This is a genomic window from Streptomyces sp. NPDC002520 (assembly GCF_053595235.1).
Genome location: NZ_JBSFXG010000039.1, coordinates 1 through 54,637, shown reverse-complemented (window position 1 = coordinate 54,637; position 54,637 = coordinate 1). Strand labels below are relative to the sequence as shown.

Sequence of the window (54,637 nt, the reverse complement as noted above, 5' to 3'; positions counted from 1 at the left end):
CCGCGCAGAACGCTGCGACGGCCCGGGAACGGACGGTGTGACATGGCTGTGCCTCCTGGAATGGGATCTGGCCAGTGTGCGGAGCCACACCTACTGGTGCGCGACGGCGCTCATGCGAACCGCGAGTGAACAACGGTGCGTCGCAAGGCGCGTGCACGGGCCTGACCGGCCGTCATACCGGCTGTCGCGTCGACCGTGATACGGCGAGTGGGGGGTGGCGGTCCCGGTGCCGGCGGGACGTTCCAGGAAGTCGTTCTCCGGGCCGCACCGTTCGGGCGGTTCGGCGATGGTGAGCAGGCCCGCAGTGATCCCCGGCCGCGCACCCTCGGAAACGTTCGCGCGGGAAAGGGCTCGTGCGGGGACGTGCTCGTGCTGGGCAGCGCTCGGTCGGCAGAGGTCTGCGGCAGCCCTCAGAGGCAGCCCTATGCGGTGGCCCTCAGCGGCTGCCGTCGAGAATGACGCGGGAGACCAGCGCCGGGTCGTCGTTCATCGGGCAGTGTCCGCAGCCGGGCAGTCGCACCAGCCGGGCGTGCGGGATCATCTGCTTGGCGCGGATCCCCTGGCGGCGCACGAGGAGCCGGTCGCGGGTCCCCCAGGCCACGGTGACCGGCATGCCGGGCAGGTCGTCGGTGAACCGGATGGTGGTGCCCGCCCGGAGCGTCGCGTCGAACCCGGTGGCCCCTGCCAGCGCGAGCGTCTCGGCGACCACGGCGTCGGGTGAACGGCGGGCCGGGCGGCCGTAGATGGTGCTCGTCAGTACGGTGCGGCCGGCCGCCGAGTGGGACAGCCGCTCCACCAGGGGCGCCGGGAGCCACTGGGCGATGCCGCGCATCGTGAGCAGCAGGCCGAAGGCGTACCGCCGCTCGGCCTCGGTCCAGAAGCCGGCGGGGGAGAGGGCCGTGACGGACCGTACGAGCTTCTCGCGGCCCAGTTCCAGGGCCAGGAGGCCGCCCAGCGAGTTGCCGGCCACGTGCGGGCGGTCCAGCTCCAGCGCCTCGAACAGGGCGCCGAGCACGGAGTTCGTCGTGGGCAGGTCGTAGTCGAGGCCGTTGGGCAGCCCCGGGGACGCGCCGAAGCCCGGCAGGTCGACGGCGATGACCTCGCGCTCGGTCGCCAGGATGTCCACCACCGGGTCCCAGGCCTGCCGGTGATGGCCGATGCCGTGCAGCAGGACCAGCGGCTCACCGTGTCCCACGCGCGCGTAGGACACGGTGACGTCCTTCGGGCCGTGCGGACCGGGGACCGGGAAGGAGACGGTGGCGGACATGGAGTGCTCCTCGGGTGGACTGCTGACGGACGCCCTAGACAGCTTGTCAGCAATTACTACCGGCGGGTAGCCCCCATGCGGCCGGATGCCCGCGTACGGGGCTTCGACGGGCCCCCGCGTCGACCCGGCACCGCTCCGGCCTCAACGTGCCCGGCGCACCTCGAAGTTGAAATCCGCGTGCCCGAAGCGCCGCATGAGGGCGAGCCAGAGCGGCACCAGCATCTCCACCGTGCGCGCCGCCTTGATCCCGCCGAGGTCCAGCACCCGGTCCGCCGGCCAGCCGAACTCCCCCAGCAGCTCGGTCACCTGCTGCTTGGCGCCGGCGTCGTCACCGCACACGAAGAGGTTGTGCTCGCCCGGTACCCGCCCCGGATCCACCATCACCAGGCAGTTGACCGTGTTCAACGTCTTCACCACGCGCGCGTGCGGAAAGGCGCGCTGGATCTGCTCGCCCACACTGTCCGATTCCACCGGGGCCAGACGCACCTGATCGCCCTCGAACAGCAGGGGGTTGCTGACGTCCACCACGATCTTGCCGTCCAAATGCTCCTCGCCGGCCGCCCGCAGGGCATCGAGCGCCACCCGGCCGCCCACCGCGGTGAGCACCACGTCACCCGCGGCGGCGGCCTCCGCGAACGTCCCCGCGCGCGAGCGGCCTTCCGTGGCCATGGCCCAGTCCTGCGCGACGGGGTTGTCCTTGGACCGCGAGCCCAGGATCACCTCGTAGCCCAGCTCCACGAGCCTGCCGGCCAAGGTGCGGCCCACCTCGCCCGTGCCCAGCACCGCGTACCGCATCGGTCACCTCCGGATCCAGGCCGCCGGCCACCGGCGGTCCGCGATCATTGTGGTCGGGGCCACCCTGCCGACGCAGCGATTCCGCCTGGACACCGCCGGGTGTGTCGGATGGGATGAAGCGGTGAGCGCCGACACCGTGACAGACGTCTTCGAAGAGAACCGGCCCCTCCTCATGGGAGTCGCCTACCGCATGCTCGGGCGGGTCGCCGACGCCGAGGATGTGGTCCAGGACGCGTGGTTGCGCTGGTCGCGCGCCGAGCGCACGGAGGTCCGCGAGCCGCGCGCCTATCTCGTGCGCATCACCACACGGCTGGCCGTCGACCGGCTGCGCCAGGTGAAGGCGCGCGGCGAGGCGTACGTCGGGCCCTGGCTGCCCGAGCCGTACGTCACGGACTTCGGGGACACCGTCCCCGACACCTCCGAGCGCGCCCTGCTCGCCGACTCCGTCTCCCTCGCCGTGCTCGTCGTCCTGGAGTCGCTGTCGCCGCTGGAGCGCGCCGTCTTCGTCCTGCGGGAGGCCTTCGGCTACCCGTTCGCCGAGATCGCCACCCTGCTGGACCGCGGCGAGGCGGCGGTACGGCAGCTCGCCGCGCGGGCCCGTCGGCACGTCGAGGAGCGGCGGCCGCGCTACGAGGTCGACCCCGTCCAGCGCCGGGACCTGACCGAACGGTTCCTCGCCGCCGCGGCCGAGGGCGACCTCGACGGCCTGATGTCCCTGCTGGCCCCGGACACCCGTCTCGTCGGAGACAGCGGGGGCAAGGCGAAGACCCCGCGACGGGTCCTGGAGTCCGCCGACAAGGTGGGCCGCTTCCTGGTCGCGGTGGCCCCGCAGGGCGTGCAGGAAGTGTCGCTCCGGCTCATCGAGATCAACGGCGGTGTCGCCGTGCTCGTCCTGTCCGCGGGCAAGCCGGACAGTGTCTTCCAGCTGGAGGTCGTCGACGGCCGCGTCGCCACCGTCTACATCATGCGGAACCCGGACAAACTGGGGTCTCTCGCCGGCCTCTGACCCACTCCACCCGTCACTTTGGCCCCGGAGCCCTCGCCCTGTGGCGAGGGCTTTGCCGCGATGTCACCCACGCGCGCGCGAACGAACGGCTTGTGAACGCTCTGCGGCACAGGGCCTCCAGGTCTCGTCAGGGATCGAGGATTGGTCTTGACCAAGGGTGAGGGCCGCCCTATCGTCGCAGAGAAGTGCAACAACCTTTAATAAACAAGGGCGCTAAAAACCGCCGGACCACGGCTCTTGCGGAGGACAGGGTGGGGACCACGCAGCTGGAATCGGTGCCGGAACCGAAGTACTGGCAACTCAGGACCGTGCTCAGCGAGGCACTGGACTCGGAGTTCTCGGTCGGCGAGATCCTGCCCAACGAGCGCGACCTGGCTGCCCGCTTCGGTGTCGCCCGCGCCACGCTCCGCCAGGCCCTGGAGCAGTTGGAGCTGGAGGGCCGGCTGCAGCGCCGTCGCGGGGTCGGCACGACCGTCGCTCCGCCGCGCGTGGGTGTGGCCGTCGGCTCCGAGCGGCACGTCTGGCCGGGGGCCGGCGACGACGCCTGGCAGCCCGGGGACTCCGAGCAGGACGCGCCGCCCGCGGCCGTCGCCGCGGCCCTGGAGACCGGGTCCGCCGAGGTGCACGTCGTGCGCCGCTCGCGGATGTCCCACGGCCAGCGCGTCGCCACCGAACTGCTCTACATCCCGGCCTCCTCGGTGCCCGACCTGACCGCGATAGACGCGCCGTCCGGCCCCGCACGCGCGCGTGCGGTGCTGCGCGAGCTGCAGCGCCTGGACCTGGAGGGGCAGGACCGCGCCGTCGAGCTGGGCTCGGCCCGCGCGGACGACGCCAAGGACCTCGACCGGCTGCCCGGCTCGCCCGTCCTGGTCGTCACCACGCGCTTCTTCGCCGAGGGCCGCACCGCGGCGCTCTCCGTGGCGACGTACCGCGCCGACACCTGCCGGCTGACCTTCGGGGACTCGCCCGACGTCGAGATACACCACGACCCCGAGCAGCGGGCCTCCTGACGCACACCTCGTCGCCACCCGTCACACCTCGCCGCGCCCCGGAACTCCACCGGGGCGCGGTGCGTTTCCCCGGTGACGGAGCCGGCGGCGACGGCCTGAGAGGCTCACCGGCGCCGTGCGCCTGGCCGTCTCAGCGCCGTGCGGTGACCGTTCCCTCCACCGCGAACAGTTGCTCCTCCACATGGTCCAGGGCCAGTCGCAGCGCGCCCGTGGCCACGACCGCCTCGCCGAGCAGGGACAGCGTCACCCGGGGCGGCCGCAGACAGTAGCGCTCCAGTTCGCGGCGCAGGGGATCCAGGACGCCGTCCAGGCCGGCCGCCCAGCCGCCGATCACCACCAGTTCGGGGTCGAGGGCCAGGACCAGCGCGGCCACGTCGTGCACGAGCCGCTGGATGAACCGCTCGACGGCCGCCCGCGCCCGCTGGTCGCCCTTTCGCGCGAGCGCGAACACCTCGGCGACCGCCTGCTCGTCCAGCGGATGCAACGGCTCGTCGGTGGTGGACAGCAGCGTCTCCGGGGTCGCCTCCCGGCCCAGCAGATGCAGCGCGCCGATCTCCCCGGCCGCCCCGCCGTACCCGCGGTGCAGCCGGCCGCCGATCAGCGAACCCGCGCCCGGGCTCAGTCCGGCCAGCACGAACACCATGTCGTCGGTCTCCGTCGCCGCGCCCTTCCAGTGCTCGGCCACGGCCGCCGCGTTGGCGTCGTTCTCCACCAGGACCGGGCACTTGAAGGAGCGGCTGAGCCGCTCGCCGAGCCGAAGGCCCGTCCACTCCGGAAGGGCCGTGCCCAGCCGCACCGTGCCGTCCGCCTCCACGATGCCCGGTGTGCCCACGCCCACCGCGCGCAGCGAACCCCGGGATATGCCCGCCCGTCGCAGCAGCTCGGCGACCGCGCCGCGCAGACGCTCCAGCCGCTCGTCCGCCGGAGCCGTCTCGTCGACCTCCTTGGCCTGCGCGCCCAGCACCCGCCCGTCCAGGTCGGACAGGAGCGCCGCGACCCGGTGCGCGCCGATCTCCAGGCCCAGCAGATGCCCGGCCTCGGCCCGGAACCGGAAGCGGCGCGCGGGCCGCCCCTGGCGGCGTGCGGTGCCCTCCTCGGCGGCCTTCTCGACCACGAGCCCCGCCTCGATCAGTCCCTCCACGACCCCCTCGACGGTCGGCCGGGACAGGCCCGTGACCCGGGTGATCTCGGTGAGCGTCGCGCAGTCCGTGGCACGCAGTGCGTGCAGCACCACCGCGGAGTTGATCCTTCGCAGCAGCGAGGGATCGCCGCCGGTCAGCTGCCCCACCGTCCGTCCTCCCAGCTCGCGGGCGTGTTGGGCGGATCGTACTCGGCCCGGCCCACCCCGGCGAGTGCCGGGCGGCGCCGACCTGGCGGGCCTTCGCGGATCAGCCCGGCGCGACGAACCCCGACTCGTAGGCGGCGATCACCGCCTGGGTGCGGTCCCGCGCCCCGAGCTTGGCCAGCACACCGCTCACATGCGACTTCACCGTCTCCGTGCCGACGACCAGCCGTGCGGCGATCTCCGCGTTCGTCAGCCCGCGCGCCATGAGCCGCAGCACCTCCGCCTCCCGCTGGGTCAGCCGGGCCTGCGCCAGCGGGTCGCCGACCGCGCGATCACCGCCGTAACGGGCCGCGAGCTGCCGTACGGACGCGGGGAACAGCAGCGACTCACCCTCGGCCACGAGACGCACCGCGTGGACGATCTCGGCCGGCCGGGCCCGCTTCAGCAGGAACCCGTCGGCACCGGCCCGCAGGGCCTCGTACACGTACTCGTCGTCCTCGAAGGTCGTCACCACCAGGATCTTCGGCGGCGCGTCGACGGTGCGCAGCACCGCGCGCGTGGCCTCGATACCGTCCAGCAGCGGCATGCGCACGTCCATCGCGACCACGTCCGGCCGCAGTTGGCGCACCAGCGGGATCACCGCCGCCCCATCGGCCGCCTCGCCGACCACCTCGATGTCGGGCTGTGCCTCCAGCACGGCCCGCAGCCCCGCGCGGACCAGGGGTTCGTCGTCGACGAGGAGAACGGTGACCGGCATCCGGCCAGCCTAAGCGCCCCGCTGGGGAAAGTCGTGATCGGTGGTCGACCGTCCGCCGCGCCCTCGTGGCCGGTCCCGCCCACGCGGCGGCAACCGCATGGCCGACGCTGCCCCGCGCCTCTTCGGGACGATGCCGAACGGCAGCTCCACGCGCACCTGCCAGTCGCCCTCGTCCGGCCCGGTACGGGCAGTGCCCCCGAGCAGCGCGGCGCGCTCCCGGATGCCGCGCAGGCCGCTGCCCCGCCCGGGCCCGGGTATCGCGGCGGGAAGGAGACTGCGGACCTCCAGCGCGAGCGTGCCGTCGGCGACGGCCACCCGGACCCGTACGGGAACGGCTCCCGCGTGCCGCAGCACATTGGTGAGCGCCTCCTGGAGGATGCGGTATCCCTCGCGCGAGACCGGCCCCGGAAGCGCCGCCACGGGCCCGGTCACCTCGGCGTCGACCTTGGCACCGGAGGCACGGGCCGAGTCCAGGAGGCGGCCGGCGTCGGCCAGCGTGGGCCGGGCACTCACCGGCCGCTCCGACTCGCGCAGCACCCCGAGGACACGCTCCAGATCCTCCAGGGCGGCCCGGCCCGTCTCCTCGATCGCACCCAGCGCACGGTCGGTGAAATCCGGATCGCCCGCCGCCCGCGCGGCACCCGCCTGCACCACCGCCACCGTCAGGGCGTGCCCGATGGAATCGTGCAACTCCCGGGCGATCCGCGTGCGTTCCAGTAGCTGCTCGGTCCGCTCCTCCAGAGTGGCCAGCCGCTCGGCGGCGGACGGCCCGAGGAGCCGCCGCGCGCACGCCGTGACGAGCGCGCCGAGTCCGACGACCGCGCCGTACAGGGCGAGCAGAGGGAACGGCACGAGGAGGGCGTAGGCCCGGTCCGGCGGCAGCCGGTCCAGCAGCGGGAAACCGGAGGGGGCCCCTCCCCACGCGCACTTCGCCAGCTCGTACACGAGGATCGGCATCCATACCGTGGCGAACACGGCCGTCACCCCGAGGGCCATGCGCAGCTCCAGCCACAGCACCGTGCGCCACCGGTCCCGCCACGAGACCGACGGTGTCACGGAGATGCCCGGCTCCTCCTCACCGGGCGTCAGCAGCAGCCGCGCCTGCACCCCTTCGCCCATCCGAACAGCCGGAACGAGGCCGAGCGGGACGAGGAACAGCGCGGGCATCCATGGGGTCGACATGTCGATGAAGAGCCACACGCTGACCATCAGCATGGGCACCCACAGATGCAGCAGGCGCGTGTACGTCGTCCCGCGCAGCAGCGGGCGCAGCAAGCGGATCATGCGGGCGACCATGCCGCCATCGTCGCAGGCGGCACGGACATCGGCCCTCCCCCGCACGGGGGAGACGATCTCCACCGGCGGGGGAGGACCCGACCCCGCGCGCCCGGCGACGCTGGTGCCATGACCAGCATCGACCTTCGGGACCTCACCAAGGAGTACGGCGGCCGCCGGGCTGTGGACGGCCTCACCGTCAGCGTCCGCCCCGGCCGTGTCACCGGCTTCCTCGGCCCCAACGGCGCCGGAAAGTCCACCGCCATGCGGCTCGTCCTGGGCCTCGACCGGCCGACCTCCGGCGCCGCGACGATCGGCGGCCGGCCCTACGCCGAACTCGACGAACCGCTGCGCCGGGTGGGCGCCCTGCTCGACGCGCGGGCCGCCCACGGCTCCCGTACCGCGTACGACCATCTGCGCGCGCTCGCGGCGAGCAACCGCATCCCCGTCCGCCGGGTCGAGGCGGTCCTGGAGGAGACCGGGCTCGCGTCGGTGGCGCGGCGGCGGGTGAAGACGTACTCCCTCGGCATGCGCCAGCGGCTCGGGATCGCCGCCGCCCTGCTCGGCGATCCCGAGGTGATCCTGCTGGACGAGCCCGCCAACGGCCTCGACCCCGAGGGCATCGTCTGGATCCGCACCCTGCTGCGCCGGCTCGCCGCCGAGGGCCGTGCCCTCCTGGTCTCCAGCCACCTCATGCACGAGACCGCCGCCTTCGCCGACCACCTCGTCATCCTCGGCCGGGGCCGCCTCCTCGCCGACACCTCGGTCGAGGAGTTCATCCACGCGCGCGTGCGGCCCCAGGTCAGGATCCGTACCACCGACGCGGCCGGTCTCGGTGACCTGCTCACCCGCCACGGCCACGACGCCTCCCGGGACGAGCACGGCACCTGGACCGTGCGCCACGCGCGCGTGGACGACCTCGGCCGCCTCATGTCGCAAGCGGGCATCCCTGTACTGGAACTGGCCGCCCAGGAGGCCACCTTGGAACAGGCCTATTTCGATCTGACCGGCGCCGAGGCCGAGTTCACCGCCCAGCCCCAGGAGGCCTGACCATGCCGTTCTCCCCCGTCCTGCACGCCGAGTGGATCAAGATCCGCACGCTGCGCCAGCTCGTCGGCAGCCTGGCCGCGATCCCGGTGATCACCACGGCGTTCTCCGCGATCGCCGCCGTCGACGCCGACGGCACGGACCCGTTGTTCTCGGCGTTCTTCGGGGTCGGCCTCGGACAGATCGCCGCGGTCGCCTTCGGTACGACGGCCGTCGCGTCGGAGTTCCAGGGCGGCGCGCTGCGCCTGGCGCTGGCCGCCGTGCCCGACCGGCGTCGCTGGTTCGCTGCCAAGGTCACGGCGATCGCCCTGCCCGTGCTCGCGGTGGGGCTGCTCACCGGTCTGGTGACGCTCGCGGTGGGCAGGGCCCTCCTGGGCACATCCGGTCCGACCTGGGCCGAGGGACTGCGCGGGGCCGTCGGCTGCGGCCTCCACCTCACGCTGATGGCGTTGTTCGCCGCCGGACTCGCGGCCGTGCTGCGCAGCGGCGTCGCGACCCTCTCCATCCTGATCCCGTTCCTGCTGATCGTGTCCTTCGTCGTCGGCGGCCTGTCCGCGGGCGTTGCCGACTACCTGCCCGACCGTGCCGGCCAAGTGGCCCTGCACAGCACGTGGGACGGCACCCTCGGCCCCTGGACCGGGCTCGCCGTGACCGCGCTGTGGGCGGCTGCGGCTCTCCTCACCGGAGCACGGAGCGTCCGCCTCAGGGACGCCTGACGGCCCGCCGTCCAAGAGGAACAAGGTGATGGCCCCGACAAAGAGGCGGGCCGCCATGGTGCGAAGCCCGTGGACGTAGAACAGCCCGGCCGCCACTCCGCTGCGAGGGCGTGGAGCGAAGATGAGCGCGACCAACGCGATCGCGCTCATACGTCGTTGCCGCTCACAAACGCCCACGGCCCCGGCCGAAGTCATACATGTCCCGCGCCGTCGTGCGGGCGTAGTCCTGGACGACGGGGATCAACAGGGGAGCGACGTACTCGTCTTCGCCCGCCAGTTCACGGGTGAGGTCGGCCGCTTCTCTAAAGTCCCGCATCGCGTCCCCGGTCAGCTTCTTGCGGACCATGGACTTCATCTCTTCGTGCCTGCCATGCGAGGCCGGCTCGAACAGCTCGATGTCCGCCCGTTCCAGAGCCAGTTCGTTACCCATGACCGCCGCCTCCTTGTTCTTTTCGCGTGCACGTGTGTGCCCGCGCGTCACAAGGTGCGGCGGAAGGCGGAGGACAGTACAGGACAGTTGGGCCGACACTTCTTCTGTCGGCTCGGGACGTCTGCTGTCGGGTGGTGTCTGGGATACTGACCAGCACTGATGTGTCAGGTCGGAGGGTGACCACGTGAGCGACGTTGACAAGTTGGTGACGACGTTCAAGGCACTGAGTCTCGGCACCGGGCTCAGCGCCGACAGGCTGAACGAGCCCCGCTACGCAGAACTCCTCGGTCTTCTGACACCCTCCGGTGACCGGGAAGCGGCACTCCACGTGCTCGATGGGCTCATCGGTGATCTGCTCGAACCGCCGTTCGCCCAGTTCATGGACCACATCGGCCCCAAGGTGACGAAACCGGCGGTTCCCAAGGCCGTCCGTGTCGCCCTGGCCATCGGCAAGGACGACGAAGGGAACGACCTCGGCTCGCACGGGCTGTTGGACGCCCGAAGGGGGTGGGCATCGGAGGTAGCCGATGGCGGGTCGAAGGAGGATCTCTACTTCCAGGCCGGTGGTGTCAAGACGCACAGTCGTTACGAGGTACTGGGGTTCCGCGCACTTGCTCGACTGGTTCTCGCGAGAGCCGATGACCCTGCTTTCCATGAGGCGACTCAACATCGGCTCGCCCACCCTGGACTCACAGCAGGGACTGCTGAAGACCGGGCCCACCAACCGTCCCCGCCGGCCGAGTCCGAGGGCATGGCCTTCATCGCGGCACTCCGTGGAGCCTTTGGCAAGCGCCCTCTTCCCACCACGGAACGCGAGTACGCCCTTCTGGTCTATCCGTTCGTCGGCGCCGTTGCCGTGGTGGCCGTCGTCGTCACGCTGGTGGTCACCGGCGTGATACCGCTGCGCCCTCACACCAAGGACCGCCCGGACAAGGTGACGAGCGCCGGCGTACCGAGCAGCGTCAAGGTCACCAGCACGCCGCAGATCGACAACACCAGAGGTTGGGGACCGGCCCGCAAGACCTTCACCATGCAGCGCCCGGCACCGTACCCGGTGTTCAACTCGATCACCGACAACCCGACGCAGGGGGATGAGCGCAACTTCGTCCAGTGCAAGGACGCGGACGAGGGAAACGAGCGCTACGCCGACGAACTGGTGGCAAAGGACCATCACACCTACGAATGCTTCGCCTTGGTCGTGAACGACATCGCGCCGAACCTGGACTCGATCGCTTCACCGAACACCAGCGGGAACGTGGCGGCCAAGCTGCAAAAGGCGCGGTTGCGCGTCTGGTTCCCGGAGAACCACACCTACAACCCTGGCCTGACCGTCATCCTCAGCGCCGACAACTCGAATCCGTCCGAGGTCTGGGACTCCTGCAACTTCGTGGCAGCCCGGCCGGTATCGCTGCGATATGTCCTCGGCTCGGCTCGGTTGCACACCAACGGCACCCCGGACGAGGGAAATCCGTTGCCCGGTGCCGAAGACGCGCCGATTCACGACAAGGGCGCACTTCTCGGCGACAACGGCAACGGTCTCATCGGACAGAACGGCGGGTACGTGCTGTTCAAGATGTCGGTGACGCTCGGCTGACATGGAGGCCGTCCGCGACCACGTCCGGGACGAGACGGTCGCGGGCGGCTTCCGGTTCCGCCTGGGTGAAGCAGGTCAGAGGATCGCTCCGGGGGTGTAGCCGGCGGCCTCCGGGTGCTGCTTGACGATCTCCTCGATCCGGCCCACGACCACACCGACCTGGTCGGCCGCGGCGCCGGTGAAGGACAGCTTGTCCGCCATCAGCGCGGCCAGCTGCTCACGGTCGAGCGGGAGACGCTCGTCGGCGGCGAGCTTGTCGAGCAGGTCGTTGCGCTCGGCGCCCTGCTCGCGCATCGCGAGCGCGGTGGCGACGGCGTTCTCCTTGATCGCCTCGTGCGCGACCTCGCGGCCGACGCCGGCGCGCACGGCGGCCATGAGCACCTTCGTGGTGGCGAGGAACGGCAGGTAGCGGTCCAGCTCGCGGGCGATGACGGCCGGGAAGGCGCCGAACTCGTCGAGGACGGTCAGGAAGGTCTCCAGCAGGCCGTCGAGCGCGAAGAACGCGTCCGGCAGCGCGACCCGGCGCACCACCGAGCAGGACACGTCGCCCTCGTTCCACTGGTCGCCCGCCAGCTCGCCGGTCATCGAGGCGTAGCCGCGCAGGATGACCATGAGGCCGTTGACGCGCTCGCAGGAGCGGGTGTTCATCTTGTGCGGCATCGCCGACGAGCCGACCTGACCGGGCTTGAAGCCCTCGGTGACCAGCTCGTGCCCGGCCATCAGCCGGATCGTCTTGGCCAGCGAGGACGGCGCCGCCGCCAGCTGCACCAGCGTGGTGACGACCTCGTAGTCCAGGGAGCGCGGGTAGACCTGGCCGACCGAGGTGAATTCCTGCGAGAAGCCCAGGTGGCGGGCGATGCGGTTCTCCAGCTCGGCGAGCCCCGACGTGTCACCGCCGAGCAGGTCCAGCATGTCCTGCGCGGTGCCGACCGGGCCCTTGATGCCGCGCAGCGGGTAGCGGCCGAGCAGCTCCTCGACGCGACCGTAGGCCACGAGCAGCTCGTCGGCGGCGGTCGCGAAGCGCTTGCCGAGGGTCGTGGCCTGCGCGGCCACGTTGTGCGAGCGGCCGGCCATGACCAGCTCGGCGTACTCGCCGGCCAGCTTGCCCAGGCGCGCCAGGACGGCCACGGTACGGTCGCGCATCAGCTCCAGCGAGAGCCGGACCTGCAGCTGCTCGACGTTCTCGGTGAGGTCCCGGGAGGTCATGCCCTTGTGCACGTGCTCGTGCCCGGCGAGGGCGTTGAACTCCTCGATCCGCGCCTTCACGTCGTGCCGCGTGACCTTCTCGCGCTCGGCGATGGAGGCCAGGTCGACGGTGTCGAGGACGCGCTCGTAGTCGGCGATCGCCGCGTCCGGCACCTCGATGCCGAGGTCCTTCTGGGCGCGCAGCACGGCGAGCCAGAGCTGCCGCTCCAGCTTCACCTTCTGCTCGGGGGACCAGAGCGTGGCAAGCTCGGTGGAGGCGTAGCGTCCGGCGAGGACGTTCGGGATGCGGGGCTTGGCGGGCGCAGAAGTCACGTGTCCAGATTCTACTGGCGATTTGTGCAGGCCAGCGCCAGAGGGTTGTTCGGCGGAAGCTACGAGAGTCATGTCACACGGCCCGCTCCGGCCTGCTGACCAGGGCCGGAACCGTCCCGCCGACTCCTCGCACGGCGGCCCGGGGCGACGCTTCGTACGGCCGTCACGGCTGCCACTTCGTACGGCAGCCCCGGTCGCCCTTCGTGCAGCAGCTACGCCGGGCCCTCGTACGGCAGCAGCTCCGGGCGCTTGGTCGGGCGGCCGTCGCCGGACGGTGTGACACCCGCCCAGGTTTCCTGCGCGTAGGGCAGAGGGCGCGTACGGCAAGGGGGTGGCGTAATCCGAGCATCAAGGATCACCACGCCCGATGACCGTCAAGCCTCTCGTCGGAGAACCGTCTTCGCCAGACTCCAACCACCCAGCCGGCCTCCCCACCCGACACGTTTACATCGCCGCCGGCGTGGGCGGGCCCTGTCTGGCCTGCATGAAGACCTCCTGACAATGGATCCCAGCGGGCGCGACGGAGCTGAACTCTGGCAATGAGCCGGCGAAGCCCGCCCGAGCGAGATCGCAGGGGAGCGAGCCCGGCTTGGTCCAGCCGTCGATCGCACCGTGCCACAGGCTCCGCAGCAGCACGAATCGCGCGAGCTGCGGAAGGTCTTCCATGACCTGCGACCTGATCAGGTCGACAGGATCGGTCACGCCGAGGGAGCGGAACTGGGCGCACAGCGACTCCGCGGCAGCCTTCCGTGGCACGTCCAGGCTGTTCAGCCATTCCTGCCATGCTGGTTGAAGATCACTCACCGCGACAGCATGTCCTACGGTCGGGATACGAGGCAGCCTCCGGCGCATCTTCCACTGCCAGCTCACCAGACGCTGTGATTCACGGAACCGGAACTGCGGCCAGAGCCTTGAAAACCGGGGTTGAGAGCGAGCCTTGATCGTTGCAGAGCCTGCTGATCAGCTGATTAGTTGGTCGGCATGACTGAACTCGGACCCGTCGCTTGGCCGCCTGCCCCGATCAAGACCGAGAGGCTCGTGCTCCGTGAGCCCGAGGCCCGGGACCGTGCGGCGTTCATCGAGGTACTGGCGTCGCCTGAGGTGCACACCTACCTTGGCGGCCCCCGGCCGCGTGACGAGCTTGAGCGTGAGATGCCCGAGGTGCCCGAGCGGTGGCCTGGGAGTTTCGTCGTTGATCTCGACGGGGCGATGATCGGCCAGATCCTGCTCAGGAGGGCAACGGAGCATCGTCGCCCGGCAGCTGCGGGGAAGGCCGATCTCGGTTACCTGTTCCTGCCGCAGGCGTGGGGATTCGGGTATGCCGCCGAGGCGTGCGCGGCGGCACTCGATTGGTTCGACGGCGTCCTTCCCGGCGAGCCGGTGGTGCTCACCACCCAGACCGCCAACGTCGGCTCGATGCGCCTCGCGGCAAAGCTGGGGTTTACCGAGGTGGAGCGGTTTCGAGCCTGGGACGCCGAGCAGTGGCTCGGCCTGCGGTCCCCGGTCACGCCGTCCGCTTGAGCTCGTGCTCGACGGCCGCGGAGCCCCGACGCGAGGGACGAAGGTGGTCCCACTCGGAAGGAAGACCATGGTCAAGGAGCTCAGCGGCGCCACGTACCGCAAGAACGGAGGCGCTCGCTCGGCAGGTCAACGTGCTCTCGTCGTCCGGTCGTGGCCGCGACCTGTCACGGACTCGGATGCTGCGATGAAGGCTTGTACGAGGGGACGGTTGTCTCCTCGGCGGGTGGCCATGAAGATCCGGCTCATGGTGGCAGGTCCGTCGAGTTCAAGACGTTGGGCGCCTGCGGGGAGCAGTGTCGTGACGCTGTAGGGGGCGATGGTGACGCCAAGGCCGGCGGCGACGAACATGATGATGGTGTGCCAGTTCGAGCACTCTTGCGCGACCTGGACGTCGATGCCGGCGTCCCGCAACGGCTGTGTGTTCACGTCGAACGCCTGGGCTCCCGCTGAACGCGGGAACAGGATCAGCGGGTCAGCGGTCAGCGCCTTTGCTTCCACATGATCAGCTCTTGCGGCGGGGTGGTCTGTGGGGATGACGGCGACGAACCGTTCCGTTGTCAGCAGGGAGAGATCGATGTCGTCTCGCTTCTCGGCATCCCGCACGATGCCGATGTCGGCCGTGCCCCGTTCCAGGGCCGCCAGGACATCGACGGTGAAGCCGTCGTGCAGTTTGACCTGGACGTCCGGGCGGCAGCGGGAGAATTCACGGAGCCGTTCGCTGACGATCGCGGTGGCGGAGGTGATGAAGGCGATGTCCAGACGGCCGGCCTCGCCGCGCCCGACACGGCCGGCCTCGTCGAGGTCGGCCGCCAGACGGCCCAGAAGGTCCCTCGCCCGTGGCTGGAACGTCGCTCCCGCGTCTGTGAGGCGCACGCTTCGAGAGGTCCGCCGGAACAGCTCGACACCGACGATCTTCTCGAGCTGCCTGATCTGCTGCGACAGGGCGGGCTGAGCGATGTTCAGCCGCTGGGCGGCACGGCCGAAGTGGAGTTCCTCGGCCACAGCCAGAAAGTACCGCAGGTGGCGGAGCTCGATGCGCTGATCCATAGTTCAAGCTTATTGATATGGGCTATTGCTTGTATTGGACATATGAGTAAGGGGGACCGGAGGCTAGTGGGGAGCTACACCCGAAGGGAAACCCGCCTCATGCCGTACACCTCTGCTCCCACCGAGGTCTCCTCGATCGCCTCACAAAGTGATGCCGACGCGTTCCGCGCGTTGAACGAGGAGTGGATCTCCCGCCTGTTCACCCTGCAGGAAGAGGACCGGACGGTTCTCGGAGATCCGTTCGGTCGCATCGTGGGCCCGGGCGGTGATGTGCTCCTGGCGCGCGAGCAGGGCAGCGGCGCCGTTGTCGGGTGCGTCGCGCTTTTGGCTTATCCGGACGCCGTGTTCGAGCTGGCGAAGATGGCCGTGGCCCCCGCCGCGCAGGGACGCGGCATCGGCCGCCGACTCATAGCCGCGGCGACCGACCGTGCCCAGGCACTTGGTGCGACCCGACTGTTCCTCGGCACGAACAGCAAGCTGGCTCCCGCCATCCACCTGTACGAGGAAGCCGGGTTCGTCCGGATCACCCGCAACCGTCTCCCGGTGGCCGACTATTACGCCCGCGCCGACATCCTCATGGAGCTGAAGTGATGCCCCGGCCCGGAGTTCGCAATCTGCCTCGCCCCGCGGCTGCCTTCACTGACGGCCGGTTCCTCCGCACACGCGGAACCTCTGCCATGTCGTGGCAGGACCATGTGGGCGGCTGCCTCGAGGCCACCCCGTACGGGTCGACTGCACTGAAGGCGGGCCTGATGAGGGGGTCCGAGCGGCCGCGGTAGGGGTTCCCCACGTGCCCGGACCGGTCCGTGGTGCCCCCGCCGCGCGGTGCCCACGAGGCCCTGGCCTGGGGAACTCCTCTCCCGCACGCCGTGCCCGTTCTGATCGAGCGGGACGGCCTCAGCCGGCGCTGCCCCGATGCCCGGCGCCACCGGCCCACCGCTCCAGAACGACTAGTGATCCACCCGCAAGTCGTGACTTATGGGGCTCCGGGTCAGGGCCCCACCCGTCGCCAGTCCGAAACAGGGCCGGGGTTTGTGTGGTCCGCAGGGGTGACCCAGAAGGCTTTGCCCAGCTCAGCGCTGAACTGGGCGCCTGTCCGGCCGTCCCCGGAGGAGCGGCCGGTCAGGCGGCGGCCTATCCACGGCAGCAGGTGCTCGCGGGCGAAGCGCGCGTCGGCGGTGCGGCGGGCCGTCCAGCCCGGCGGCGGCGTGGCCGGTATCGGCGTGCGCCACTCGGTGTCCTCGGGCTCGTAGCCGAGCGACTGCCACACCGCCTCCGCGACCCGGCGGTGGCCCTCGGCCGTCAGGTGCAGCCGGTCCACGTCCCACAGCCGCGGGTCGCCCAGCGACGGTGCCCCGTACAGGTCGACGACCAGGGCGCCGTGCCGCGCGGCCAGGTCGTCGACGCAGGCGAAGAGTTCCTCCATGCGCGGCCGGAACCGTTCCAGGACCGGGCCCTGGCGGCCCGGGCTGCGCATCAGCACGAGCTGCTTGCAGCTGGGCGCGAGACGTTCCACGGCCTCGGTCAGCAGCCCCCGCACCCGGCCCATGTCGCACTTGGGCCGCAGCGTGTCGTTGAGCCCGCCGACGAGTGTGATCACGTCAGCGTCCATCGCGGCGGCCACATCCACCTGCTCGTCGACGATCTGCCCGATGAGCTTCCCGCGCACGGCGAGGTTCGCGTACTGGAAGCCCGGCGTGCGGGCGGCCATCCGCGCGGCGAGGACGTCGGCCCAGCCCCGGTAGGAGCCGTCGGGAAGCCGGTCCGACATGCCCTCGGTGAAGGAGTCGCCGACGGCGACGAGGCTGGTGTGCGCGGGAGGTATGGAGTTCGTCTGCATGGCGACAGCGATGGTATCCCGGCGCCATACCCGTCGGTCGGTCACCCCGGTCGGCCACCGCGGTCGCCCACCGCGGTCGGTCACCCCGGTCCGTCACCCCGTTCGCCCACCGCGGTCCGCCACCGCGGTCCGCCACCGCAGTCGGTCACCCCGGTCGGTCACGCCGGGGATCCGGCACCGTTCAGGCCGGCTGCCCGAACAGCTCCCGCAGGACGTCCTCCATGGTCACGAGCCCGGCCAGCCGGCCGTCGTCACCGATCACGGCCGCGAGGTGCGTACGGCTGCCCCGCATCGCGGTGAGCACGTCGTCCAGCGGGGTGTCCTCGCGCACCCGCGCGATGGGTCGCATGTCGCGCAGCCGGAACGGCACGTCCCGGGGCGAGGCGTCCAGCGCGTCCTTGACGTGCAGATAGCCGACGATCCGGCGGCCGACGTCGACCACGGGGAACCGGGAGAAGCCCGACTCGGCCGACAACCCCTCCAACTGCTCGGGGGTGATGCCCACGCGTGCGTAGACCACGCGCTCCAGCGGCACCACGACATCCCGCACCGGTCGGCTGCCCAGCTCCAGGGCGTCGCGCAACCGTTCCTGCGCCCGGCCGTCGATCAGGCCCGCCTGACCGGCGTCCCGGACGATGTCGGCGAGCTCGGTGTCCGAGAACGTCGCCGCGACCTCGCCCCTGGCCTCCACCTTGAGCAGCTTCAGCAGCCCGTTCGCGAAGGCGTTGACCGCGAAGATCACCGGGCGCAGGGCCCGGGACAACGCGACCAGGGGAGGACCGAGCAGCAGCGCACTGCGTACGGGCTCGGCCAGCGCGATGTTCTTCGGCACCATCTCGCCCAGCAGCATGTGCAGATAGGTCGCCAGGGTCAGCGCGATCACGAACGACACCGCGTGCCCCGCGCTCTTGGACACCCCGATCGCGTGGAACACCGGCTCCAGCAGATGCGCGATGGCCGGCTCCGCGACCACGCCCAGCACCAGCGTGCACAGCGTGATGCCGAGCTGCGCGGCGGCCAGCAGCGCGGACACGTGCTCCAGACCCCACAGCACGCTCTTCGCCCGCCGGTCGCCCTTCTGGGCGAGCGGTTCGATCTGCGAACGGCGCACCGAGATCAACGCGAACTCGGCACCCACGAAGAAGGCGTTCACGACGAGGGTCGCCACACCGATCAGCAACTGGACGACGGTCATCGCGCCCCCTCCGTCCGCTCGTCGCTCCGCTCGTCACCCAGCGGCGCGTGCAGCAGCACGCGCGCCGCCCGGCGTCCGGAGGCGTCCACCACGTCCAGCCGCCAGCCGGCGACCTCGACCGTGTCCCCGATCTCCGGTATGCGGCCCAGCTCGGTCGCGACGAGCCCGGCCAGCGTCTCGTACGGCCCCTCGGGCACCCGCAGGCCCACGCGCGCGAGCTGGTCCGTGCGGGCGGCGCCGTCGGCCGAGTACAGTGCCCGGCCGTCGCCGTCGGATCCGGCCGGCGCCAGGTCGGGCGTCTCGTGCGGGTCGTGCTCGTCGTGCACCTCGCCGACGACCTCCTCGACGATGTCCTCCAGGGTCGCCACGCCCGCCGTCCCGCCGTACTCGTCGATGACGACGGCCATCGTCCGCTTGCCGGACAGACGGTCCAGCAGCCGGTCGACGGTGAGGGACTCGGGCACCAGCAGGGGCTCACGCATCACATGGGTGACGGAGCGGCGGGGCCGCTCCTCGGCGGGCAGCGCCAGGACGTCCTTGATGTGGGCCACCCCGACGACCGCGTCGAGGCCGCCGCGGTGGACCGGGAACCGGGACAGGCCCGTCGCCCGCGTCGCGTTCGCCACGTCCTCGCAGGTGGCCTGGGTGTCGAGGGCGACGACCTGGACGCGAGGGGTCATCACGTTCTCCGCGGTCAGTCCGGCCAGGTTCAGGGTCCGCACGAACAGTTCGGCGGTGTCGGCCTCCAGGGCCCCCTCCTTCGCGGAGTGCCGGGCCAGCGCCACCAGTTCCTGCGGCCCGCGCGCGGAGGCCAGCTCCTCGGCGGGCTCGATGCCGAACCGGCGCACGAACCGGTTCGCCGTGTTGTTGAGATGTGTGATGAAAGGGCGGAAGGCGGCGCTGAACAAGCGCTGCGGGGTGCCGACCCGCTTGGCCACGGCCAGCGGCGAGGAGATCGCCCAGTTCTTGGGCACCAGCTCGCCCACGACCATCAGGAACACCGTCGACAGGGCCGTGCCGAGGACCAGCGCGACCGTGGTCGCCATGGTCGACGACAGGCCCAGCGCCTGGAACGGCCCGGAGAGGAGCTTCGCGATCGACGGCTCGGCGAGCATGCCGACCACCAGGTTGGTGACCGTGATGCCGAGCTGGGCGCCGGAGAGCTGGAAGGTCAGGTTCCGTACGGCCTTCTGCGCGCCCGCCGCGCCCCGCTCGCCCCGTGCGACGGCCCGCTCCAGCTCACCGCGCTCGACCGTGGTGAGCGAGAACTCGGCCGCCACGAAGGCACCGCAGGCGAACGACAACAGGATCGCCACCAGCAGGAGCAGCACTTCGGTCATCGGGTCACCCCCGTCCCAGGATCGGACAAGGCGGGGCGCGACGCGCGGTGTCGCGGACGGGGCGGTTCGTCCATGGGAGGACGCTCACAACCTTTCATCGAGGGCCGGACTGTCCCTCAATGGTAAAGGACTAGTAAAGCACTTTTCGCGGTTCAGTCCGTGAGGGGCTTCACCCAGCGCCGCCAGTGGTCCTCGCGGTGGTAGCCGGCCGCCGCCCAGGTGTGGTGGGCCCGCTCGTTGACCTCCAGCACCATCGCGTCCACGCGCCGGCCGCCCAGCGCCGCGAAGCGCTCCTCCGTGGCCTGCAGGAGGGCGCCGGCGACGCCCTGCCGGCGGTGGTCCGGATGCACGGCCAGGCGGTAGACGGAGCAGCGCCACCCGTCGAACCCCGCGATGACCGTGCCCACGAGGACGCCGTCACGCTCGGCGAGGAGCAGGGCCTCGGGGTCGGTCGTGACGAGCCGGGCCACGCCGTCGTGGTCGTCGCTGATGCTCGTTCCCTCCGCCGCCGTCCGCCAGAACAGCAGCACGGTGTCGATGTCCGAGAGGGCGGCGGGGCGGATGCGGAGATCACTCATGGAGCGAGCCAAGCAGAGCGCCCGACCGCCGGGCGAGGGGTTTTCCCACCGTGGGACGCCCCGCCGTCCCGGGAAGCTACGCGGGCTCCTGCGCCCGCAGCCGCTCCATCACCGGCGCGAACGCCTCCATGAACGGCTCCAGGACGGTCAGGTACGAGAACCCGAACCGCTCGCGCAGCGCCCGCACCCGCGCGACGAGCTCGTCCAGGGGACCGGCCAGCACGATGGGCAGGTCCAGCGCCTGCTCCAGGGTCAGCTGCGGCTGCCGCTCCAACAGCGGCTTGAGCGCCACCTCGGGGGTGTCGGTGACGGCCACGACCTGGAGGAGCATGTTCAGCTCCGCCGGCTCGGCCCGGCCCGCCGCCAGCTCCCGGTGGCGTGCCACGCGCCGGTCCACCTCCTCGGCGCTCACCGGCTCGAGCCTGCCCGTCGTGCTCCCCGGCACCATCCGCGCCCCGGTGAAGCCGACGACGTCCGCGTGCTCGGCGCTCAGCCGCAGCGTCCGCTCGCCGTCACCGCCGATCAGCAGCGGCACCCGGCGCTGCACCGGCCGCGGCTCGTACTCCGCGGAGCCGAGCAGCCGGTCCAACTCCTCCACCGTGCGCCGCAGGTGGTCCAGCCGCTCGCGCGGAGTGCCGAACGGCAGCCCGGCCGCCTCGTGCTCGGCCTGTACGTATCCGGTGCCGAGGCCCAGCTCCAGGCGGCCGCCGGTCAGCGCGTCCGTGGTCGCGACCTCCCGGGCCAGCAACGCCGGGTTCCAGAAACCGGCGTTGAGGACGAGCGTGCCGAGCCGCGGACGCTCGGTCGCCTCGGCGGCCGCGACCAGCGCCGGGAACGGAGCGACCATCCAGAGGTGGTCCGGGACCAGGATCACGTCGTACCCCAGCTCCTCGGCGCGACGGCACTTCGCCCGCCACTCGGCGGCGGGCGCGGGCGTGAGCAGATTGACCCCGAAGCGGAACGGACGCGACATGAACTCTCCGAAGTGTCGGGCGACTTGGACCTCGGTCGCGATTCCATCACGGGCCCGGCATCCCGGCACCGGTCCGACCCGCCCGTTCTCACCCGTGTGCCGGGGGGCGTCAGCCCGTTCACGTCATCGGCGGACGGGCGGCACCCGCACGGTCACGTCACTCGTGTGCGATCGCCGCCAGTATGTTCACCGCCGGGTCGAGGAAGACGAGGGCGCCGGGTCGAGGAAGACGAGGGCCGCGCCCGGGTTGGTGGTGGTGAAGGTGGCGATGCCGACGACCCTGACCCGGAACGTCCCCGGCTGCGCCTGCACCGTCAGCGTGTCGCCGATGCGTACGTGCTTCTTGCCCGCGGTGTCCGCGTCGAGAAGGGCCTCGCCGGCACCGTGCGGCGCATGACCGGAGGTCAGCTTCACCGGACTGCGGTGCGTCACGTACCAGGAGGTGGCGATGGTGGGCGCGCCGGTGGTCGGGCCGACGGACCTGTTGTGGCTGTCGACCACCACGACGTTCTGCACCGACACGTCGGCATGGGCCGCCGCGACCCCGTCGACCTCCACGACCCGGTCCCCGAGCGCGGCGGGCACGGTCTGGACGGCACCGGTCGGCACGGGGGAGGTGAGGTCCTCCTTGGGCTCGACCGTCACGTCGGCGGAGGTCGAGGCGAACAGCCGGTCGAAGGTGCGGGTGACGGTGTCGGAGAAGATCAGGCTGCCCGCGACGAACGCCACGGACAGCACCACGGCCAGCGCCGACAGCGCCAGCCGGCCCTTGTGCGCCAGGAAACTCCGCAGGGTCGCCTTGAGCACCGGGTCAGTCCTCCTGGGCCAGGGAGTCGTCGCCGAGCCGGCCCCGCACCACGTCGAACGCCTTCATCCGCTCCAGCACGGCCTCGGCCGTCGGCTGCTCCATGCGGTCCACGATCCTGCCGTCGGCGAGGAAGAGCACCAGGTCGGAGTGGGCCGCGGCGCCCGGGTCGTGGGTGACCATCACGACGGTCTGCCCGAGGTCGTCCACGGCGCTGCGCAGAAAGCCCAGCACCTCCAGACCGGCCCGCGAGTCCAGGTTGCCGGTGGGCTCGTCGGCGAAGATCAGCTCGGGCCGGGAGGCCAGCGCCCGCGCACAGGCCACGCGCTGCTGCTGACCGCCCGACAGCTGGGCCGGGCGGTGCGTGAGCCGTTCGCGCAGCCCGAGCGTGTCGATGACCTGGTCCAGCCACTGGCGGTCCGGCCTGGCGCCCGCGATGTCCATGGGCAGGGTGATGTTCTCGGCCGCGTTCAGCGTCGGGATGAGGTTGAACGACTGGAACATGAACCCGATCCGGTCCCGCCGCAGCCGCGTCAGCTCCCGGTCCTTCAGCCCCGTGATCTCGGTGTCGCCGAGCCACACCTGACCGGCCGAGACGGTGTCGAGGCCCGCCAGACAGTGCATCAGCGTGGACTTGCCCGAGCCGGACGGTCCCATCACGGCGGTGAAGCGGCCTCGCGTGATCTCCACGTCCACCGAGTCCAGGGCGAGTACGGCGGTCTCGCCCGAGCCGTATGCCTTGGTCAGCGCGCGGGCGCGGGCCGCGACCCCGCCTCCGGACGCACCGCCCGGCACGTCCTTCGCAGCAGCTGTGTACAAGACCGCCTCCCGGTCTCCTCGACGTCCCTGCACCGTGGTCCGGGCCGAGCGTAGTGTGACCGGCCCCACATCAGGAATCCCTCCTGGGACCGAGGAGGCGTACAGCGTGTAAGGGGCACCTTTCGCGCCCCTGCGCCCCTGCGCCTGCGGCGCCCTGGGCGCCCGACTCACGCGGCGGGCCGCCAGGCGGTGCCGAGCGTGCAGAACGAGGTGGGCAGCGCGGGGCCCTTCTCCGGCAGCAACACCTCGCGCAGCGGACCGAGTTCGAAGCCGGCGTTCCGCAGCGCGGCGACCGGCTCGCGGGCCAGATGGCAGCCGCCGGTCAGCGCGGGCCACAGCGTCCGGTCCAGGGTGCGCTGGGTCAGTGTCATCACGCGGCCACCACCCCGGCCGTGCTCGAAGAACCGCACCTGGCCGCCCGGCCGCAGCACCCGCCGCACCTCGCCGAGCGCCCGCTCCACGTCCCGCACGCTGCACAGCACCAGCGACAGCACGGCCGCGTCGAAGGCCTCGCTCTTGACGGGGAGCGCCTCCGCGGTCCCCGGCACCACGTCCACCGGCACCTCGGCACGTAGTGCGGAATCCAGCGCCAACTTCCGCAGCAGTGGCTCCGGTTCGATCGCGACGACCTCGGCGACGTGCGCCGGATAGTGGGCGAAGTTCAGCCCGTTGCCCGCGCCGATCTCGATCACCCGCCCGGACAGCCCCGCGAGCAGCCGCTCGCGCAGCCCGGCCATCCCGAACCGGGTCTCGGCGCCCACGCTGATCCGGGCGTAGTAACGGGCGAAGACCGGATGGTGGACGGGACCACGCTCAGCTTTTCCGGACCGCGCGGATGACAACCGCATGGCAACCTCCCCTCCAAGAGGACGTTCCTACGGAGATTGTCCCCCGGGAGGCCCCGGGACACCCCCATTGCGGCCCCTAGAGGGGCGGGGAACCGCGCGACCGGCGCAGACACACCCGGAGTCGGCCGCCGCCCCGCATCCCCCGTCACTCATCCGGCTCACGCCGCCTGCAACTCCTCGGGGTGCGGGGAACTGCGGGACCGAGCGCGTGCGACCGGCGCAGACGCACTCGGCCGCCGCCCCGCATCCCGCGTCACTCATCCGGCTCGCGTCGCCTGGAACTCCCCAGGGGCGCGGGGAACTGCACGACCGAGCCCGTCGCACCCGCACTCGGGCGACGGCCTCCAGCTCTACGGCGCTTCCCGCACCGCCGGGGAACTCTCCGCCTCGCGGACGCGAAACGCCTCCGCGTCCCACACCCCGTCCAACCGCGGCGCCAGCCACCCCGGTGCCGCCACACGGAATCCGGCGGGATCCATGCCGCCCGCCCCGGCGGGAATCGCGCCGAGCAGAGGGGCGTCGGAGACCACGGGGAGGTCCGCCACGTTGCAGCGGGAGGCCAGGTCCGGGGAGTTCGGCCAGCTGCCGATCACGACACCGGCCAACTCCACGCCCCGCGTCCGCAGCTCACGAGCCGTGAGCTCGGTGAAGTTGAGGGTGCCGAGCCCGGCCGGGGCCACGACCAGCACCGGAGCTCCGAGCAGCTGCGCCGCGTCCGCCAGCGTGCCGCCCGCCGGGTCGAACCGGACGAGCAGTCCGCCCGCGCCCTCCACCAGCACCAGATCGTGCTCGGTGGCCAGCTTGGCGGCGGCCTCGGCCACCTCGCGCGGGTGCACCGGGGCCATCCCGGCGCGCCGGGCGGCCGTACCGGGTGCCAACGGCTCCGGATAGCGGGCCAGTTCGGTGGTCGTCACCGGACCCGCGAGCCGCGCGACCTCGTCGGCGTCTCCGCGCTCGTCCGGCCCCACCCCCGTCTGCGCGGGCTTCAGCACGGCCACCGAACGCCCGGCCGCCAGCGCCGAGGCGGCGACGGCCGCCGTCACGACCGTCTTGCCGACCTCCGTGCCCGTTCCCGTGATCACCAGTACCGGCATGTCATCCCTCCCGCGCCGCGGCGCACACCGCGCGCGCGATCCGTGCCAGGTCCTCGTCACCCGTGACGTACGGCGGCATCGTGTAGACCAGGTCGCGGAACGGGCGCAGCCACACGCCCTCCCGTACGGCGGCCCGGGTGGCCGCGGCCATGTCCACCTCGTGGTCGAGCTGGACGACGCCGATGGCACCCAGGACGCGGACGTCCTTCACGCCGGGCAGGTCGGCCGCAGGGGCCAGCCCTTCCCGCAGGCCCGCCTCGATCCGCCGGACCTCCGCGCGCCAGTCCTGCCCGAGCAGTAGCTCGAGGGACGCGCACGCCACGGCGGCCGCCAGCGGATTGCCCATGAACGTAGGACCGTGGGCGAGCACCGGCACCTCGCCCCGCGAGATCCCGTCGGCCACGCGCGCCGTGCACAGGGTCGCGGCCATCGTCAGATAGCCGCCGGTCAGCGCCTTGCCGACACACATGACGTCCGGAGTGACACCCGCGTGCCCGGCGGCGAACAGCTCGCCCGTGCGGCCGAAGCCGGTCGCGATCTCGTCGAACACCAGCAGCACGTCGTGCGCGTCGCACGCCTCGCGCAGCACGCGCAGATAGGCGGGGGAGTGGAACCGCATCCCGCCCGCGCCCTGCACCACCGGCTCGACGATGACCGCGGCCAGTTCGTCCGCGTGCCGTTCGAGCGCCGAGCGCAGATGTTCCGCGTACGACTCCTCGTACTCGGCGGGCGGCGCGTCGGTGAACACCTGACGGGGCAGCACTCCGGTCCACAGCTCGTGCATCCCGCCCTCGGGGTCGCACACTGACATCGGGTTCCAGGTGTCGCCGTGGTAGCCGCCCCGCCACGTCAGCAGTCGCTGCTTGCCGGGACGGCCGAGGGAGCGCCAGTACTGCAGGCACATCTTGACCGCGACCTCGACGGACACGGAGCCGGAGTCGGCGAGGAAGACATGCTCGAGGCCGTCCGGTGACATGTCGACAAGGAGCTTCGCCAGCCGTACGGCCGGCTCGTGGGTGAGCCCGCCGAACATCACATGGCTCATCCGCCCCAGCTGCTCGCGCACGGCCTCGTTGAGCACGGGGTGGTTGTAGCCGTGGATCGCCGACCACCAGGACGACATGCCGTCCACGAGTTCGCCCGAGCCGTCGGCGAGCGTGAGCCGGACCCCGCTCGCCGAACGGACGACGAGCGGTTCCACCCGTCCGGGCATCGGGCCGTACGGATGCCACACGTGCCGCCGGTCCAGGTCCAGCAGCTCGGGCACGCTCAGGCCGGGCCGGCCCGGCAGGTCCTGGGGATCGTGCAGATCAGGCATTGGGCGCGAGATCCGTTCCGGCACCCCGGCGGCGGACGGCCACCAGGTCGGTGCGCGGCTCGGCCGCGGCCGGCACGGACGCCGTACCGCAGACCCCGCCGCCCGCGTGCGACCCGCACCCGGCCTCCGCCTCAGACCCGCACCCGGCCACCGCGTGCGAACCGCAGCCCGCGTCACCGTGCGAGCCGCCGCCCGCCTCCGCGTGGGAGCCGCACCCGCCCCCGGTGGCCGCCCGGTGCTCGGGCAGCGTCACCTGGTCGGAGCCCTCCACCTCGAACCCGGCGTCCGCGATCATCTCCAGGTCGGCCTTGCCGGCCTGGCCCTCGCTGGTCAGGTAGTCGCCCAGGAAGACGGAGTTGGCCAGGTGCAGCGCGAGGGGCTGCATCGTGCGCAGGTGGACCTCACGGCCGCCCGCGATGCGCACCTCCACGTCCGGGCAGACGAACCGGACCATCGCGAGGATGCGCAGGCAGCGCTGCGGGGAGAGGTTCCACTCCTTGGCCAGCGGGGTGCCCTCGAACGGGATCAGGAAGTTCACCGGAACGGAGTCGGGGTCCAGCTCGCGCAGCGAGAAGACGACGTCGACCAGGTCCTCGTCGCTCTCACCCATACCGGCGATCAGACCCGAGCAGGCGGACAGACCGGCCGAGTGCGCCTTCTGCACCGTGTCCACCCGATCGGCGTACGTGTGGGTGGTCGTGATGTCCCCGTACGTGGCCTCGGAGGTGTTGAGGTTGTGGTTGTAGGCGTCGGCGCCCGCCTCGCGCAGCCGTTCGGCCTGGCCGTCGGAGAGCAGGCCCAGGCAGGCGCAGACCTCGACGCCCTCGTTCTGGTCCTTGATGGCCTTGATGGTCTCGGAGACCCGGTCCACGTCCCGGTCCGTCGGGCCGCGCCCCGACGCCACCAGGCAGACCCGCTTGGCGCCCCCGGCCAGGCCCGCGGCGGCGGCCTCGGAGGCCTCGTCGGGCTTGAGCCAGGTGTACTTCAGGATCCCGGCCGTGGAGCCGAGCCGCTGGGAGCAGTAGGAGCAGTCCTCGGGACACAGCCCGGACTTGAGGTTGACGAGGTAGTTGAGTTTCACGCGCCGGCCGAACCAGTGCCGGCGCACCTTGCCGGCCGCGGCCACCACATCGAGCAGGTCGTCGTCGGAGGTGGCGAGAACGGCGAGAGCTTCCTCGCGGGTCGGCAGCTCGCGCCGAAGCCCCTTGTCCACCAGCGTGTTCAGCAGGTCCATGAGATCCGATCCTGTCTTACGTGACCACTCCGGGCCAAGGAGAGTTTGCACAACGGAGACGGTTCACCGTGTGGGTATTGCCACACCATGGGCGGCCGGTCGTGCCGCTAGTGTCTGTCCGCTACCTACAAAAGCATCGGAGGACACATGGCGTTCGGGTGGATCGACGAGCAGGCCGAGGCGCGCCGCCGTGCCGGACTCGTACGGACCCTGCGCCCGCGTCCGGCCGACTCGCCGCTGCTGGACCTGGCGAGCAACGACTACCTGGGCCTCGCCCACCACCCCGAGGTCGCCGAGGGCGCGGCACGGGCCGCGAGGACCTGGGGCGGCGGCGCCACGGGCTCCCGGCTGGTCACGGGCACCACCGAACTGCACACCGAGCTGGAGCGCGAACTGGCCGACTTCTGCGGCTTCGAGGCGGCTCTGGTGTTTTCCTCCGGTTATGCGGCGAACCTCGCCGCGGTCACCGCGCTGGGTCCGCACGGCTCCCTGATCGTGTCCGACGCGGGCAACCACGCCTCGCTCATCGACGGCTGCCGGCTCGCCCGGGGCACCACGCAGGTGGTCGGGCACGCCGATCCGCAGGGCGCGGCCAAGGCGCTGGGCGGGCACGAGGGGGCGGCGATCGTCGTCTCCGACACGGTGTTCTCCGTCGACGGGGACGCCGCGCCGCTGGCAGCGCTGGCCGAGGTGTGCCGGGAGCACGGGGCGGGTCTGGTCGTGGACGACGCCCACGGGCTTGGCGTGCTGGGCGACGGCGGCCGGGGTGCCGTGCACGCGGCCGGGCTGGCGGGCGCGGCGGACGTGGTCGTCTCGGCCACGCTGTCCAAGTCGCTGGGGAGTCAGGGCGGAGTCGTGCTCGGTCCGGCGCGGGTGATCGGCCATCTGGTCAACGCGGCCCGGACGTTCATCTTCGACACGGGTCTCGCCCCCGCCGCCGCGGGCGCGGCGCTGGCGGCCCTGCGGCTGCTGCGGCGCGAGCCGGCGCGGGCGGGACGGGCCCGCGCGGTCGCCGCCGAACTGCACGCACGTCTGACCGCCGCGGGTCTGGAGGCGGTACGTCCGGACGCCGCGGTGGTCTCGGTGCGTGCTCCTTCCCCGGAGCAGGCCGTGCGCTGGGCCGCGGACTGCCGTTCGGCAGGCCTGGCCGTGGGCTGCTTCCGTCCTCCTTCCGTGCCCGACGGGATCTCACGGCTGCGGCTGACAGCCCGTGCGGACCTCTCCGGGGCCGAGATCGAACGCGCTGTACGAGTGATCGACGAGGCTCGACCATGAGTCGGCGTGACATGGTCGGGTATCGCTCGAAACTGATCTGAGCTGATCAGTAGGGGTCAGTTCGGTAGGGGACGGTAACGGTCGACGCTCACCGGAGCGCGGTCAGGAAATCCGCCCAGCTCTCGGGGGAGAAGAGCAGCGCCGGTCCGGCCGGCGCCTTGGAGTCGCGCACGGCGAGCAGTCCGGCCCCGGGGCCGGAGCGCGGCCGGGCCGTCTCCACGCAGTTGTTCGCTCCGGTGCTGTAGCTGCTGCGCAGCCAACGCACGCCGTACAGATCGGTACCGGCAGGGACGTTCCGAGGCAGTGCGGTCATGGTGCCTCCTTACGCGCCGTCAGCTATCCCGGCGATGTAATCCAACGAGTCCTCGGGGGAAAGGGCGTGGATCCGAAGGGAGTCGAAGGCCTCCGAGTAGGCCTGAAGGTCTTCTTTCCGTTCCAGGTAGAGGCTACTCGTCAACTGGTCGAGAACAACTACGTCCAGATCAGAAGTGCTCGGGAATGAGAAAATAACGAAAGCCCCGGTGAGGCCGATATGCGCGCCCGCGCCGAACGGCAGCACCTGGAGCCGGACTTGGGGCAGGTGCGCGGCCTCCTGCAGCCGGTGCAGCTGCCGTGCCATCACCTCCGGCCCGCCGACCTCGCGCCGCAGCACCGCCTCGTCCAGAACGGCGTCCAGCCGCAGCGGCGGATCGGTACGCAGCACGTCCTGCCTGGCCAGCCGCACCTCCACCAGTGCGTCCAGGCGCTCCTCGTCCGTGCCCTCCACCGCGGCCCGGGTCACCGCACGCGCGTACTCGGGCGTCTGCAGCAGACCCGGCACGACCGTGGTCTCCAGCGTGCGCATCCCGCTCGCCTGTGACTCCAGGCTGATGAAGTCCCGGTAGGTGGGCGGCAGCACCCCGCGGTAGGCGTGCCACCAGTGGTGCCGGTCCGCCGCGTCCTCCGAGCCCGCCAATATCATGAGCAGCTCGCGCAGTTGCCGGTCCCGCACCGCGTACGCGTCCAGGAGCACCCGCACGTCGGCCGGCTTCACCCCGCTGGCGCCGGTCTCGATGCGACTCACCTTCGACTGGTGCCAGCCCACCAGGCGGGCCGCCTCACCACTGGTGAGTCCCGCACCGGTGCGCAGCGTGCGCAGCTCGGCGCCCAGCTTGCGACGCCGCACGGCGGGACCATTCTGCATGGGTTCCTCCTTACTCCTTCCGGGCCTCCCAAATACGGTCTCTCGTCGCAGAGTTCACCGCTTTGGGCGACAGATATATGCATATCCCGGTGGATCGCTCCCCTGACACGCCCGGTAATGGCAGTCTGGCGAAGAAGCACCAGTGCGGGACCGTACTCGAACCATCCGCTCCTCGCCGGACCGCGGTTCCGTGGGAAAGGGACGACGTCGCCATGGCAGACCACCTGGAATCATCCGTCACTCTGCCGAGCGATCCCGCCTCGGTCTCCGCGGCCCGCTCCTACGTGGTGGGCACCCTCGTGGAATGGGGCCTGCCGTCGGACACCGAAGTCGCCGACACCGTGCGGCTCATCGTCTCCGAACTCGCCACCAACGCCGTACAGCACACCTTCGGTCAGTCACCCACCTTCACCGTCGACATCAGCCTGGACCGCGACGAGAACCTGCGCATCGGCGTGACGGACAGCCATCCGCGCCTCCCGAAGAGACTGCCCGCCGCCGTCCAGCAGGACAACGGACGCGGCATGGTCATCATCCGCTGGCTCACCGCCGAGTTCGGCGGCAAACTCCGTATCCGCCCCACCCGCGAGGGCGGCAAGACGGTCTCCATCGAACTCCCCTGGACCGTCCCGGCCGAGCCCCTCACGGCGGCAGGGCAGCAGGAGCCCTAGCCGTGCCGGTCCGCCGGCGGCCTCACGTTCCCGCGGCTCGTCCCGCCCGGCCGAACGCCCCCCGCAGCAGGGCCCGGAACGCGTCCGCGGCCGGAGCGACCTCGTCGACGCGGTGGGCGACCGAGATCGTCCGGCTCAGCAGGCCCGCCTCCAGCGCGCGCGTCCCGACCGGGGTGACCGCGGTCCGCGCCACCATCTCCGGTACGACCGCCACGCCCAGCCCGGCACTCACGAGCGCGCACACCACGGCGTAGCCGGGAGTCGGTACCAGCAGCGCCGGGGTCGCCCCCGCCCCGGCGAGCAGGGCCTCCACCGCGCGCCGGGCCTGCTGCCGCAGTTTCGTGCCCTCGGGCAGCCCCGCCCTGCCCAGGACGCTGCTGCTCGCGCTGATCGTCTGCACCCTGGCCCTGGTGTGGTTCCAGGCGGTGGCCCTGCTGGTGGACCGGCTCGGCCGCCGGCTGCGCCGCCCCCGGGCCGCCCGCGGACTCCAGGCGGGCACCGGGGCGGCACTGACGGCGCTGGGAGCGGCCCTGCTGATCGAGGCTCCTGGCCTGAGCCGGGGTCAGCCGACCCGGCCGTACCAGACGCCCCTGGTCCAGATCCTCTCGAGCTTCACCACGTCACCGGTCTTCGGGGCGTGCCAGATCTTCCCGTGACCGGCGTAGATGCCGACGTGGTAGACGCTGGAGCCCGAGTGGAAGAAGACCAGGTCACCGGCCCGGCGGCTGCCGGCCGAGATGTGACGCGTCTTGTTGTACTGCTGGGCCGCCGTACGCGGCAGGGTCTTGCCCGCCTTCTTGAACGAGTACAGCGTCAGGCCCGAGCAATCGAATCGGTACGGCCCGGTGGCCCCGTACCGGTACGGGGCGCCCTTCTTGGAGGCCGCGACCTGGAGCGCCTTCGTCGCCATGGTCGCGGCCGAGGCGTCGGTGGCAAGGCCCGGAACCGCGATCGAGCCGCCCACGGCGGCCAGGGTGAGCGCCGAGGCCGTGCCGGCCCGGGCCATCAGCGACGGGACACGATTGAGCGCAGTCATGCGCAACCCTTCGTCAGCCGCCTGTGAAGGATGACCTGTCGGATTCGGGCTGGCGAAGTAGCCCGGCCGCGTTACCGCGGCTTCACCCCAAGGGCTGCTCGGCACGGCCGTCCGTCGGTGACGAACGTCCGCTCCGGCGACCCGTCTTGCTCGGGTCCTCCACTCCTGCCGATCCACTCCGTCGACCGGTCATCCGGGCGGCGGCAGGACTCGGCGTCCACCCGGACCGCCCCGCCACTGCGGCGGGGGCTTGTCGTCAGTCAGGGATCTTCACTCACATCTGTCCGAAAATCCCAATGGAATCGGGGATTTGTGGCGTTACTCACCACTCAGCCGTTCGGGTGGAAGGCAGTGTGTTCGAAGCTCCGTCAGGTTTGGTGCACAGCCCCGGACCTGGGGCGGAGCGGCTGAAGTGTGAACACCGAAGCCGCGCGACGTGCAACTTGAGAGGGCCGGAAAAGGACACGGAGATACACCGGTCGGCGGTCCTTCGTTCGGCCCGTTTCGACTCCGGTCCGACCGGCCCCTCGACAGGGCGGCCGGACCGGACGGGCGTCCCGCCTCAGCCGACGCGGTCGGGCGGGAGCGTGACGCGCGCGGCGCGACGCTCACCGTCCAGCACCCGCAACGCCCGTGCCAGCGTGTCCCCGTGCAGCTCCGTCTCGCCCCGCTGGTGCATCAGCTCGAGCGCGTCGCGCAGTTCGGCCGCCTTGCGCACCAGGGCCTGCGCCGCGCGCAGTCCGCGGTAGGTGTCGCCGTCGCGGGCGGGATTGATCCGGCCCAGCAGGTCGACCGCCTCCAGGTAGCGGTCGATCAACTCGCCCTCGGCTCGCGTCAGCGCGGGCAGCGGCGGGAGTTCCTCGGGCAGCATGGACCGCTCACCTCGTCTCCGCCGCGCCGGACCCGTCCCCACGGCTCGACACGACGACGTCCACCAGCCCGTACGCCACCGCCCCGGGAGCGTCCAGTACGAGTTCGCGCTCCAGGTCCCGCTGCACCCGGTCGGCGTCGCGCCCGGTGTGCCGCACGAGCAGTTCCTCCATCAGAGTGCGCGCCCGGGTCAACTCCTCCGCCTGGATGAGGAGGTCGCTCGGCTGTCCGTGTGCCGGCCCGGGCAGCGACGGCTGTTCGAGTACGACGCGGGCGCCGGGCAGGGTGAACCGCTTGCCGGGTGTCCCGGCGGCCAGGAGCACGGCGGCCACGGCGGCGGCCTGGCCCAGACAGTAGGTCTGCACGTCGCAACTGACGTACCGCATCGTGTCGTAGACGGCGGTCATCGCCTGGAACGAGCCCCCGGGGCAGTTGAGGTACAAGGTGATGTCCCGGTCCGGGGCCGCGTGTTCGAGCTGCATGAACTGGGTGATGACGTCCGTGGCCGCCGTGTCGTCCAGCGGCGTCCCGAGGAAGACGATGCGGTTCTCGAACAGCTTCGAGTAGGGATCGAGCGTGCGGTGGCCCGTGTTCGTGCGCTCGGTGAACTCGGGCAGGACGTGACGCATGACGTGATGGGCGGACGGTCGGGTCATAGGCATACCCCTCCTCGCGACAGGGCCTCCGGCGGCCTCGCTTCTGTAAAAAATGTACAGGACGTACGTCACGTTAGAATGGGGGCATGGCCTACGAGATTCCGGTGACGCAAGCCAGGGCTGAGCTCGCCGACCTGATCAACCGGGTGGTGTACGGCGGCGAGCGTGTCGTGGTGACCCGGCACGGCAAGCCGTTGGTCGCGCTGGTCTCCGCCGACGACCTGGAGCGGCTCGAAGCGCTCGACGCGCAGGCCGAGGAGCAGGTGATCAGCTCCGTCTCCGGGATCCGCGAGGTCGCGCCCGCGGCTCAGGAGCGCCAGCGGTTCGGTATCGCGGCGGAGCATCGGAGGCCCGGCGCCTCGTAGTCGGCGGAATCTGACGTCACCTCAGCGCCGCGGCGTGTCGTCGGTATGGGCGAGCCCATGCCGCGGTCATGTGTTGATCAAGGTCTGGTTAACGTCGCTGAAACTCCGGCGAACTAGCCTGCCGATCCACGCCACCAGGGGATTTTCTGCCCGGGTTGAGCACCCTCGGGCCGTTTGTCTGTGTGTTACACCTGTCCCGTCGTGGTGGCCGCGGCAACCGGACCCCGCACGGTCCGGAGCAAGGACTGTGAGGTGGGACGTGCAACTGACCCCGCACGAACAAGAGAGACTGCTCATCCACGTGGCGGCCGACGTGGCCGAGAAGCGCAGGGCCCGCGGGCTCCGCCTCAACCATCCGGAAGCGGTCGCCCTCATCACGTCGCACATCCTCGAGGGCGCGCGGGACGGCCGGACCGTCGCCGAGCTGATGTCATCCGGCCGTAAGCTCCTCACCAGGGACGACGTCATGGACGGAATCCCCGAGATGATCCACGACGTCCAGGTCGAGGCCACCTTCCCGGACGGCACCAAGCTGGTCACCGTCCACGAGCCGATCATCTGAAGGGGGCCGTGATGATTCCCGGAGAGGTTCTGTTCGAGGACGACCCGATCGTCGTCAACGGGGGCCGCGAGGTCACCCGGCTCACCGTGCTCAACGCCGCCGACCGGCCCGTCCAGGTCGGCTCCCACTACCACTTCGCCGAGGCCAACCCCGGCCTGGAGTTCGACCGTGCCGCCGCCCGCGGCAAGCGGCTGAACGTCGCCGCAGGCACCGCCGTGCGCTTCGAGCCCGGCATCCCCGTCGCTGTCGAACTCGTCCCCCTCACCGGCGCCCGGATCGTGCCCGGACTGCGCGGCGAGATCGGAGGTGCCCTCGATGCCTGAGATCTACCGCGCCGCCTACGCCGACCTGTTCGGACCCACCACCGGCGACCGCGTCCGGCTCGCCGACACCGACCTGCTGATCGAGATCGAGGAGGATCGCTCCGGCGGCCCCGGAAACTCCGGCGACGAGGCGGTCTTCGGTGGCGGCAAGGTCATCCGCGAGTCCATGGGCCAGTCGCGGGCCACGCGCGCCGACGGCACCCCCGACACCGTCATCACCGGCGTCGTCATCGTCGACCACTGGGGCATCGTCAAGGCCGACGTCGGCATCCGGGACGGCCGGATCACCGGCATCGGCAAGGCCGGCAACCCGGACACCATGGACGGCGTGCACGCCGACCTCGTCATCGGCCCCGAGACCGAGGTCATCGCGGGCAACGGACGCATCCTCACCGCCGGCGCGATCGACGCGCACGTCCACTTCATCTGCCCGCAGGTCGCCGACGAGGCGCTGGCCTCCGGCATCACCACCCTGGTCGGCGGCGGCACGGGTCCGGCCGAGGGCTCCAAGGCGACCACCGTGACGCCGGGTCCCTGGCATCTCGCCCGGATGTTCGAGGCGATGGAGGCCTACCCCGTCAACGTCGGCTTCCTCGGCAAGGGCAACACCGTCTCCCACGAGGCGATGCTCTCCCAGATCCGGGGCGGCGCCGTGGGTCTGAAGCTGCACGAGGACTGGGGATCCACCCCGGCCGTCATCGACGCGGCGCTCACCGTGGCCGACCGCACCGGCATCCAGGTCGCCATCCACACCGACACCCTGAACGAGGCCGGTTTCGTCGGCGACACCCTCGCCGCGATCGCCGGCCGGGGCATCCACTCGTACCACACCGAGGGCGCCGGCGGCGGGCACGCGCCGGACATCATGACCGTGGTCTCACAGCCGAACGTGCTGCCCAGCTCCACCAACCCGACCAGGCCGTTCACCGTCAACACCGCCGAGGAACACCTCGACATGCTGATGGTGTGCCACCACCTCAACCCGGTCGTCCCCGAGGACCTGGCCTTCGCCGAGTCGCGGATCCGGCCGTCCACCATAGGCGCGGAGGACGTGCTCCACGACCTCGGCGCGATCTCGATCATCTCCTCCGACTCCCAGGCCATGGGTCGCGTCGGCGAGGTCGTCCTGCGCACCTGGCAGACGGCCCACGTCATGAAGCGCCGGCGGGGCGCGCTGCCGGGTGACGGGCGGGCGGACAACCGGCGGGTACGGCGGTACGTCGCCAAGTACACGATCAATCCCGCGCTCGCCCAGGGCCTCGCCGCCGAGATCGGATCCGTCGAGACCGGCAAGCTCGCCGACCTGGTGCTGTGGGAGCCCGCGTTCTTCGGGGTCAAGCCACTGCTCGTGCTCAAGGGCGGACAGATCGCCTACGCGCAGATGGGCGACGCGAACGCTTCGATCCCGACCCCGCAGCCGATCCTGCCCCGGCCGATGTTCGGCGCGATCGGGCGGGCCCCGGCCGCCAACTCCCTGAACTTCGTGGCCCCGTCGGCCATCGAGGACGGGCTGCCGGAGCGGCTCGGGCTCGGCAAGAGGTTCGCGGCCATCCGTTCGACGCGGGCGGTCACCAAGGCCGACATGCGGGAGAACGACGCGCTGCCGGACGTACGGATCGACCCCGACAGCTTCGCCGTGACCATCGACGGCGCGCTGGTGGAGGCCGAACCGGCCGTCGAACTGCCCATGGCCCAGCGCTACTTCCTCTTCTGATGTCCAGGGCCGCACTGCTCGTCCTGGCCGACGGCCGCTTCCCCGCCGGAGGGCACGCGCACTCCGGCGGGGCGGAGGCCGCCGTCAAGGCGGGCCGGATCACCTCCGCCGCGGACCTGGAGGACTTCTGCCGGGGACGGCTGCACACCGCCGGCCTGGTCGCGGCGGCCCTCGCGGCCGCCGCCGTACTCGGCGTGGATCCAAGGGAGTTGGACGCTGCGGCGGACGCCCGGACGCCGTCGCCGGCCCTGCGCGGAGCTGCGCGCAGGCTCGGCCGGCAGCTGATGCGGGCGGCGCGGGCGAGCTGGCCGTCCGGCGAACTGGCCGCGCTGGCACGGGAGTTCCCCAAGGGCGCCCACCAGCCGGTCGTGCTCGGTGTCGCCGCGCGGGCGGCCGGGCTCACGCCCGAGGACGCGGCGTACTGCGCGGTGTACGAGAGCGTGAGCGGGCCGGCCACGGCGACGGTGCGGTTGCTGAGCCTCGACCCGTTCGACGCGACGGGGGTGCTGGCCCGGCTGGCCCCGGAGCTGGATCGCGTGGTGGACCGTGCTGTGGAGGGGGCGCGGAGAGTGCTCGACGAAGGGGTCGACGCCCTGCCCGCAGCGTCGGGGCCCCTGCTGGAGATCGGGGCGGAGTGGCATGCGGGGTGGCCTGTGCGGTTGTTCGCGTCCTAGAGGTCGTCGGCGGGGCTGCCCGGGAGGATCGCCCCGCCGCCCTTACCCGTTCCCATCCCAGGGGCTGCCCCATCCCCAGGGGCTGCCCCATCCCCAGGGGGCTGCGCCCCTTCGACCCCGTCAGGGGGCTCTGCCCCCTGGACCCCCGATCGGCCCGGACGGCCTCGTCCTCAATCGCCGGACGGGCCGAACCATGCTGATCCTGGCCGAATCTGGAGCCGCTGTCATGCATCTCGATCACACCCACCACGGCCCCGGCGCCGTGAGCGCCGACGCCCGTCGCCCCGACGGCTCGCGCCGCGCCCTGCGCATCGGGCTCGGCGGACCCGTCGGATCCGGCAAGACCGCCACCGTCGCCGCGCTGTGCCGGGTGCTGCGCGAGGAACTGTCGCTGGCCGTCGTCACCAATGACATCTACACCCGCGAGGACGCGGAGTTCCTGCTCCGGGAGGCCGTGCTGCCGCCCGAGCGGATCACGGCCGTGGAGACCGGAGCCTGCCCGCACACCGCGATCCGCGACGACATCTCCGCCAACCTCGAAGCCGTGGAGGACCTGGAGGACGCGGTCGGGCCGCTGGATCTGATCCTCGTGGAGTCCGGTGGGGACAACCTCACCGCGACCTTCTCCAAGGGGCTCGTGGACGCTCAGATCTTCGTCATCGACGTGGCCGGCGGTGACGACATCCCGCGCAAGGGCGGGCCCGGCGTCACCACCGCCGACCTGCTCGTCGTCAACAAGACCGACCTCGCGCCGTACGTCGGCTCCGACCTCGCCCGGATGGCCGCCGACGCGAAGGCGCAGCGCGCCGAACTTCCCGTCGTGTTCCAGTCGTTGCGCGGCGAGCGGGGCGTCGCGGAGGTGGCCGCGTGGGTGCGCGAGCGGCTGGCCGCGTGGACGGCATGACGGCGACGGGCGTCCGCGACAAGGGCGCGACCGGGGCCCGCGACACGGCTGTGACCGGGGTCCGCGACACGAATGCGAATGTCCGCGGCGCGGGCGGCGCGGGCGGCAGCGGCGTCCGGGCGCGGGCGCGGATCGTCGCTCGTGCCGACGGGCGCGGCGGCACCGCGCTGCCCGTGCTGGACGGCGACGGACCGCTCGCACTGCGCCGCACCCGGGCGAGCGGTGCCGAGGCGCGGGTCATGGTGGTCGGCGCGATGAGCGGGCCGCTCGGCGGTGACCGTTTCTCGGTCGAGGCGCGGGCGGAGGAGGGGGCGCGGCTGCACATCGGATCGGCCGCCGCCACCATCGCCCTGCCCGGACAGGCCGGGGGAGAGGCACGCTACGACGTACGGCTCGACGTGGCCGACGGGGCCGAACTGCGCTGGCTGCCCGAGCAGCTGATCTCGGTCGCCGGCAGCGAGCTGTACGTCACGACGCGGGCCGAACTCGGCGCAGGGTCCCGGCTGGTGCTGCGCGAGGAGCAGGTGCTCGGGCGGGTCGGGGAGGAGCCCGGGAGGCTCGGCAGCCGGCTCACGGTACGGGTCGCGGGCCGGACCGTGCTGGACCAGGAGCTGTCCTGCGGCCCCGGCGCGCCGGGCGGCTGGGACGGGCCCGCGGTGCTCGCGGGACACCGATCGGCCGGACAACTGGTCGTCGTACGGCCCGAGTTCGGCGAGCGACCGCCTGCCGCACGGATGCTGGGGGAGTGCGCCGCGCTGGTGCCGCTCGCCGGGCCCGCCGTCCTCGTCAGCGCCGTCGCCCCCGACGCGCTGAGGCTGCGAAAGTTGCTGAACGAGGCGTTGACTCTGCTGTCCTGACGGGGCCGCCGAGGTGATGTTCCGTTCAGCGGGACGTGATCAACCGTTTATCGGATTGGTAAAGAAGGTCAACGACCCCTGTTCTCAGACTGCCCACAGCCGCGAGGATCCCCGAGACATTCACAACGATGTACGGGGAGGGCCCACTTGAGGGACATCAGACCCAAGAATCGTGTGCTGGCGCTTGGTTCGGCCGGTGCGCTCGTCACCGCGACCCTGATAGCCGGCGCCGTGTCGGCGCCCGCGGCCAGTGCCAGCGCCGGTCACGGCCAGGACCTCGCGGCCCGCGGCGCCGCGATCGCCGCCGCGCGTGCCGAGAAGGCGGGCATCGACTGGCAGGACTGCCCCACCGGCTGGGGCCTGGCGAAGCCGATCCAGTGCGGCTGGGTGAGCGTGCCGCTCGACTACACGAAGCCGGACGGCAAGCAGATCAAGCTCGCCGTCGACCACATCGGCAACACCGGCACCCCGGCCGAGCGCCAGGGCGCCCTCATCTACAACCCCGGCGGTCCCGGTGGCTCCGGCCTGCGCTTCCCGACCCGGGTCACCAACAAGAACCCCGTCTGGGCCAACGTGGCGAAGGCCTACGACTTCGTGGGCTTCGACCCGCGCGGCGTCGGCCACTCCGCGCCGATCTCCTGCATCGACCCGCAGGAGTTCGTCAAGGCGCCCAAGGCCGACCCGGTGCCGGACTCCGGGGCCGACAAGCTCGCGCAGCGCAAGCTGGCCCGCGAGTACGCGGACGGCTGCTACGAGCGCAGCGGCGAGATGCTGCCCCAGATGACCACGCCGAACACCGCGCGCGACCTGGACGTCATCCGCGCCGCGCTCGGCGAGAAGAAGATCAACTACCTGGGTGTCTCCTACGGCACCTACCTGGGCGCCGTCTACGGCACCCTCTTCCCGGGCCACATCCGGCGCATGCTCGTCGACAGCGTGGTCGACCCGGCGCGCGACAACATCTGGTACGAGGCCAACCTCAACCAGGACGTCGCGTTCGAGGGCCGCTGGAAGGACTGGGAGGACTGGGTCGCCGCCAACGACGCCACCTTCCACCTCGGCACCACCCGTGACGCCGTGCAGGCCCAGTGGCTCAAGGTCCGGGCCACCGCGAAGAAGAGCCCCATCGGCGGGGTCGTCGGCCCGGCCGAGCTGATCTCCTTCTTCCAGAGCGCGCCGTACTACGACTCCACGTGGGTGTCGATCGCCACGGTGTTCAGCAAGTACGTCGCCGGTGACACCCAGGCGCTGGTCGACGCCGCGGCCCCCGACATGTCGGACACCGCGGGCAACATCTCCTCGGAGAACGGCAACGCCGTCTACACGGCCGTCGAGTGCACCGACGCCAAGTGGCCCACCAGCTGGGAGCGCTGGGACCGGGACAACACCCGGCTCAACAAGGACTACCCGTTCATGACCTGGGCCAACGCGTGGATGAACCTGCCCTGCGCGACCTGGCCGGTCAAGCAGCAGACCCCGGTCGACGTCCGCACCGGCAAGGGCCTGCCGCCGGTGCTCATCGTGCAGTCCACCCGTGACGCCGCCACCCCGTACGCCGGCGCCGTCGAACTGCACAAGCGCTTCAAGGGCTCCCGTCTGATCACCGAGAAGGACGCGGGCTCGCACGGTGTGACCGGCCTGGTCAACCCGTGCATCAACCAGCGCGTCGACGCCTACCTGGTCAACGGCCAGCTGGACACCTCCGACGTGACCTGCACGCCGCACGCGACGCCCAAGCCGTAACCGCACCTCACCCGTCGCGGCGAGGGGCGGGCCGGGATCCCCCGGCCCGCCCCTTCGCGGCCGCCGTACGTCAACTCAGCGGCGCCCGGGGAAACCTGCGTTCACTCTTCGCCGTCGCCTGCTCCGCCTTCACGACCGCCGCGTACTGGTCGACGTACTCCTGCTCGGACAGCGTCAGGATGGCGTACATGATCTCGTCGGTGATGGCCCGCAGCACGGCCTTCTCGTGCTCCATGCCCGCGTAGCGGGAGAAGTCGAGCGGCTTGCCGAAGCGGATGACGACCGGGTGGATGTTCGGGATGACCTTGCCCGGCGGCTGCGCCTCGAAGGTGCCGATCATCGCGCAGGGCACGACCGGCACCCCGGCCCGCAGCGCCATCACGGCCACCCCGACCTTGCCCTTGTAGAGCCGCCCGTCGTGCGAGCGGGTCCCCTCCGGGTAGATGCCCAGCAGCTCGCCCTTGCTCAGGACGCCGAGGCCCTCGCGGATCGCGGCCGCCCCCGCCTCCTTGCCGGAGCGGTCCACCGGGATCTGGCCGGCGCTGCGGAAGAAGAACGCGGTCAGCCGGCCCTTGAGGCCCGGCCCGGTGAAGTACTCCGCCTTGGCGAGGAAGGTGATGCGCCGCTTCAGGATCGCCGGCATCAGGAAGTGGTCGGAGAAGGACAGGTGGTTCCCGGCGACGATCGCCGCACCCGACGCCGGCACGTTCTCCAGCCCCTCGATCCGGGGCCGGAAGACCAGTCTCAGCAAGGGGCCCAGCACCACGTACTTGAGCAGGTAGTAGAACACGGCTCGCTCCTCACTCTACCGGCTCCACTTGAAACCGGTGTTTTACCAGTTCACCGCAAGGATCATGGACGCGGGCTGATGTGCACCTGTCGTCATCTGTAGCCATGTTCGGGCGGTCTCATGCTGCCCCTTCGCCGAGTTGGCTGATGGACAGTCACAGCCGTGGCGGCGAGGGCTACTGCGAGCTTAGCCCGGCCTTGCTGAGCCGGCTGCGGACCGTAGCGGCCGGGACTCCGCAGGCGTGGGCGATCCGGTCGTAGGGCCTGACCTCAGTGGAGAAGTGGCGCGGCATCAACGGCGGACGGAGCGCCGGGGGAGAGTTGCTCCGCGGCTGCCGCATCAGACCTCGTGGTCCGGCCCCGGTTCCGGGAAGCTCAGCGCCACCGCGCGCATGCCCGCGCGGCGGCGTTCGGGCAGCAGCCCGGGGCGGCGGCCCCACCCGGCCGCGCGGCACGGGCGAGCGCCGCGTCCTCGATGCGCGTGGCCCCTGCCGTCGTCACGGTCATGAGGTCCCCTCGGCGGCGGAAGCGGTGGCGCCGGAACATGCGACAGCGTCCCCCGCCGGCTCGTCATCGCGACGCCCGGGCCAGATCAGCCGGAGTTCCTTGACCTTCCTGTCCTCGCGGAACATGAGCCAGGCGATGTTCGGCGGACAGGGGTCGGTGGTGTCGGCGGGGTTCTTGAGGTCCATTTCCCAGATGGTGATGGAGCGGCTGGCCACCACATGCCGCACGCTCTGGTGCACCCCCTTCTCCAGGGTCTGCCGCAGGACCGGGGTGGGATGGGTGTGTTCCCCCGGTGTGCTGAGCCGGCCCACGAGCCGGGACTCCGCCGGCCACAGTTCGGAGATGTCCTGGGGCAGCGTGCCACGCTCGGAGGCATCCAGGGTCGCCACGGCCTCGTGCCGGCTCTCCTCGCTGAGGACGGAGGCGTCGTCGTGCGCGTGCGTGGCCGTCGACAGCAGGGACCGGGCCATCCTCCCCTTGGCCTGGTTGAGGCGGCTGCGTACGGTGCCGACGGGTATCTCGCAGGCGGCGGCGATCTCCTCGTAGGAGTCGAGGCTGCTGAAGTGCCGGAGCATCGTCACCACCCGCAGGTGCGGCGGCAGTTCCTCCACGGCGTACCAGATCCAGTCCCGCAGCGCGTGCTGCTCGATGAGCTGCTCCGGCTGCGCCGGGCCGTTCTCGCGCGGACAGTGGTCGAGGCCGTCCAGGCCGAGGGTCTCCCTGGTGGCGCGCAGCCGCATGCGGGCGGCGTTGCGCACGATCGCCCGCAGCCACGCTCCCACGGACGAGGGATCTCGTACGGCGCCGATGCGCTGCAGCGCGGTCAGCGCGGCGTCCTGCACCGCGTCCTCCGCGTCCGGGCCGCAGCCGAGCAGGCTCAGCGCCACCGCCCGCATCGCCGCCTGATGGCGGACCAGCAACAGACCGAGGGCCGCGGTCTCACCGGACTGGGCCCTGCGGGTGAGTTCCTCATCCGTGGGGGGACCGAGAAACACCATGAAATGAACGCCTCCGTACGGACGCATCGCGAACTGTGTGTGGGGACTGTCGCAAAGGCAGGTACGCCGGGAAAAGAACCCCGGCGTACCTTTTGAAGAGTCTTTCCCGCTGGTCGAAGAACCTTCCCGCTACGCCTCCTCGCCGAGCTCCGGCAGCCAGCTGCCGTGGAAACCGGCCGGGACGGCGTACGGCAGTTCCACCACCGCCTGCTCGGAGAGGTCCTTGGCGTCGAGGACGAGCAGTTCCCCGGCGTGGCCGTCGTCGTTCGAGATGAGCGACAGGAGCCAGCCCTCGTCCTCGCTCCCGCCGTCCGGCGCCGGGACGAACACCGCCTCACCCGCGTAGCGGGCGCCGGGCGTCGCGTGGACCTGGCCGGTCCGGCCCATGAGGTCGTGCTTGGCGATGCCGTCGCCCGAGACCGTGTACAGGTAGCGGTTCTCGCGGCCGGTCAGGGTCTCGTTGTGGGTGGGGAACTCGGCTTCCCTGTCGTCCAGTTGGGACTCGGTGACGCGGCCGGTGGCCGGGTCCAGAGTCCAGCGGTACAGCACGGCGGGCACCTGGGAGTGGCCCGGTTCCGGCGCGACGGCGGGGCCGGTGGCCCCGCCGATGTCGCCCCAGGAGCGCCGGAAGCCGGCGTCGTCGTAGCGCACCGCGTCGAGGACGATCCGCCCCTGTGCGTCCTCGAAGGCGTTGCCGACGTGGAAGACGTAGCAGGGGTCGATGTCGTACCAGCGCACATCGGTGCTGCCGGGCGTGCGGGACATGATGCCGAGCCGCGCCCCGTACGTGTCGTCCCACTGGAAAGGCATGCCGCCGAGCCCGGCGAGTTCGGGCCGGAAGACCACGGGCAGGTCCATCCAGACGATGTGGTGCTCGGTGATGGCGAAGTCGTGCATCATCGTCGGGCCGGGCACCTCGATCGGCCGGCTGTCGAGCAGCTCACCCTGCGCCGTGACCCGGTGGTAGGTGAGGTAGGGCGGGGCGTAACCGATGCCGAACAGGTGGAGTTCGCCGGTTACCGGGTCCTCCTTGGGGTGGGCGGTCATCGCCGTCGTGAGCCGCCCGCGGAAGTCGTACGGTCCGACGGTCTCCAGCGCGGGGGTGACCCAGTAGGGGAGGCCGTTCTCGCACAGCGCCAGCACGGTGTCCGCGTGCCGGATGACATGGGTGTTGCCGGGCGTCACGGCCAGGTCGATGGTGCCGTCCTCGCGGACGAACGGGTGTCCTTCGAGCTTCCGGGTGCGGACCCACCGGTTGCGGTACCACTCGGCGCGTCCGCCGCGCAGCCGGATGCCGTGGAGCATGCCGGGGCCGGTGAACCAGTGCCCGTCGTCCTCGCCGGGCAGCGGGTTGGGACCGTTGCGCAGATAGCGTCCGTCCAGTTCCGGCGGCAGCGAGCCCCGTACGGTGAGGTCGGCGGCGCTGTGCTCCTCGGGGACCGGGGCGAAGCGGCCTCGGAGGTAGAGGGGGAGGGTGGTCTGTTCGGTCATGGTGCTTTCCTTGTCAGGCCGGCGCCGTGGTGCCGGCCGGGTCCGTTGATCAGGTCCGGGGCGGTTGCGGCGGCCGAGTACCGAGGCCGCCTGTGGTGAACGGTCAGACCGTGGTCGCCGAGGCGGCCTGCTCGATGAAGGCGGCGACCTCGGCGGGCTCGGCGACGGAGACGGCGAGCGTGCTCACGTCGGCGTGGTTGCCGGCACGGACTTCGTGCGAAACGCACGGGACGGATCACTGGGGTACGGACGTCATCCCCTGTGACTCCAGCAGGCGCCGCTGGGCCCGCTCGGGGTACACCTTCGTGAAGATGATCGGGGCGACGAGGCCGATGACGTGCGCGGTGATGCCCACCCACGCCGGGGCGTCCACCGCGTTGCCGATGGCCAGGGTGACCGCGATGAAGGTGAAGCCGGCGCCCCAGGCGCTGGTGATGTGGTTGTTGACCTGGATGAACTCCGGCATGCCCCAGTACTCGCGCGGCGTCTGGCGCTTGGCGATGCCCAGCGTGAACGGGTGGCGGATCGCCAGGGATCCCCAGGCGGTGGCGCCCAGCCAGACGAACGAGAGGACGTCGGTGTGGTCCTTCAGCGTCGAGTCCGGGGCCGCGACCGAGACGGCGCCGATCACGACGAAGTACACGATGGTGCTGGCCTCGAGGATCAGAGCGTCGAGATCGACCCCCCGACGGAGGTCCTGGAGCAGGAGCAGCAGCCCCGAGACGAGACCGCTGATCGCACCCCAGCGCCAGTCGACGAAGCCCGACACGACACCGGCGACGATCCAGGGGACGAAGCCGCGCAGGTAAGCCATGAAACCCATTGAGTGTTCCTTGCTGAGTCAATTGGACGGCGGGGGAGGGTGGTTGCTCCGCCGCCGGGTGATGTACCGACGCGGACTAGATGCAGGGCGAGCGCCGAAGTTCGAAGATGGGAGTGTGACCCTCACCACAATCGGTTTCGGTGGCCTCCACCTCTGCCCGTACACGGCTCACGGCTGGCTCGACTGCCCACTGACGGCCGGTGTTCGATTGCCGTCGCGGCGATCACCGGCCCGGCGCTGTGGGCCGTCTACGCCATGGAGAACATCAGTGTGACGACAGGTCCTGGCCCCGGCCTCGTGGCCCACCGGGCGTTGGCCTCATCCCAGATCTCGTCGGTGACGCCCTGCGCACCGTCCCGGAGGCGGGTGGCGGCCTCGGCCGGCGCCAGGGCCGCGCGCTCTGCGTCGGTGCAGAACGGGGTGCCACTACCTGAGCAGGTAATAGAACACGACCGGCCCCACACTCCACCTGTCCGCCACTGCCGTCATCTGTAACCCTGTTTGCTCAGGGGCATGTGTAACCCTGTTCGGCCGGTGCCGCGCCGACAAGGTGCCTCGCAGTGACAATGAGCGTTCTCACAGGATGAGAAGGGGGTGTGCGCGGGAGCCGTCGATACGGCACGGTCGTGGTCTCGTGCGAGGCGGGAAGGCCCGTCCACGCCGGCGCCCGCGCCCGGCGCGTCCCACTGCGCACGGGAACCGCTGATCCTGTGGGCAGGCCGAGGGAGGCTTCGTGGCAACAGCGATCCCCTATGGTGCGGGCCGGCCCGGCGCGTCGCCGGGAGTCTCGTTCCAGCGTGGTCTCAACGTGCTGATCACCGTGGCCGAGTCGGGCGAGGCCCGGGTCGAGAAGATCGCCGAGGACGTCGGCATCCCGGTGAGCACCGTCTACCGGTATCTGCGCACCCTGCGCGAGCTGGACCTCGTGGAGGAGCGCGCGGGCACCTACGCACCCGGCTGGCGGCTGCTGGAACTCTCCGGCCAGCACCTCACCCACACGCGCCTGGTCGAGCTGGGCCACGCGCTGCTCCAGGAGCTGACGGACACGACCGGCGAGACGGCCGTACTGACGGTACGGGTCGGCGCCCAGGCCATGTGCCTGCGTCAGACGCAGTCGTCCCACCCGATCCGGATGGCCTTCCGCATCAACCAGCTGCTGCCGCTGTACGCCGGAGCAGGTCAGCGCGTGCTGCTGGCCCATGCGCCGCGCACCGTCATCGACCACGTCCTGCAGCAGCCGCTGCGCACCATCACCACCCGCACCCTGGGGCGGGCCCAGCTGGCCGGCGAGATCGAACAGATCCGGCGGCGCGGATTCCTCGTCACCAGGGGCGAACTGAGCGAGGGCGCAGTGGCGGTGGCGGTGCCCGTCGTCGCGGGCGGCGAGGTGCTGTGCGCGCTGACCGTGGCCGGGCCGGAGAACCGGTGCGGCTCGGCCTGGCGCCGGCACGCACGGAGCCGGCTGCAGGCGGCAGGGCTGCGGCTCGGCGAGATCCTGGAGCATCGCGCGACGCCGCTGCCCACCGGGTGAACGGGTCGCGGCACCGCGGCCCGTCAGGTGAACACCGCGCCGCGTCGCTGCCCACCGGGTGAACAGCTCGCGGCACCCCCGGCCCGTCAGGTGAACACCGCGCCGCTGCCCACCGGGTGAGCAGCGGCGCCGCGCGTGCTCGCGGGGCGGTGTCCCCGCTGTGTCTCAGGCCGGGGTGATCCGCACCGGCAGGTGCTTCCAGCCCCGGAGCGTGTTGTGCAGGAACGGCACCGGCTCACCCGTGAGTTCGACCGTGCGCACCCGCCGGGCCAGCTCGCTGAAGAGCACGTCCATCTCGAGCCGGGAGATCGGCTGCCCCACGCACTGGTGGATGCCGATGCCGAACGCCAGGTGTCCGGAGGCGTCCCGCTCGATCCGGTAGGCGTCGGCGTCGTCCCCGAACCGGCGCGGGTCGCGGTTCGCCGCTCCCATGAACAGTGCGATCTTGGTGTCCTCGGCCAGGCGCACCCCCAGGAGATCCGTCTCGCGCGCGGTGGTGCGGAAGAACGACTGGAACGGGGACTCGAAGCGCAGCGCCTCGTCGACGGCGAACCGCGCGAGCGCGGGGTTGTGGTGCAGCGCGGCCCACTCGGGGGCGTTGGTGACCAGGCACTTCATGGTGTTGCCGATGGCCAGCACGGTCGTGTCCAGGCCCGCCGAGAGCAGTGCGCGTACCAGGCGGGTGGCCTCGTCCGGGGTGATCACGCCTTGGTCGGCGTAGTCCCAGATCCTGGCGCCGAGGCCGTCCGGGGTCAGGTTCTCGCGGGCGCAGTTGCTCATCACCCAGTCCACGGTCCCCTCACCGGCGGCGAAGTACGCGTCGTAGCGGGCGTCCTCGGGGCCGAACGCGGAGAAGTTCATGGCACCGTGCGGGAGGAGGTTCTCGGCACGTCCGTCGCGGGGGATGCCGACCGCGTTGCCGAACACCTCGATCGGGAACTGCTCGGCCAGTTCCGTGATCGCGTCGAACTCGCGCTGGTCCAGGAGCCGGTCCACGAGGTGCTCCGCGAACTCCTGGAACGCGGCCCGCAGCACCCGGACGTTGCGGGGGGAGATGACCCCGGCCATCGCGGTCCGCAGCGGGGTGTGCATGGGCGGGTCGGAGTCGAGGATGCCCGCGGGACGCCACGGCGGCTGGTGGTGGTAGTTGCGCGGCCCGACCCCGGCCCCGGAGATGAACGTCTCGTGATCGGCCAGGATCTGCCGGCACTCCTCGAACCGGGTGAAGGCGTGGACCTCGTACTTGTCCAGCCACACCGCCGGCCCGGCGTCGCGCATACGGGCGAACAGCGGATAGGGATCGCTCAGGTTGGCGTCGTCGTACGGGTCGTCCGGGACGGACGTGACGAGGGCTTCGGCGGTGCTGGTCATCGGGGCCCCTCGGGTGAGTGCGGGTGGTCGGCGCGGACACACGGGTGGTGAGCGTGTGCGCGGGCGGGCCGGGTGCGCCGGCCGGCCTGCCCGGGAACCGTAGGGCGGCGCCGGGGATCCGGGACACGGCCGTTATCGCCTGCTGAGAATGGCCGTTGCCGCGCCCTGGGCGCCCTTTGCACGATGCGGACGATCACGGGCGCCGGGACAGGTGCCCGGCACAGGCCGAGTTCGAAGACGGAGGAGCCATGTCGGCGCAGCAGTTCGTGACCGTCACGGTCGAGGAGGTGACGGCGGAAGCGACGGGTGTCGTCTCCCTCGTCCTGGCGGCGCGCGGCGGCCGGGTCCTGCCCCGGTGGACACCGGGGGCCCACATCGATGTCGTGCTCTCCCGGGATCTGATCCGGCAGTACTCCCTGTCGTCGGCCCCGGACGAGGAACGCTGGCGGATCGCGGTCCTGCGCGAACCCGACGGGCGCGGCGGCTCGGCCCACCTGCACGACCGTGTCCGCGCGGGGGACAACCTGCTGGTGAGCACCCCCCGCAACACCTTCCCGCTGGATCTCGGGGCGGAGCGCTACGTCCTGGTCGCCGGGGGCATCGGGATCACGCCCCTGCTGCCCATGGCAGCCGCGCTCGAGGCCGCCGGAAGGCAGTGGAGCCTGCTGTATCTGGGGCGCGCCGCCGCCTCCATGGCGTTCACCGAGGAGCTGGCCCGGTACGGGGACAAAGTGACGTTCCACCGCGACGACGAGTCGGGCATCGTCGACGTCGCGGCCGAACTCGACCGGCGGGGAGCGGCGCACGCCAGCGTGTACGCGTGCGGTCCGGCCGGACTGCTCGCCGCCGTCGAGGGCTACGCCGAGGCCCGGCCCGGCAGCCGGCTCGTGCTCGAACACTTCACCGCCGCCCCCGACGCCCGGGGCCGAGCGGACGACCGGCCGTTCACGGTGGAGACCCGCGACGGCCGCGAGATCAGGGTCGGCGCGGACCAGTCGATCCTCGACGCGCTCTCGGCGGCAGGCGTGCGGTCGCTCAGCTCCTGCCGGGAGGGCGTGTGCGGGACCTGCGAGACCGGGGTGCTCGCGGGCGAACCCGACCACCGGGACCGGGTGCTCGGCGACGAGGAGCGCGCCGCGGCCGACACGATGATGATCTGCGTCTCGCGGTGCCGCGGCGAGCGACTGGTCCTCGACGTGTGACTCCCCGCCGACCGGCGCAACCCGCGCGACCACAGCCGCCGTTCCGCACGCGAGGCGCGCCGGACACGCGTGCACCGGGCCCTCGGAGCGCGGATTCTCACCGGCTGAGAACGACTCGTTGGCGTTGATCGGTTGCCGCCCTAACTTCCAGGCACCGACCCGGAGTGGCGCGCACCGGGCACTGCGGAGCGCGGCACGGGGCCGGTCGACAGGGCCGCCGTGCCGGCCGCTGCACCGCAGCGAGCGGACCGCGCGCGCCGAGGACTTCGACAGGAGCCGCCCATGCCTCTCACCCGCCGTCCCGGCGCGACCCGTGTCGCGCTCGCCGCGGTCACCGCCGGCGCCTTCCTACTGACCGCCTGCGGCTCAGGAACGAACACCGTGGCGAACCAGGACGCCGCCGCCACGAGCGCGCCGCTGCACGCGCTCCTGAACAAGGCGGCACCGGGCAGGACGACCCTTCAGGTCGCCAGCAACATCGAGTACCCGCCGTTCGAGTCCTACGCGGCCGACAACACGACGGTGCAGGGCATCGACCGCGAACTCGCCGACGAGTTCGAGAAGCTGCTGGGCGTCAAGCTGGTCTTCCGCAACACCACCTTCGACGCGATCATCCCCGGTCTGGTCTCCCACCGCTACGACATGGCGATGTCGGCGATGTCCGACACCGTCGAGCGGCAGAAGCAGGTCGACTTCGTCGACTACTTCAAGGCGGGCGGCGGCATCATGGTGCCCAAGGCGGACCCCCACAAGGTGTCCGGGCTCGACGACCTGTGCGGGCTGAAGGTGGCCATCGACAAGGGCACGACCGAGGTGCAGGACGGTCAGGCACAGAGCGCGAAGTGCCGCAAGAACGGCAAGCCCGCGCTGGCGATCTCCATCTACCCCGGGCAGAACCAGATGGTCCTCGCCCTGCAGAGCGGACGAGCGGACGCGGCCCTGATCGACTCGACGGCGGGCGGCTACGTGGCCAAGCAGACCGGCGCCTTCACCATGCTCCCGCCCTACGAGAACGGCCGCTTCGGCATCGTCTTCCGCAAGGGCGACCGCGAGCTGGAACAGGTCTTCTCCAAGGCGCTCGAACGCCTCGCCAAGGACGGCATCTACCAGCGGATCCTCGCCAAGTACGGCCAGAACACCGGAGCGGTGGACAGCTTCCCGGTCAACGGGGTGACGTCATGAGCGGCCAGGAGCTCCCCGGGCCGGCGAAAACCGCCGAGCGCGACGGCGACGTGGTGGTCCCCGCCCGCCACCCCGGACGCCTCCTCGCCCTGCTCGGCCTCGCCGTGCTCGCCGCCATGGCCCTGCACCTGCTCGTCACGAACGAGCGACTCCAGTGGCCGGTGGTGTGGCAGTACCTGTTCTCCGCGCCGATCCTCACCGGCGTCGTCCGCACGCTCGAACTCACCGCCATCGCCATGGTGATGGGGCTCGTGATCGGCATCGTGGTCGCGGTCGGACGGCTCTCGCCCAACCCGCTCCTGGCCAAGGTGGCCTGGCTGTACTCGTGGTTCTTCCGCGGGACGCCGCTGCTCGTGCAACTGCTCTTCTGGTTCTACCTCTCGGCGCTCCTGCCCCGGATCTCCGTCGGGATCCCGTTCGGGCCGGAGTTCGCCTCGGCCGGCACCAACACCCTGATCACCCCCTTCCTCGCGGCCGTCCTGGGGCTCGGCCTGAACGAGGGCGCGTACATGAGCGAGATCGTGCGCTCCGGCATCCTCGCCGTGCCGCGCGGCCAGATCGAGGCGGGACAGGCGATCGGCATGAGCCGGGGCGCGGTGATGCGCCGCGTCGTACTGCCCCAGGCCATGCGCGTGATCATCCCGCCCACCGGCAACGAGACGATCGGCATGCTGAAGTACACCTCTCTGGTGCTGGTGATCGGGTACGCCGAACTGCTCACCTCGGCGTCCCTGATCTACTCCCGTACCTTCCAGACCATCCCGCTGCTGATCGTCGCGGCGCTGTGGTACCTGGCGATCACCGCGGCGCTCTCCGTCGCGCAGTACTACGTGGAACGGCACTTCGGGCGTGGCTTCCAGATCACCACGGCACGCCGTTCCCGGCCCTCGCGGCTGCTGCGCGGTCAGCCCGCCTCCGCCGCCGGAGCCGTCGACGCCGCCGAAGCCCCCTCGTCGCTGCGGAGCGCCTCATGAGTGAGCCCATGTTCGAAGCCGAACGCGTGCGCAAGTCCTTCGGTCAGGCCGAGGTGCTGCGCGGGGTGAGCATGCGGGTCGCCCGCGGCGAGGTGGCGTGCCTGCTCGGCCCTTCCGGCTCGGGCAAGTCGACCTTCCTGCGCTGCATCAACCACCTGGAGAAACTCGACGCCGGGCACATGTGGGTCGACGGGGACCTCGTCGGATACCGCCGTGCCGGGCACCGGCTGCACGAGCTGCGCGATCGCGAGGTGGCGCGCCGCCGGGCCCGGATCGGGATGGTGTTCCAGCAGTTCAACCTCTTCCCGCACCGCACCGCGCTCGAGAACGTGCTGGAGGGCCCGGTCGTCGTCAAGGGCGTGCGCCGGCGGGACGTGCTGGACGAGGCGCACGAACTGCTGGAGCGGGTGGGGCTGGCCGGCAAGGCGCGGCACTACCCCGGCCAGTTGTCCGGCGGGCAGCAGCAGCGCGTGGCGATAGCCCGTGCGCTGGCCATGCGTCCCGCGCTGATGCTGTTCGACGAGCCCACCTCCGCCCTGGACCCGGAACTCGTCGGCGAAGTCCTCGACGTGATGCGCGACCTGGCGGAGGGCGGCATGACGATGATCGTGGTGACCCACGAGATGGGCTTCGCGCGCGAGGTCGCCGACACCGTGCACTTCATGTCCGACGGCGTGCTCGTCGAGAGCGGTGCGCCCGGCGAGGTCCTCGGCAACCCTCGGCAGGACCGCACCCGCACCTTCCTGTCCAAGGTCCTGGCGTGACGGCCCGGCAGGGGCGGCCTGTCGGCGAGGCGGCGCCATGACGCCACGCCCGCGCCGGGAAGTGCTGCGGCTCCCGGCCTACGGCAGCGGCAGGGCCGGGGCCGAGCCGACGCACCGGCTGGGTTCCAACGAGTCGCCGTTCGCGCCGTCGGCCGCGGTGCGGGCCGCGATCGCCGCGAGTGCCGGTGCCGCCCACCGCTACCCGCCGCTGCGGCCGGCCGCACTCGAGACGCGCCTCGCCGACCACCTGGGGGTCGACCCGGAGCAGGTGCTCGTCGGCGGCGGCTCGATCGCGGTGCTCGAACAGCTGGTGCGCGCGTTCGCCGGGCCCGGGGACCGGGTCGCCTACGCGTGGCGCAGCTACGAGGCCTATCCCATCGTGATCGGCGCCGCCGGCGCGAGCCCGCTGGAGGTACCGCTGCACGACGCGGCGCTCGACCTCACCGCGCTCGCGGCCGCGCTGACGCCACAGGTGCGCATGGTCGTCGTCTGCAACCCGAACAACCCGACCTCGACCGTGCTGCCGCCGGGCGCCCTGGCCGAGTTCGTGGCCGCCGTACCGGACGACGTCCTGGTCCTGGTCGACGAGGCCTACCGCGAGTTCGTGCCGGCGGGCGCGACCGACGACGGGGTGCGGCTGCGGCGGGCACATCCCAACGTCGCCGTGCTGCGGACCTTCTCCAAGGCCTACGGCCTCGCCGGGCTGCGCGTCGGCTACTGCGTCGCCGACGCCGCGGTGGTCGACGCCGCCCGGCGCGTCGCCCTGCCGTTCACGCTCAGCGCGCCCGCGCTCGCCGCCGCGCTGACGGCCCTGGACGAACCCGACCTGACGGCGCAGCGGGTACGGCGTCTCACCGGCGCACGCGACCGGCTCGTCGCGCAGGTGCGCGCCTCGGGCCTGGACGTGACCGACTCCGGGACCAACTTCGTCTGGCTGCCGCTCCGGGGCGACGCCGCGACGGAGTTCGGGCAGCGGTGCGCGCACGCGGGCATCGGCGTACGGGTGTTCCCGGGCGAGGGCGTACGGATCACCGTCGGGGACGAGGCCGCCAACGCCGCCGTGATCGCCGCGGCACGGCAGTGGTCGTCATCATGTGCACAGACGATGTCGCCCCGAGTGGCGACTCGTGCAACCAGTGTCAGGAGGAACCCATGACCGAGCCAGTGACCTTGGGCGCGTCGCCCGTCTCGCTCGACGACCTCGTCGCCGTCGCGCGCGCCGGTCGCCGGGTTGACGTCGGCGAGGCAGCGGCCTCGGCCATGCGCGCCAGTGAGGAGTGGGTCGGCTCGATCATCGAGGACATGAGCGCCGGCAAACCGGTGGACCCGATCTACAGCATCAACACCGGATTCGGCTCACTGGCCGGCCGGCAGGCGTTCGGCACCGCCGAGGACGCCGCCGAGCTGTCCCGCAGACTGATCGTCTCCAACGCCAGCGGCGTGGGCCGCTACCTGGACCAGGAGGTCGTCCGCGCCGCCATGCTGATCCGGGCCGCGAGCCTGACCCGGGGATACTCGGCGGTCCGGCCCGAACTGCCCGAGGCCCTCGCGCGCATGCTCACCGCCGGCGTGCACCCGGCGGTCCCGGAGTACGGCTCGCTCGGCGCCAGCGGTGACCTCATCCCGCTCGCCCACCTGGCCATCGTGCTGTCCCGTCCGGCGGGCAAGGACGAGGAACTCGACAGCGGCGAGGCGTTCTGGGACGGCGAGCTCATGAGCGGGGTCGAAGCCATGCGCCGCGCCGGGCTCGAGCGGATCACGCTGCGCGCGAAGGAGGGACTCGCCCTCACCAACGGCACCTCGTTCTCCACGGCCCAGGTGGCCCTCGCCCTCGCGGACGCCGAGAACCTGCTCGCCACCGCCGAGATCACCGCGGCGATGTCCATCGAGGCCCTGATGGGCTTCGGCGACGCGTTCCTCCCGCAGATCCACCAGGCCCGCGGCCACCGAGGCCAGATCGAATCCGCCGCCCGCATCCGGCAACTGCTCGGCGACAGCGCCCTGATCGACGGCGACGCGGACCGCGACCCGGCCAGGCGGCCGCCCCAGGACGCCTACTCGCTGCGCTGCACCCCCCAGGTGCTCGGCCCCGTCCGCGACACCCTGCGGTTCCTGCGCGGCATAGTCGAGACCGAGATCAACGCGGCCACCGACAACCCCCTGGTGTTCCCGGACCTGCCGGCCGGCCGTACCCTCAAGGCCGTCTCCGGCGGCAACTTCCACGCCGAGTACCTCGCGTTCGCCGCGGACTTCCTCGCCATCGCCGTCACCGAGATCGGCAGCATCGCGGAGCGCCGGCTGTTCCGGCTCGACGACGGTTCGCTCAACCGCGGGCTGCCCGACATGCTCGTCGCGAGCCGGCAGGTGGGCATGGACTGCGGGTACATGCTGCCGCAGTACCTGGCGGCCGCGCTCGTGTCGGACTGCAAGACCCTGGCCCACCCCGACAGCGTCGACTCGATCCCGACCTGCGCGAACCAGGAGGACCACGTCTCGATGGCGAACAACGCCGGCCGGCACGCCCGGCAGGTGGTCGCCAACATCGAGGCCGTCATCGGGATCGAGCTGCTGATGGCCGCGCAGGCACTCGAACTGCGCCTGGCCGAACAGGGCGCCGACCACTCGGTGCTGTCCGCCGCCTCCCGCGCGGTCCTCGACATGGTGCGCACGACCCGGTCCGCGGACGGGCGGCCCATCGACCACATCACGCAGGACGTCGTCATGTACCCGAGGGTCCGCGCGGCCATCGATCTCGTGCACCGCGGCGCCGTCGTCGAGGCCGTCCGGGCCGTGCACCCGGACGAACCGGCGTGAGCGGCCGTACACGGTGAGAGGGGTGGGGGCGGCCACCGGCCGCCCC

The 54,637-nt window shown here is 71.5% G+C and carries 55 protein-coding genes and 5 pseudogenes (1 of these 60 cut by a window edge); 25 read left to right on the top strand and 35 right to left on the bottom strand.

Annotation, left to right across the window (positions count from 1 at the left end):
* The 3 genes from ACWD5D_RS36580 to ACWD5D_RS36570 form a co-directional block, all read right to left on the bottom strand.
* Positions 1–44, bottom strand: partial view of an alkaline phosphatase D family protein gene (locus ACWD5D_RS36580; protein ID WP_451377108.1) — the start only. The gene continues 1,543 nt to the left of window position 1, outside the view; the window shows 44 of its 1,587 coding nt (coding positions 1–44); it begins with the start codon at positions 42–44; the stop codon falls past the left edge of the window.
* A gap of 392 nt (positions 45–436) precedes the next feature.
* Positions 437–1,267, bottom strand: coding sequence for an alpha/beta fold hydrolase (locus ACWD5D_RS36575; RefSeq protein WP_451377107.1), 831 nt, complete (start codon positions 1,265–1,267; stop codon positions 437–439).
* 141 nt (positions 1,268–1,408) lie between these two features.
* On the bottom strand, positions 1,409–2,062 hold the full coding sequence (locus ACWD5D_RS36570; RefSeq protein ID WP_451377106.1) for an NADPH-dependent F420 reductase: 654 nt from the start codon (positions 2,060–2,062) through the stop codon (positions 1,409–1,411).
* Between the two features lie 121 nt (positions 2,063–2,183).
* Between ACWD5D_RS36570 and ACWD5D_RS36565 the strand changes: the two genes are divergently transcribed.
* Positions 2,184–3,068: an RNA polymerase sigma-70 factor gene (locus ACWD5D_RS36565; protein WP_451377105.1), complete on the top strand. Its 885-nt coding sequence runs from the start codon at positions 2,184–2,186 to the stop codon at positions 3,066–3,068.
* A gap of 251 nt (positions 3,069–3,319) precedes the next feature.
* Positions 3,320–4,078 carry a GntR family transcriptional regulator gene (locus ACWD5D_RS36560; protein ID WP_451377104.1) on the top strand — a complete coding sequence of 253 codons (759 nt, stop codon included), beginning with the start codon at positions 3,320–3,322 and terminating at the stop codon, positions 4,076–4,078.
* 130 nt (positions 4,079–4,208) lie between these two features.
* On the opposite strand, the gene ACWD5D_RS36555 is transcribed toward ACWD5D_RS36560, so the two are convergent.
* From ACWD5D_RS36555 to ACWD5D_RS36545, 3 genes are all read right to left on the bottom strand, one after another.
* The gene (locus tag ACWD5D_RS36555) at positions 4,209–5,366 is read right to left on the bottom strand and encodes an ROK family transcriptional regulator (protein ID WP_451377103.1); all 1,158 of its coding nucleotides are present in this window, start codon (positions 5,364–5,366) and stop codon (positions 4,209–4,211) included.
* 100 nt (positions 5,367–5,466) lie between these two features.
* Complete coding sequence (locus tag ACWD5D_RS36550; protein ID WP_451377102.1) at positions 5,467–6,120, bottom strand: response regulator transcription factor; 654 nt, start codon at positions 6,118–6,120, stop codon at positions 5,467–5,469.
* Positions 6,121–6,129: 9 nt separating this feature from the next.
* Positions 6,130–7,404 carry a sensor histidine kinase gene (locus ACWD5D_RS36545; RefSeq protein WP_451377101.1) on the bottom strand — a complete coding sequence of 425 codons (1,275 nt, stop codon included), beginning with the start codon at positions 7,402–7,404 and terminating at the stop codon, positions 6,130–6,132.
* Positions 7,405–7,524: 120 nt separating this feature from the next.
* On the opposite strand from ACWD5D_RS36545, the gene ACWD5D_RS36540 reads away from it, so the two are divergent.
* Together ACWD5D_RS36540 and ACWD5D_RS36535 are read left to right on the top strand one after the other, a co-directional pair.
* Complete coding sequence (locus ACWD5D_RS36540) at positions 7,525–8,445, top strand: ABC transporter ATP-binding protein (protein WP_451377100.1); 921 nt, start codon at positions 7,525–7,527, stop codon at positions 8,443–8,445.
* Positions 8,446–8,447: 2 nt separating this feature from the next.
* On the top strand, positions 8,448–9,158 hold the full coding sequence (locus ACWD5D_RS36535; RefSeq protein ID WP_451377099.1) for an ABC transporter permease: 711 nt from the start codon (positions 8,448–8,450) through the stop codon (positions 9,156–9,158).
* A gap of 163 nt (positions 9,159–9,321) precedes the next feature.
* On the opposite strand, the gene ACWD5D_RS36530 is transcribed toward ACWD5D_RS36535, so the two are convergent.
* Entirely contained in the window at positions 9,322–9,588 is a 267-nt protein-coding gene (locus ACWD5D_RS36530; protein ID WP_451377098.1) for a hypothetical protein, read from the bottom strand.
* A 184-nt stretch (positions 9,589–9,772) separates the two neighbouring features.
* On the opposite strand from ACWD5D_RS36530, the gene ACWD5D_RS36525 reads away from it, so the two are divergent.
* Positions 9,773–11,182, top strand: coding sequence for a hypothetical protein (locus tag ACWD5D_RS36525; protein ID WP_451377097.1), 1,410 nt, complete (start codon positions 9,773–9,775; stop codon positions 11,180–11,182).
* A 75-nt stretch (positions 11,183–11,257) separates the two neighbouring features.
* Here ACWD5D_RS36525 and purB read toward each other — a convergent pair whose 3' ends face one another.
* The 3 genes and pseudogenes from purB to ACWD5D_RS36510 all read right to left on the bottom strand — a co-directional run bounded on the left by purB (position 11,258) and on the right by ACWD5D_RS36510 (position 13,504).
* On the bottom strand, positions 11,258–12,700 hold the full coding sequence (purB, locus tag ACWD5D_RS36520) for an adenylosuccinate lyase (RefSeq protein ID WP_451377096.1): 1,443 nt from the start codon (positions 12,698–12,700) through the stop codon (positions 11,258–11,260).
* Between the two features lie 212 nt (positions 12,701–12,912).
* Positions 12,913–13,038: pseudogene (locus ACWD5D_RS36515) on the bottom strand (SGNH/GDSL hydrolase family protein); the annotation flags it as partial.
* Between the two features lie 106 nt (positions 13,039–13,144).
* Positions 13,145–13,504, bottom strand: coding sequence for a hypothetical protein (locus ACWD5D_RS36510; protein ID WP_451377095.1), 360 nt, complete (start codon positions 13,502–13,504; stop codon positions 13,145–13,147).
* 177 nt (positions 13,505–13,681) lie between these two features.
* Here ACWD5D_RS36510 and ACWD5D_RS36505 point away from each other — a divergent pair, with 177 nt between their 5' ends.
* On the top strand, positions 13,682–14,221 hold the full coding sequence (locus ACWD5D_RS36505) for a GNAT family N-acetyltransferase (RefSeq protein WP_451377094.1): 540 nt from the start codon (positions 13,682–13,684) through the stop codon (positions 14,219–14,221).
* A gap of 126 nt (positions 14,222–14,347) precedes the next feature.
* On the opposite strand, the gene ACWD5D_RS36500 is transcribed toward ACWD5D_RS36505, so the two are convergent.
* Entirely contained in the window at positions 14,348–15,268 is a 921-nt protein-coding gene (locus tag ACWD5D_RS36500; protein WP_451377093.1) for a LysR family transcriptional regulator, read from the bottom strand.
* A gap of 99 nt (positions 15,269–15,367) precedes the next feature.
* On the opposite strand from ACWD5D_RS36500, the gene ACWD5D_RS36495 reads away from it, so the two are divergent.
* On the top strand, positions 15,368–15,859 hold the full coding sequence (locus ACWD5D_RS36495) for a GNAT family N-acetyltransferase (RefSeq protein ID WP_451377092.1): 492 nt from the start codon (positions 15,368–15,370) through the stop codon (positions 15,857–15,859).
* A 400-nt stretch (positions 15,860–16,259) separates the two neighbouring features.
* Here ACWD5D_RS36495 and ACWD5D_RS36490 read toward each other — a convergent pair whose 3' ends face one another.
* The 11 genes and pseudogenes from ACWD5D_RS36490 to bioB form a co-directional block, all read right to left on the bottom strand.
* The gene (locus ACWD5D_RS36490) at positions 16,260–17,108 is read right to left on the bottom strand and encodes an SGNH/GDSL hydrolase family protein (RefSeq protein ID WP_451377091.1); all 849 of its coding nucleotides are present in this window, start codon (positions 17,106–17,108) and stop codon (positions 16,260–16,262) included.
* 181 nt (positions 17,109–17,289) lie between these two features.
* A complete protein-coding gene (locus tag ACWD5D_RS36485; protein ID WP_451377090.1) occupies positions 17,290–18,303 on the bottom strand; it encodes a hemolysin family protein in 1,014 nt (337 codons plus the stop codon).
* The gene (locus tag ACWD5D_RS36480; RefSeq protein WP_451377089.1) at positions 18,300–19,643 is read right to left on the bottom strand and encodes a hemolysin family protein; all 1,344 of its coding nucleotides are present in this window, start codon (positions 19,641–19,643) and stop codon (positions 18,300–18,302) included. The genes ACWD5D_RS36485 and ACWD5D_RS36480 overlap by 4 nt, the downstream gene beginning before the upstream one ends.
* A gap of 152 nt (positions 19,644–19,795) precedes the next feature.
* Positions 19,796–20,221, bottom strand: coding sequence for a GNAT family N-acetyltransferase (locus ACWD5D_RS36475; RefSeq protein WP_451377088.1), 426 nt, complete (start codon positions 20,219–20,221; stop codon positions 19,796–19,798).
* Between the two features lie 76 nt (positions 20,222–20,297).
* Positions 20,298–21,194, bottom strand: a complete 897-nt coding sequence (locus tag ACWD5D_RS36470) for an LLM class F420-dependent oxidoreductase (RefSeq protein ID WP_451377087.1) — start codon at positions 21,192–21,194, stop codon at positions 20,298–20,300.
* A 216-nt stretch (positions 21,195–21,410) separates the two neighbouring features.
* Positions 21,411–22,001: pseudogene (locus tag ACWD5D_RS36465) on the bottom strand (ABC transporter permease); the annotation flags it as partial.
* Positions 22,002–22,005: 4 nt separating this feature from the next.
* On the bottom strand, positions 22,006–22,818 hold the full coding sequence (locus tag ACWD5D_RS36460; RefSeq protein ID WP_451377086.1) for an ABC transporter ATP-binding protein: 813 nt from the start codon (positions 22,816–22,818) through the stop codon (positions 22,006–22,008).
* Between the two features lie 167 nt (positions 22,819–22,985).
* Complete coding sequence (locus ACWD5D_RS36455; protein ID WP_451377085.1) at positions 22,986–23,666, bottom strand: class I SAM-dependent methyltransferase; 681 nt, start codon at positions 23,664–23,666, stop codon at positions 22,986–22,988.
* 350 nt (positions 23,667–24,016) lie between these two features.
* The gene (gene bioD / locus ACWD5D_RS36450) at positions 24,017–24,760 is read right to left on the bottom strand and encodes a dethiobiotin synthase (RefSeq protein WP_451377084.1); all 744 of its coding nucleotides are present in this window, start codon (positions 24,758–24,760) and stop codon (positions 24,017–24,019) included.
* A 1-nt stretch (position 24,761) separates the two neighbouring features.
* The gene (locus ACWD5D_RS36445; protein WP_451377083.1) at positions 24,762–26,078 is read right to left on the bottom strand and encodes an adenosylmethionine--8-amino-7-oxononanoate transaminase; all 1,317 of its coding nucleotides are present in this window, start codon (positions 26,076–26,078) and stop codon (positions 24,762–24,764) included.
* A complete protein-coding gene (gene bioB, locus ACWD5D_RS36440; protein WP_451377082.1) occupies positions 26,071–27,312 on the bottom strand; it encodes a biotin synthase BioB in 1,242 nt (413 codons plus the stop codon). The genes ACWD5D_RS36445 and bioB overlap by 8 nt, the downstream gene beginning before the upstream one ends.
* A gap of 147 nt (positions 27,313–27,459) precedes the next feature.
* Between bioB and ACWD5D_RS36435 the strand changes: the two genes are divergently transcribed.
* Positions 27,460–28,587 carry an 8-amino-7-oxononanoate synthase gene (locus ACWD5D_RS36435; RefSeq protein ID WP_451377081.1) on the top strand — a complete coding sequence of 376 codons (1,128 nt, stop codon included), beginning with the start codon at positions 27,460–27,462 and terminating at the stop codon, positions 28,585–28,587.
* An 88-nt stretch (positions 28,588–28,675) separates the two neighbouring features.
* On the opposite strand, the gene ACWD5D_RS36430 is transcribed toward ACWD5D_RS36435, so the two are convergent.
* Both ACWD5D_RS36430 and ACWD5D_RS36425 read right to left on the bottom strand, forming a co-directional pair.
* Positions 28,676–28,900: a DUF397 domain-containing protein gene (locus tag ACWD5D_RS36430; RefSeq protein WP_451377080.1), complete on the bottom strand. Its 225-nt coding sequence runs from the start codon at positions 28,898–28,900 to the stop codon at positions 28,676–28,678.
* 9 nt (positions 28,901–28,909) lie between these two features.
* The gene (locus tag ACWD5D_RS36425; RefSeq protein ID WP_451377079.1) at positions 28,910–29,770 is read right to left on the bottom strand and encodes a helix-turn-helix domain-containing protein; all 861 of its coding nucleotides are present in this window, start codon (positions 29,768–29,770) and stop codon (positions 28,910–28,912) included.
* A gap of 212 nt (positions 29,771–29,982) precedes the next feature.
* Between ACWD5D_RS36425 and ACWD5D_RS36420 the strand changes: the two genes are divergently transcribed.
* Entirely contained in the window at positions 29,983–30,441 is a 459-nt protein-coding gene (locus ACWD5D_RS36420) for an ATP-binding protein (RefSeq protein ID WP_451377078.1), read from the top strand.
* A gap of 22 nt (positions 30,442–30,463) precedes the next feature.
* Here ACWD5D_RS36420 and ACWD5D_RS36415 read toward each other — a convergent pair.
* Positions 30,464–30,763, bottom strand: a pseudogene (locus ACWD5D_RS36415) (LysR family transcriptional regulator substrate-binding protein); the annotation flags it as partial.
* Positions 30,764–30,779: 16 nt separating this feature from the next.
* On the opposite strand from ACWD5D_RS36415, the pseudogene ACWD5D_RS36410 reads away from it, so the two are divergent.
* Positions 30,780–30,977 (top strand): annotated as a pseudogene (locus ACWD5D_RS36410) (LysE family transporter); the annotation flags it as partial.
* A 26-nt stretch (positions 30,978–31,003) separates the two neighbouring features.
* Here ACWD5D_RS36410 and ACWD5D_RS36405 read toward each other — a convergent pair.
* The 3 genes from ACWD5D_RS36405 to ACWD5D_RS36395 form a co-directional block, all read right to left on the bottom strand.
* Positions 31,004–31,477 (bottom strand): C40 family peptidase, encoded by a 474-nt coding sequence (locus tag ACWD5D_RS36405; protein ID WP_451377077.1) that lies wholly within the window; start codon positions 31,475–31,477, stop codon positions 31,004–31,006.
* A gap of 562 nt (positions 31,478–32,039) precedes the next feature.
* Positions 32,040–32,348 carry a hypothetical protein gene (locus tag ACWD5D_RS36400; RefSeq protein WP_451377076.1) on the bottom strand — a complete coding sequence of 103 codons (309 nt, stop codon included), beginning with the start codon at positions 32,346–32,348 and terminating at the stop codon, positions 32,040–32,042.
* Between the two features lie 7 nt (positions 32,349–32,355).
* Positions 32,356–33,003 (bottom strand): ATP-dependent Clp protease proteolytic subunit, encoded by a 648-nt coding sequence (locus ACWD5D_RS36395; protein ID WP_451377075.1) that lies wholly within the window; start codon positions 33,001–33,003, stop codon positions 32,356–32,358.
* An 86-nt stretch (positions 33,004–33,089) separates the two neighbouring features.
* Here ACWD5D_RS36395 and ACWD5D_RS36390 point away from each other — a divergent pair, with 86 nt between their 5' ends.
* From ACWD5D_RS36390 to ACWD5D_RS36355, 8 genes are all read left to right on the top strand, one after another.
* Positions 33,090–33,368 carry a type II toxin-antitoxin system Phd/YefM family antitoxin gene (locus ACWD5D_RS36390; RefSeq protein ID WP_451377074.1) on the top strand — a complete coding sequence of 93 codons (279 nt, stop codon included), beginning with the start codon at positions 33,090–33,092 and terminating at the stop codon, positions 33,366–33,368.
* Between the two features lie 259 nt (positions 33,369–33,627).
* Entirely contained in the window at positions 33,628–33,930 is a 303-nt protein-coding gene (locus ACWD5D_RS36385; RefSeq protein WP_451377073.1) for an urease subunit gamma, read from the top strand.
* 11 nt (positions 33,931–33,941) lie between these two features.
* Entirely contained in the window at positions 33,942–34,253 is a 312-nt protein-coding gene (locus ACWD5D_RS36380) for an urease subunit beta (RefSeq protein ID WP_451377072.1), read from the top strand.
* Positions 34,246–35,967 (top strand): urease subunit alpha, encoded by a 1,722-nt coding sequence (locus ACWD5D_RS36375; protein ID WP_451377071.1) that lies wholly within the window; start codon positions 34,246–34,248, stop codon positions 35,965–35,967. The genes ACWD5D_RS36380 and ACWD5D_RS36375 overlap by 8 nt, the downstream gene beginning before the upstream one ends.
* On the top strand, positions 35,967–36,641 hold the full coding sequence (locus ACWD5D_RS36370; RefSeq protein ID WP_451377070.1) for an urease accessory protein UreF: 675 nt from the start codon (positions 35,967–35,969) through the stop codon (positions 36,639–36,641). Before ACWD5D_RS36375 ends, ACWD5D_RS36370 begins: the two co-directional genes overlap by 1 nt.
* 226 nt (positions 36,642–36,867) lie before the next feature.
* The gene (ureG, locus tag ACWD5D_RS36365) at positions 36,868–37,545 is read left to right on the top strand and encodes an urease accessory protein UreG (protein WP_451377069.1); all 678 of its coding nucleotides are present in this window, start codon (positions 36,868–36,870) and stop codon (positions 37,543–37,545) included.
* Positions 37,509–38,402 (top strand): urease accessory protein UreD, encoded by an 894-nt coding sequence (locus ACWD5D_RS36360; RefSeq protein WP_451377068.1) that lies wholly within the window; start codon positions 37,509–37,511, stop codon positions 38,400–38,402. Before ureG ends, ACWD5D_RS36360 begins: the two co-directional genes overlap by 37 nt.
* 147 nt (positions 38,403–38,549) lie before the next feature.
* Positions 38,550–40,145: an alpha/beta hydrolase gene (locus ACWD5D_RS36355; RefSeq protein ID WP_451377067.1), complete on the top strand. Its 1,596-nt coding sequence runs from the start codon at positions 38,550–38,552 to the stop codon at positions 40,143–40,145.
* A gap of 70 nt (positions 40,146–40,215) precedes the next feature.
* On the opposite strand, the gene ACWD5D_RS36350 is transcribed toward ACWD5D_RS36355, so the two are convergent.
* The 6 genes and pseudogenes from ACWD5D_RS36350 to ACWD5D_RS36325 form a co-directional block, all read right to left on the bottom strand.
* Positions 40,216–40,935 (bottom strand): lysophospholipid acyltransferase family protein, encoded by a 720-nt coding sequence (locus tag ACWD5D_RS36350; protein WP_451377066.1) that lies wholly within the window; start codon positions 40,933–40,935, stop codon positions 40,216–40,218.
* A gap of 374 nt (positions 40,936–41,309) precedes the next feature.
* Positions 41,310–41,441, bottom strand: coding sequence for a hypothetical protein (locus tag ACWD5D_RS36345; RefSeq protein ID WP_451377065.1), 132 nt, complete (start codon positions 41,439–41,441; stop codon positions 41,310–41,312).
* Positions 41,438–42,439, bottom strand: a complete 1,002-nt coding sequence (locus ACWD5D_RS36340) for an RNA polymerase sigma factor (protein ID WP_451377064.1) — start codon at positions 42,437–42,439, stop codon at positions 41,438–41,440. The genes ACWD5D_RS36345 and ACWD5D_RS36340 overlap by 4 nt, the downstream gene beginning before the upstream one ends.
* Positions 42,440–42,568: 129 nt before the next feature.
* A complete protein-coding gene (locus ACWD5D_RS36335) occupies positions 42,569–43,930 on the bottom strand; it encodes a carotenoid oxygenase family protein (RefSeq protein WP_451377063.1) in 1,362 nt (453 codons plus the stop codon).
* 235 nt (positions 43,931–44,165) lie between these two features.
* Positions 44,166–44,753, bottom strand: coding sequence for a hypothetical protein (locus ACWD5D_RS36330; protein ID WP_451377062.1), 588 nt, complete (start codon positions 44,751–44,753; stop codon positions 44,166–44,168).
* Between the two features lie 314 nt (positions 44,754–45,067).
* Positions 45,068–45,175: pseudogene (locus ACWD5D_RS36325) on the bottom strand (carboxymuconolactone decarboxylase family protein); the annotation flags it as partial.
* A 311-nt stretch (positions 45,176–45,486) separates the two neighbouring features.
* Between ACWD5D_RS36325 and ACWD5D_RS36320 the strand changes: the two are divergent.
* Entirely contained in the window at positions 45,487–46,284 is a 798-nt protein-coding gene (locus ACWD5D_RS36320; protein ID WP_451377061.1) for an IclR family transcriptional regulator, read from the top strand.
* Positions 46,285–46,449: 165 nt separating this feature from the next.
* Here the strand turns inward: ACWD5D_RS36320 and ACWD5D_RS36315 are convergent, their stop codons facing one another.
* Positions 46,450–47,655 carry a cytochrome P450 gene (locus ACWD5D_RS36315; RefSeq protein WP_451377060.1) on the bottom strand — a complete coding sequence of 402 codons (1,206 nt, stop codon included), beginning with the start codon at positions 47,653–47,655 and terminating at the stop codon, positions 46,450–46,452.
* Positions 47,656–47,903: 248 nt separating this feature from the next.
* Between ACWD5D_RS36315 and ACWD5D_RS36310 the strand changes: the two genes are divergently transcribed.
* The 6 genes from ACWD5D_RS36310 to ACWD5D_RS36285 all read left to right on the top strand — a co-directional run bounded on the left by ACWD5D_RS36310 (position 47,904) and on the right by ACWD5D_RS36285 (position 54,591).
* Entirely contained in the window at positions 47,904–48,857 is a 954-nt protein-coding gene (locus ACWD5D_RS36310; RefSeq protein ID WP_451377059.1) for a PDR/VanB family oxidoreductase, read from the top strand.
* 282 nt (positions 48,858–49,139) lie between these two features.
* Positions 49,140–50,039 (top strand): ABC transporter substrate-binding protein, encoded by a 900-nt coding sequence (locus tag ACWD5D_RS36305; protein ID WP_451377058.1) that lies wholly within the window; start codon positions 49,140–49,142, stop codon positions 50,037–50,039.
* Positions 50,036–51,013: an amino acid ABC transporter permease gene (locus ACWD5D_RS36300; protein WP_451377057.1), complete on the top strand. Its 978-nt coding sequence runs from the start codon at positions 50,036–50,038 to the stop codon at positions 51,011–51,013. Before ACWD5D_RS36305 ends, ACWD5D_RS36300 begins: the two co-directional genes overlap by 4 nt.
* An 8-nt stretch (positions 51,014–51,021) precedes the next feature.
* The gene (locus tag ACWD5D_RS36295) at positions 51,022–51,777 is read left to right on the top strand and encodes an amino acid ABC transporter ATP-binding protein (RefSeq protein WP_451377134.1); all 756 of its coding nucleotides are present in this window, start codon (positions 51,022–51,024) and stop codon (positions 51,775–51,777) included.
* A 37-nt stretch (positions 51,778–51,814) separates the two neighbouring features.
* Positions 51,815–52,933, top strand: a complete 1,119-nt coding sequence (locus ACWD5D_RS36290; protein ID WP_451377056.1) for a histidinol-phosphate transaminase — start codon at positions 51,815–51,817, stop codon at positions 52,931–52,933.
* Entirely contained in the window at positions 52,930–54,591 is a 1,662-nt protein-coding gene (locus ACWD5D_RS36285) for an HAL/PAL/TAL family ammonia-lyase (protein WP_451377055.1), read from the top strand. Before ACWD5D_RS36290 ends, ACWD5D_RS36285 begins: the two co-directional genes overlap by 4 nt.
* The last annotated feature ends 46 nt before the right edge of the window (positions 54,592–54,637 follow it).

What these genes read in the sequence shown, in the direction of transcription:
- ACWD5D_RS36490 (WP_451377091.1), bottom strand. Translation starts at nt 17,108, where the DNA reads ATGCAGACGAACTCCATACCTCCCGCGCACACCAGCCTCGTCGCCGTC.
- ACWD5D_RS36345 (WP_451377065.1), bottom strand. Translation starts at nt 41,441, where the DNA reads ATGACCGTGACGACGGCAGGGGCCACGCGCATCGAGGACGCGGCGCTC.
- ACWD5D_RS36315 (WP_451377060.1), bottom strand. Translation starts at nt 47,655, where the DNA reads ATGACCAGCACCGCCGAAGCCCTCGTCACGTCCGTCCCGGACGACCCG.
- ACWD5D_RS36425 (WP_451377079.1), bottom strand. Translation starts at nt 29,770, where the DNA reads ATGCAGAATGGTCCCGCCGTGCGGCGTCGCAAGCTGGGCGCCGAGCTG.
- ACWD5D_RS36475 (WP_451377088.1), bottom strand. Translation starts at nt 20,221, where the DNA reads ATGAGTGATCTCCGCATCCGCCCCGCCGCCCTCTCGGACATCGACACC.
- ACWD5D_RS36470 (WP_451377087.1), bottom strand. Translation starts at nt 21,194, where the DNA reads ATGTCGCGTCCGTTCCGCTTCGGGGTCAATCTGCTCACGCCCGCGCCC.
- ureG (WP_451377069.1), top strand. Translation starts at nt 36,868, where the DNA reads ATGCATCTCGATCACACCCACCACGGCCCCGGCGCCGTGAGCGCCGAC.
- ACWD5D_RS36290 (WP_451377056.1), top strand. Translation starts at nt 51,815, where the DNA reads ATGACGCCACGCCCGCGCCGGGAAGTGCTGCGGCTCCCGGCCTACGGC.
- ACWD5D_RS36340 (WP_451377064.1), bottom strand. Translation starts at nt 42,439, where the DNA reads ATGGTGTTTCTCGGTCCCCCCACGGATGAGGAACTCACCCGCAGGGCC.
- ACWD5D_RS36455 (WP_451377085.1), bottom strand. Translation starts at nt 23,666, where the DNA reads ATGCGGTTGTCATCCGCGCGGTCCGGAAAAGCTGAGCGTGGTCCCGTC.
- ACWD5D_RS36375 (WP_451377071.1), top strand. Translation starts at nt 34,246, where the DNA reads ATGCCTGAGATCTACCGCGCCGCCTACGCCGACCTGTTCGGACCCACC.
- ACWD5D_RS36395 (WP_451377075.1), bottom strand. Translation starts at nt 33,003, where the DNA reads ATGACCCGACCGTCCGCCCATCACGTCATGCGTCACGTCCTGCCCGAG.
- ACWD5D_RS36305 (WP_451377058.1), top strand. Translation starts at nt 49,140, where the DNA reads ATGCCTCTCACCCGCCGTCCCGGCGCGACCCGTGTCGCGCTCGCCGCG.
- ACWD5D_RS36405 (WP_451377077.1), bottom strand. Translation starts at nt 31,477, where the DNA reads ATGACTGCGCTCAATCGTGTCCCGTCGCTGATGGCCCGGGCCGGCACG.
- ACWD5D_RS36430 (WP_451377080.1), bottom strand. Translation starts at nt 28,900, where the DNA reads ATGACCGCACTGCCTCGGAACGTCCCTGCCGGTACCGATCTGTACGGC.
- ACWD5D_RS36400 (WP_451377076.1), bottom strand. Translation starts at nt 32,348, where the DNA reads ATGCTGCCCGAGGAACTCCCGCCGCTGCCCGCGCTGACGCGAGCCGAG.
- ACWD5D_RS36500 (WP_451377093.1), bottom strand. Translation starts at nt 15,268, where the DNA reads ATGGATCAGCGCATCGAGCTCCGCCACCTGCGGTACTTTCTGGCTGTG.
- ACWD5D_RS36435 (WP_451377081.1), top strand. Translation starts at nt 27,460, where the DNA reads ATGGCGTTCGGGTGGATCGACGAGCAGGCCGAGGCGCGCCGCCGTGCC.
- ACWD5D_RS36545 (WP_451377101.1), bottom strand. Translation starts at nt 7,404, where the DNA reads ATGATCCGCTTGCTGCGCCCGCTGCTGCGCGGGACGACGTACACGCGC.
- ACWD5D_RS36535 (WP_451377099.1), top strand. Translation starts at nt 8,448, where the DNA reads ATGCCGTTCTCCCCCGTCCTGCACGCCGAGTGGATCAAGATCCGCACG.
- ACWD5D_RS36295 (WP_451377134.1), top strand. Translation starts at nt 51,022, where the DNA reads ATGTTCGAAGCCGAACGCGTGCGCAAGTCCTTCGGTCAGGCCGAGGTG.
- ACWD5D_RS36310 (WP_451377059.1), top strand. Translation starts at nt 47,904, where the DNA reads ATGTCGGCGCAGCAGTTCGTGACCGTCACGGTCGAGGAGGTGACGGCG.
- bioD (WP_451377084.1), bottom strand. Translation starts at nt 24,760, where the DNA reads ATGCCGGTACTGGTGATCACGGGAACGGGCACGGAGGTCGGCAAGACG.
- ACWD5D_RS36380 (WP_451377072.1), top strand. Translation starts at nt 33,942, where the DNA reads ATGATTCCCGGAGAGGTTCTGTTCGAGGACGACCCGATCGTCGTCAAC.
- ACWD5D_RS36370 (WP_451377070.1), top strand. Translation starts at nt 35,967, where the DNA reads ATGTCCAGGGCCGCACTGCTCGTCCTGGCCGACGGCCGCTTCCCCGCC.
- ACWD5D_RS36335 (WP_451377063.1), bottom strand. Translation starts at nt 43,930, where the DNA reads ATGACCGAACAGACCACCCTCCCCCTCTACCTCCGAGGCCGCTTCGCC.
- ACWD5D_RS36530 (WP_451377098.1), bottom strand. Translation starts at nt 9,588, where the DNA reads ATGGGTAACGAACTGGCTCTGGAACGGGCGGACATCGAGCTGTTCGAG.
- ACWD5D_RS36390 (WP_451377074.1), top strand. Translation starts at nt 33,090, where the DNA reads ATGGCCTACGAGATTCCGGTGACGCAAGCCAGGGCTGAGCTCGCCGAC.
- ACWD5D_RS36485 (WP_451377090.1), bottom strand. Translation starts at nt 18,303, where the DNA reads ATGACCGTCGTCCAGTTGCTGATCGGTGTGGCGACCCTCGTCGTGAAC.
- ACWD5D_RS36495 (WP_451377092.1), top strand. Translation starts at nt 15,368, where the DNA reads ATGCCGTACACCTCTGCTCCCACCGAGGTCTCCTCGATCGCCTCACAA.
- ACWD5D_RS36570 (WP_451377106.1), bottom strand. Translation starts at nt 2,062, where the DNA reads ATGCGGTACGCGGTGCTGGGCACGGGCGAGGTGGGCCGCACCTTGGCC.
- ACWD5D_RS36300 (WP_451377057.1), top strand. Translation starts at nt 50,036, where the DNA reads ATGAGCGGCCAGGAGCTCCCCGGGCCGGCGAAAACCGCCGAGCGCGAC.
- ACWD5D_RS36420 (WP_451377078.1), top strand. Translation starts at nt 29,983, where the DNA reads ATGGCAGACCACCTGGAATCATCCGTCACTCTGCCGAGCGATCCCGCC.
- ACWD5D_RS36550 (WP_451377102.1), bottom strand. Translation starts at nt 6,120, where the DNA reads ATGCCGGTCACCGTTCTCCTCGTCGACGACGAACCCCTGGTCCGCGCG.
- ACWD5D_RS36575 (WP_451377107.1), bottom strand. Translation starts at nt 1,267, where the DNA reads ATGTCCGCCACCGTCTCCTTCCCGGTCCCCGGTCCGCACGGCCCGAAG.
- bioB (WP_451377082.1), bottom strand. Translation starts at nt 27,312, where the DNA reads ATGGACCTGCTGAACACGCTGGTGGACAAGGGGCTTCGGCGCGAGCTG.
- ACWD5D_RS36285 (WP_451377055.1), top strand. Translation starts at nt 52,930, where the DNA reads ATGACCGAGCCAGTGACCTTGGGCGCGTCGCCCGTCTCGCTCGACGAC.
- ACWD5D_RS36445 (WP_451377083.1), bottom strand. Translation starts at nt 26,078, where the DNA reads ATGCCTGATCTGCACGATCCCCAGGACCTGCCGGGCCGGCCCGGCCTG.
- ACWD5D_RS36540 (WP_451377100.1), top strand. Translation starts at nt 7,525, where the DNA reads ATGACCAGCATCGACCTTCGGGACCTCACCAAGGAGTACGGCGGCCGC.
- ACWD5D_RS36480 (WP_451377089.1), bottom strand. Translation starts at nt 19,643, where the DNA reads ATGACCGAAGTGCTGCTCCTGCTGGTGGCGATCCTGTTGTCGTTCGCC.
- ACWD5D_RS36330 (WP_451377062.1), bottom strand. Translation starts at nt 44,753, where the DNA reads ATGGGTTTCATGGCTTACCTGCGCGGCTTCGTCCCCTGGATCGTCGCC.
- ACWD5D_RS36505 (WP_451377094.1), top strand. Translation starts at nt 13,682, where the DNA reads ATGACTGAACTCGGACCCGTCGCTTGGCCGCCTGCCCCGATCAAGACC.